This is a genomic window from Pseudomonas sp. B414, from assembly GCF_055408445.1.
The window spans coordinates 1-45,296 of record NZ_JBUZTQ010000038.1; the positions used below are offsets into that span (position 1 = coordinate 1).

The 45,296-nt window shown below is 57.3% G+C and carries 46 protein-coding genes, 1 tRNA gene and 1 pseudogene; 10 read left to right on the forward strand and 38 right to left on the reverse strand.

The annotated features are described in order from the left end of the window. Positions 1-900: 900 nt before the first annotated feature. The 21 genes from ACZRMH_RS22045 to trmJ all read right to left on the reverse strand — a co-directional run bounded on the left by ACZRMH_RS22045 (position 901) and on the right by trmJ (position 19,734). Positions 901-1,692 carry an amidohydrolase gene (locus tag ACZRMH_RS22045; RefSeq protein ID WP_464015286.1) on the reverse strand — a complete coding sequence of 264 codons (792 nt, stop codon included), beginning with the start codon at positions 1,690-1,692 and terminating at the stop codon, positions 901-903. Next, entirely contained in the window at positions 1,680-2,828 is a 1,149-nt protein-coding gene (locus ACZRMH_RS22050; protein WP_464015287.1) for a pyridoxal phosphate-dependent aminotransferase, read from the reverse strand. The genes ACZRMH_RS22045 and ACZRMH_RS22050 overlap by 13 nt, the downstream gene beginning before the upstream one ends. A 123-nt stretch (positions 2,829-2,951) precedes the next feature. After that, on the reverse strand, positions 2,952-4,421 hold the full coding sequence (der, locus tag ACZRMH_RS22055; protein WP_248096022.1) for a ribosome biogenesis GTPase Der: 1,470 nt from the start codon (positions 4,419-4,421) through the stop codon (positions 2,952-2,954). 138 nt (positions 4,422-4,559) lie between these two features. Beyond that, positions 4,560-5,711, reverse strand: a complete 1,152-nt coding sequence (gene bamB, locus ACZRMH_RS22060) for an outer membrane protein assembly factor BamB (protein WP_464015288.1) — start codon at positions 5,709-5,711, stop codon at positions 4,560-4,562. Beyond that, positions 5,704-6,345 (reverse strand): tetratricopeptide repeat protein, encoded by a 642-nt coding sequence (locus tag ACZRMH_RS22065; RefSeq protein ID WP_464015289.1) that lies wholly within the window; start codon positions 6,343-6,345, stop codon positions 5,704-5,706. Before ACZRMH_RS22065 ends, bamB begins: the two co-directional genes overlap by 8 nt. 40 nt (positions 6,346-6,385) lie before the next feature. Next, positions 6,386-7,675, reverse strand: coding sequence for a histidine--tRNA ligase (gene hisS, locus ACZRMH_RS22070; RefSeq protein WP_095001465.1), 1,290 nt, complete (start codon positions 7,673-7,675; stop codon positions 6,386-6,388). A gap of 22 nt (positions 7,676-7,697) precedes the next feature. After that, positions 7,698-8,807 (reverse strand): flavodoxin-dependent (E)-4-hydroxy-3-methylbut-2-enyl-diphosphate synthase, encoded by a 1,110-nt coding sequence (gene ispG, locus ACZRMH_RS22075; RefSeq protein ID WP_464015290.1) that lies wholly within the window; start codon positions 8,805-8,807, stop codon positions 7,698-7,700. 3 nt (positions 8,808-8,810) lie between these two features. Continuing rightward, complete coding sequence (locus tag ACZRMH_RS22080; protein WP_464015291.1) at positions 8,811-9,794, reverse strand: RodZ domain-containing protein; 984 nt, start codon at positions 9,792-9,794, stop codon at positions 8,811-8,813. Further along, positions 9,794-10,552, reverse strand: coding sequence for a type IV pilus biogenesis/stability protein PilW (pilW, locus tag ACZRMH_RS22085; protein WP_464015292.1), 759 nt, complete (start codon positions 10,550-10,552; stop codon positions 9,794-9,796). Before pilW ends, ACZRMH_RS22080 begins: the two co-directional genes overlap by 1 nt. Before the next feature lie 12 nt (positions 10,553-10,564). Further along, positions 10,565-11,713 carry a dual-specificity RNA methyltransferase RlmN gene (gene rlmN / locus ACZRMH_RS22090; protein WP_464015293.1) on the reverse strand — a complete coding sequence of 383 codons (1,149 nt, stop codon included), beginning with the start codon at positions 11,711-11,713 and terminating at the stop codon, positions 10,565-10,567. Positions 11,714-11,741: 28 nt separating this feature from the next. After that, the gene (ndk, locus tag ACZRMH_RS22095) at positions 11,742-12,167 is read right to left on the reverse strand and encodes a nucleoside-diphosphate kinase (protein ID WP_010457859.1); all 426 of its coding nucleotides are present in this window, start codon (positions 12,165-12,167) and stop codon (positions 11,742-11,744) included. A 94-nt stretch (positions 12,168-12,261) separates the two neighbouring features. Continuing rightward, positions 12,262-12,462, reverse strand: coding sequence for a Fe-S cluster assembly protein IscX (iscX, locus tag ACZRMH_RS22100; protein WP_016779607.1), 201 nt, complete (start codon positions 12,460-12,462; stop codon positions 12,262-12,264). Between the two features lie 12 nt (positions 12,463-12,474). After that, complete coding sequence (gene fdx, locus ACZRMH_RS22105; protein WP_003443365.1) at positions 12,475-12,816, reverse strand: ISC system 2Fe-2S type ferredoxin; 342 nt, start codon at positions 12,814-12,816, stop codon at positions 12,475-12,477. 3 nt (positions 12,817-12,819) lie between these two features. Next, a complete protein-coding gene (gene hscA, locus ACZRMH_RS22110) occupies positions 12,820-14,682 on the reverse strand; it encodes a Fe-S protein assembly chaperone HscA (RefSeq protein ID WP_464015294.1) in 1,863 nt (620 codons plus the stop codon). A 50-nt stretch (positions 14,683-14,732) separates the two neighbouring features. Further along, a complete protein-coding gene (hscB, locus tag ACZRMH_RS22115) occupies positions 14,733-15,254 on the reverse strand; it encodes a co-chaperone HscB (RefSeq protein ID WP_464015295.1) in 522 nt (173 codons plus the stop codon). A gap of 8 nt (positions 15,255-15,262) precedes the next feature. Continuing rightward, positions 15,263-15,586, reverse strand: coding sequence for an iron-sulfur cluster assembly protein IscA (gene iscA / locus ACZRMH_RS22120; protein WP_016779604.1), 324 nt, complete (start codon positions 15,584-15,586; stop codon positions 15,263-15,265). 68 nt (positions 15,587-15,654) lie between these two features. Continuing rightward, entirely contained in the window at positions 15,655-16,041 is a 387-nt protein-coding gene (iscU, locus tag ACZRMH_RS22125; protein ID WP_003443374.1) for a Fe-S cluster assembly scaffold IscU, read from the reverse strand. 96 nt (positions 16,042-16,137) lie between these two features. Further along, on the reverse strand, positions 16,138-17,352 hold the full coding sequence (locus ACZRMH_RS22130; protein ID WP_464015296.1) for an IscS subfamily cysteine desulfurase: 1,215 nt from the start codon (positions 17,350-17,352) through the stop codon (positions 16,138-16,140). A gap of 49 nt (positions 17,353-17,401) precedes the next feature. Then, positions 17,402-17,893 (reverse strand): Fe-S cluster assembly transcriptional regulator IscR, encoded by a 492-nt coding sequence (gene iscR / locus ACZRMH_RS22135; protein WP_464015297.1) that lies wholly within the window; start codon positions 17,891-17,893, stop codon positions 17,402-17,404. A 291-nt stretch (positions 17,894-18,184) separates the two neighbouring features. Next, positions 18,185-18,961, reverse strand: a complete 777-nt coding sequence (cysE, locus tag ACZRMH_RS22140; protein WP_464015298.1) for a serine O-acetyltransferase — start codon at positions 18,959-18,961, stop codon at positions 18,185-18,187. Positions 18,962-18,963: 2 nt separating this feature from the next. Further along, positions 18,964-19,734, reverse strand: coding sequence for a tRNA (cytosine(32)/uridine(32)-2'-O)-methyltransferase TrmJ (trmJ, locus tag ACZRMH_RS22145; RefSeq protein WP_464015299.1), 771 nt, complete (start codon positions 19,732-19,734; stop codon positions 18,964-18,966). A 144-nt stretch (positions 19,735-19,878) separates the two neighbouring features. Between trmJ and suhB the strand changes: the two genes are divergently transcribed. Further along, positions 19,879-20,694, forward strand: coding sequence for a type III secretion system regulator SuhB (gene suhB / locus ACZRMH_RS22150; RefSeq protein WP_026013996.1), 816 nt, complete (start codon positions 19,879-19,881; stop codon positions 20,692-20,694). A 180-nt stretch (positions 20,695-20,874) separates the two neighbouring features. Here suhB and ACZRMH_RS22155 read toward each other — a convergent pair whose 3' ends face one another. From ACZRMH_RS22155 to queA, 6 genes are all read right to left on the reverse strand, one after another. Further along, complete coding sequence (locus ACZRMH_RS22155; RefSeq protein WP_464015300.1) at positions 20,875-21,402, reverse strand: glycine zipper 2TM domain-containing protein; 528 nt, start codon at positions 21,400-21,402, stop codon at positions 20,875-20,877. A gap of 121 nt (positions 21,403-21,523) precedes the next feature. Further along, entirely contained in the window at positions 21,524-22,438 is a 915-nt protein-coding gene (secF, locus tag ACZRMH_RS22160; RefSeq protein ID WP_464015301.1) for a protein translocase subunit SecF, read from the reverse strand. A gap of 9 nt (positions 22,439-22,447) precedes the next feature. Further along, positions 22,448-24,316, reverse strand: coding sequence for a protein translocase subunit SecD (gene secD / locus ACZRMH_RS22165; RefSeq protein ID WP_464015302.1), 1,869 nt, complete (start codon positions 24,314-24,316; stop codon positions 22,448-22,450). A 66-nt stretch (positions 24,317-24,382) separates the two neighbouring features. Next, entirely contained in the window at positions 24,383-24,721 is a 339-nt protein-coding gene (yajC, locus tag ACZRMH_RS22170) for a preprotein translocase subunit YajC (RefSeq protein WP_003443398.1), read from the reverse strand. A gap of 42 nt (positions 24,722-24,763) precedes the next feature. Continuing rightward, positions 24,764-25,879 (reverse strand): tRNA guanosine(34) transglycosylase Tgt, encoded by a 1,116-nt coding sequence (gene tgt / locus ACZRMH_RS22175; RefSeq protein WP_095036058.1) that lies wholly within the window; start codon positions 25,877-25,879, stop codon positions 24,764-24,766. 11 nt (positions 25,880-25,890) lie between these two features. Then, a complete protein-coding gene (queA, locus tag ACZRMH_RS22180) occupies positions 25,891-26,952 on the reverse strand; it encodes a tRNA preQ1(34) S-adenosylmethionine ribosyltransferase-isomerase QueA (RefSeq protein WP_464015303.1) in 1,062 nt (353 codons plus the stop codon). 106 nt (positions 26,953-27,058) lie between these two features. Here queA and ACZRMH_RS22185 point away from each other — a divergent pair. Continuing rightward, positions 27,059-27,143 (forward strand) — tRNA-Leu (locus ACZRMH_RS22185). 21 nt (positions 27,144-27,164) lie between these two features. On the opposite strand, the gene ACZRMH_RS22190 is transcribed toward ACZRMH_RS22185, so the two are convergent. Both ACZRMH_RS22190 and ACZRMH_RS22195 read right to left on the reverse strand, forming a co-directional pair. After that, on the reverse strand, positions 27,165-27,326 hold the full coding sequence (locus ACZRMH_RS22190) for a hypothetical protein (protein WP_464015304.1): 162 nt from the start codon (positions 27,324-27,326) through the stop codon (positions 27,165-27,167). A gap of 93 nt (positions 27,327-27,419) precedes the next feature. Further along, positions 27,420-28,469 (reverse strand): hypothetical protein, encoded by a 1,050-nt coding sequence (locus ACZRMH_RS22195; RefSeq protein WP_464015305.1) that lies wholly within the window; start codon positions 28,467-28,469, stop codon positions 27,420-27,422. Between the two features lie 430 nt (positions 28,470-28,899). Between ACZRMH_RS22195 and ACZRMH_RS22200 the strand changes: the two genes are divergently transcribed. After that, a complete protein-coding gene (locus tag ACZRMH_RS22200) occupies positions 28,900-29,229 on the forward strand; it encodes a hypothetical protein (protein WP_464015306.1) in 330 nt (109 codons plus the stop codon). Here the strand turns inward: ACZRMH_RS22200 and ACZRMH_RS22205 are convergent, their stop codons facing one another. From ACZRMH_RS22205 to ACZRMH_RS22215, 3 genes are all read right to left on the reverse strand, one after another. Further along, a complete protein-coding gene (locus tag ACZRMH_RS22205) occupies positions 29,230-29,613 on the reverse strand; it encodes a c-type cytochrome (protein WP_464015307.1) in 384 nt (127 codons plus the stop codon). 254 nt (positions 29,614-29,867) lie between these two features. Beyond that, on the reverse strand, positions 29,868-30,428 hold the full coding sequence (locus ACZRMH_RS22210; RefSeq protein WP_464015308.1) for a DUF924 family protein: 561 nt from the start codon (positions 30,426-30,428) through the stop codon (positions 29,868-29,870). Between the two features lie 29 nt (positions 30,429-30,457). Beyond that, the gene (locus ACZRMH_RS22215; protein WP_464015309.1) at positions 30,458-31,075 is read right to left on the reverse strand and encodes a LysE family translocator; all 618 of its coding nucleotides are present in this window, start codon (positions 31,073-31,075) and stop codon (positions 30,458-30,460) included. 169 nt (positions 31,076-31,244) lie between these two features. Between ACZRMH_RS22215 and ACZRMH_RS22220 the strand changes: the two genes are divergently transcribed. Then, positions 31,245-31,697 carry an Lrp/AsnC family transcriptional regulator gene (locus ACZRMH_RS22220; RefSeq protein WP_463997499.1) on the forward strand — a complete coding sequence of 151 codons (453 nt, stop codon included), beginning with the start codon at positions 31,245-31,247 and terminating at the stop codon, positions 31,695-31,697. Positions 31,698-31,814: 117 nt separating this feature from the next. Here ACZRMH_RS22220 and ACZRMH_RS22225 read toward each other — a convergent pair whose 3' ends face one another. Beyond that, positions 31,815-32,732, reverse strand: a complete 918-nt coding sequence (locus tag ACZRMH_RS22225) for a LysR family transcriptional regulator (RefSeq protein ID WP_464015310.1) — start codon at positions 32,730-32,732, stop codon at positions 31,815-31,817. Between the two features lie 118 nt (positions 32,733-32,850). Between ACZRMH_RS22225 and ACZRMH_RS22230 the strand changes: the two genes are divergently transcribed. The 4 genes from ACZRMH_RS22230 (at position 32,851) to ACZRMH_RS22245 (ending at position 37,939) form a co-directional block, all read left to right on the forward strand. Next, on the forward strand, positions 32,851-33,738 hold the full coding sequence (locus ACZRMH_RS22230; RefSeq protein WP_464015311.1) for an SDR family oxidoreductase: 888 nt from the start codon (positions 32,851-32,853) through the stop codon (positions 33,736-33,738). A gap of 200 nt (positions 33,739-33,938) precedes the next feature. Next, positions 33,939-34,445 carry a sigma-70 family RNA polymerase sigma factor gene (locus ACZRMH_RS22235; RefSeq protein WP_464015312.1) on the forward strand — a complete coding sequence of 169 codons (507 nt, stop codon included), beginning with the start codon at positions 33,939-33,941 and terminating at the stop codon, positions 34,443-34,445. Further along, positions 34,442-35,410 carry a FecR domain-containing protein gene (locus ACZRMH_RS22240; RefSeq protein ID WP_464015313.1) on the forward strand — a complete coding sequence of 323 codons (969 nt, stop codon included), beginning with the start codon at positions 34,442-34,444 and terminating at the stop codon, positions 35,408-35,410. The genes ACZRMH_RS22235 and ACZRMH_RS22240 overlap by 4 nt, the downstream gene beginning before the upstream one ends. A gap of 102 nt (positions 35,411-35,512) precedes the next feature. After that, the gene (locus tag ACZRMH_RS22245; RefSeq protein ID WP_464015314.1) at positions 35,513-37,939 is read left to right on the forward strand and encodes a TonB-dependent siderophore receptor; all 2,427 of its coding nucleotides are present in this window, start codon (positions 35,513-35,515) and stop codon (positions 37,937-37,939) included. Positions 37,940-38,059: 120 nt separating this feature from the next. On the opposite strand, the pseudogene uxuA reads toward ACZRMH_RS22245, so the two are convergent. After that, a pseudogene (gene uxuA / locus ACZRMH_RS22250) lies at positions 38,060-38,804 on the reverse strand (mannonate dehydratase); the annotation flags it as partial. Between the two features lie 56 nt (positions 38,805-38,860). After that, complete coding sequence (locus tag ACZRMH_RS22255; RefSeq protein ID WP_464015315.1) at positions 38,861-39,757, reverse strand: DMT family transporter; 897 nt, start codon at positions 39,755-39,757, stop codon at positions 38,861-38,863. Between the two features lie 118 nt (positions 39,758-39,875). Between ACZRMH_RS22255 and ACZRMH_RS22260 the strand changes: the two genes are divergently transcribed. Beyond that, the gene (locus ACZRMH_RS22260; protein WP_464015316.1) at positions 39,876-40,805 is read left to right on the forward strand and encodes a LysR family transcriptional regulator; all 930 of its coding nucleotides are present in this window, start codon (positions 39,876-39,878) and stop codon (positions 40,803-40,805) included. Positions 40,806-40,952: 147 nt separating this feature from the next. After that, complete coding sequence (locus tag ACZRMH_RS22265; RefSeq protein WP_464015317.1) at positions 40,953-41,756, forward strand: hypothetical protein; 804 nt, start codon at positions 40,953-40,955, stop codon at positions 41,754-41,756. Positions 41,757-41,908: 152 nt separating this feature from the next. Here ACZRMH_RS22265 and ACZRMH_RS22270 read toward each other — a convergent pair whose 3' ends face one another. The 3 genes from ACZRMH_RS22270 to ACZRMH_RS22280 are packed head-to-tail and all read right to left on the reverse strand — an operon-like array spanning position 41,909 to position 45,177. Next, complete coding sequence (locus ACZRMH_RS22270) at positions 41,909-43,183, reverse strand: efflux RND transporter periplasmic adaptor subunit (RefSeq protein WP_464015318.1); 1,275 nt, start codon at positions 43,181-43,183, stop codon at positions 41,909-41,911. Continuing rightward, positions 43,170-44,630, reverse strand: a complete 1,461-nt coding sequence (locus ACZRMH_RS22275; RefSeq protein ID WP_464015319.1) for a TolC family protein — start codon at positions 44,628-44,630, stop codon at positions 43,170-43,172. The genes ACZRMH_RS22270 and ACZRMH_RS22275 overlap by 14 nt, the downstream gene beginning before the upstream one ends. After that, the gene (locus ACZRMH_RS22280; protein WP_464015320.1) at positions 44,620-45,177 is read right to left on the reverse strand and encodes an ABC transporter permease; all 558 of its coding nucleotides are present in this window, start codon (positions 45,175-45,177) and stop codon (positions 44,620-44,622) included. The genes ACZRMH_RS22275 and ACZRMH_RS22280 overlap by 11 nt, the downstream gene beginning before the upstream one ends. Between the last annotated feature and the right edge of the window lie 119 nt (positions 45,178-45,296).

A 45,296-nucleotide genomic window follows, 5' to 3' on the forward strand; every position in this document is an offset into this window, starting at 1 on the left:
TTTGATGCTTGCGGGGATTATTGTGGGAGCGGGCTTGCCCGCGATTCAGGCGACGCGGTCTGGCAGGCAAACCGCGGTGATGCCATCGCAGGCAAGCCACGCTCCCACAAGAATTGTGTCCCACGCAAATTTGATGCTTGCGGGGATTATTGTGGGAGCGGGCTTGCCCGCGATTCAGGCGACGCGGTCTGGCAGGCAAACCGCGGTGATGCCATCGCAGGCAAGCCAGCCCACAAGATTTGTACCCCACGCAAACTTGATGCTTGCAGGGATTATTGTGGGAGCGGGCTTGCCCGCGATTCAGGCGACGCGGTCTGGCCGGCAGACCGCAGTGATGCCATCGCGGGCAAGCCAGCCCACAAGATTTGTACCCCACGCAAATTTGATGCTTGCGGGGATTATTGTGGGAGCGGGCTTGCCCGCGATTCAAGCGACGCGGTCTGGCAGGCAAACCGCGGTGACGCCATAGCTGGCAAGCCAGCCCACAAGATTTGTACCCCACGCAAATTTGATGCTTGCAGGGATTATTGTGGGAGCGGGCTTGCCCGCGATTCAGGCGACGCGGTCTGGCAGGCAGACCGCGGTGACGCCATCGCACCCACGAGAATTGTGTCGCACGCAAACTTGATGCTTGCAGGGATTATTGTGGGAGCGGGCTTGCCCGCGATTCAGGCGACGCGGTCTGGCAGGCAAACCGCGGTGATGCCATCGCAGGCAAGCCAGCCCACAAGATTTGTACCCCACGCAAACTTGATGCTTGCAGGGATTATTGTGGGAGCGGGCTTGCCCGCGATTCAGGCGACGCGGTCTGGCCGGCAGACCGCAGTGATGCCATCGCGGGCAAGCCACGCTCCCACAGGTTTTATGTCGTACTCAAGTTCTGATAACTACTTCCACAAATCAGCGCAGCTCGAAATCATCCGCATCCAGATACGCCGGGAAGCGCTCGCGATAGGCGGCCAACTCGGCCGCGCTCAGGCTCATGGTGAACACGCCATCCGCCTCCCCGGCACTGAGCAACGACTCGCCCTGAAAGTCGAGGATATGACTGTCCCCGGTATAGACCATGCCCTTGCCATCCGTTCCCACCCGGTTAACCGCCGCGACATAACACAGGTTTTCAATGGCCCGCGCCGGCAACAAACGGTTCCAGTGCAAGCGCCGGGCACCCGGCCAACTGGCGGTGTACAGCAGTACGTCGGTGTCATGCGGGTCGCAACTCCACGCAGGAAAACGCAGGTCATAGCAAATCAGCGGGCGAATCCGCCAGCCTTTGACTTCGAACTGAACCTGACGCTCACCCGGGGTGAAATGCTCATGCTCACCGGCCATGCGAAACAGGTGACGCTTGTCGTAGTGCAGCACTTCGCCATCGGGGCGCGCCCACAGCAACCGATTACGATGACTGCCATCCGCAGCCTGCACAATCACACTACCCGTCACCACGGCATTCAGCCTTTTGGCCTGCTTGCGCAGCCATTCGGTGCTCGGGCCATTTTCAGGCTCAGCCAGGATCTTCGACTCCATGCTGAACCCGGTGGTAAACATTTCCGGGAGCACCACCAGATCAGCGCCACGAGCCTGCTCAAGCAGCTCGTCAAAATGCTCGAAGTTCGCCTGACGGTCATGCCAGGCCAGCGTGGTTTGCACCAGCGCCACAGTCAGATCGGGTAAACCACTTAGATCACGCATAGTTTCTCTGCTGCTTCACGCAGCGTCTCCTCGCGTTTTGCAAAACATAGACGAACCAGCCGCTGCCCTTCGGGCGGGATCTGGTAGAACACCGAAACCGGGATTGTCGCCACGCCATGCTCGCGGGTCAGCCACACGGCCATGTCGACATCGTTAAGGTCCGGACGAATTCGGGAGTAATCCACCAACTGGAAATACGTTCCTGCCACCGGTTTAAAGGTAAAACGCGATGGGCTCAGCAAATCACAGAACAGGTCACGTTTGGCCTGATAAAACCCGGGCAACTCTTCAACGTGCTCGGGGTGGCTGCTCATAAAGTCCGCCAATGCATACTGCAGGGGCGTAACGCCGCAAAAACTGACGTACTGGTGAACCTTACGTAACTCGGTAGTCAAGGCTGGCGGCGCAACCACATAGCCGGTTTTCCAGCCGGTCACGTGGTAGGTTTTACCGAATGAGCTGACAACAAAGGCGCGATGGTACAACTCGGGGTGGGACAAAACACTGACGTGGGGCACGCCATCAAACACCAGGTGCTCGTACACCTCATCGCTGATGATGTAGATATCGCGATCGGCAATCAGCCTGGCCAGCTGGTCCAGTTCAGCACGGCTGATCAAGGCACCACTGGGGTTATGCGGGCTATTGAGGATGATCATCCGCGTGCGCGGGCTGAGGGCATCTTCAAGTTTTTGCCAGTCAAGCGAGAAATCATCCAGCCCCAGTTGCACATGCACGCAACGGCCACCAGCCAGCTCAACCGAGGGCTCATAGCTGTCGTAGCACGGGTCGAAGACGATGACTTCATCGCCTGCATGAATCACGGCCTGAATCGCGCAGAAAATCGCCTGGGTTGCACCGGGAGTGATGGTCACTTCGCTGTCGGCATCTACCTGAACGCCGTAGCTGCGGGCAATTTTTGCCGCCACTTGTTGGCGCAACGCAGGCAGACCGGTCATCGGCGAATACTGGTTATGACCACTGGCAATGTGCTGGCCAACCGCATCGCGCAGTGCCTGCGGGCCATCAAAATCAGGGAAGCCCTGGGACAGGTTGAGTGCGCCGGTTTCTGCCGCAAGCTGCGACATGCGCGTGAAGATGGTGGTGCCGACGTTCGGCAACTTACTGGTGATCATGGCCGTTCCCTGTTGAGTTCCCGGCACTGACTGCGGCACAGGACCTACCGAGGATAGCCCAAACGTCTGACACGAAAAAGGGTCCTTTCGGACCCTTTCTCATTACGCTTTGACCTTACGCGATTAGCGTTTGTCTTTGCGGTTTTTCTCGGCTTTCTTATGGTGCGACATCATGCGGCGTTTCTTGTTGACCTGACGGTCGGTCAGCGAGTTCTTGTTGCCTTCGTACGGGTTCTCGCCACCTTTGAACTCGATGCGGATCGGCGTACCGACCAGCTTCAAGACACGACGGTAAGTGTTTTCGAGATAACGGACGTAAGACTTCGGAACCTTCTCAACCTGGTTACCGTGGATCACGATAATCGGCGGGTTGGCACCACCCAAGTGGGCATAACGCAGCTTGATTCGACGGCTGTTGACCATCGGCGGCGCGTGCTCGCCAACCGCATCTTCCAGAATCTGGGTCAGACGGTTGGTCGGCCAGCGGGTAACCGCCGACTTGAACGAGTTCTGCACCGACTGGTACAGGTTGCCCACGCCAGTGCCGTGCAGTGCCGAGATAAAGTGGATATCGGCAAAGTCGACGAAGAACAGGCGACGGGTCAGCTCGACCTTGACGAAGTCGCGCTCGCTCGGGGTCATGCCGTCCCACTTGTTGATCGCGATAACCAGAGCCCGACCGGCCTCCAGCGCAAAGCCCAACAGGTTCAGGTCATGGTCAACCACGCCTTCGCGGGCGTCCATCACAAAGATCACCACGTTGGCGTCTTTGATCGCTTGCAGGGTTTTGACCACGGAGAATTTTTCTACTTCTTCGTGGATCTTGCCGCGCTTGCGCACACCGGCGGTGTCGATCAGCGTGTACTTCTCGTCGTTACGCTCAAACGGGATGTAGATACTGTCGCGGGTAGTGCCCGGCTGGTCATACACGATTACCCGGTCTTCACCGAGCATGCGGTTAACCAGGGTCGATTTGCCGACGTTTGGACGACCGATGATGGCGATCTTGATGCCGTCTTTTTCACTCGGGCCAGGAATGCGCTTGGCTTCCTCACCTTCAAGAACGACTTCCTCTTCACCGTCTTCCGGCTCTTCTTCGTCACGCGGGAAGTTGCTCAGGGCAATTTCCAGCATCTGCGTGATACCACGGCCATGGGCACCGGCGATCGGAATCGCGTCGCCCATACCCAGTGGTGCGAACTCGGCGCGCGCCATGTCCGGGTCGATGTTGTCGACCTTGTTGGCAACTACGTAGGAACGCTTGTTACGTTTGCGAAGGTGTTCGCCGATCATCTGGTCAGCAGCGGTAAAGCCTGCTTTTGCATCTACCAGGAACAGAACGACGTCAGCTTCTTCAATGGCCAGCAGCGACTGCTCGGCCATCTTTTCGTCCATACCGTGCTCATCACCGGAGATACCGCCGGTGTCGACCAGAATGTAGGAACGCCCTTGCCACTTGGCCTCACCGTATTGGCGATCACGGGTCAGACCGGACAAGTCGCCAACGATGGCGTCACGAGTCCTGGTCAGGCGGTTGAACAAGGTGGACTTGCCGACGTTTGGTCGGCCCACCAGGGCGATTACGGGAACCATGCGGCTCTCCACTTCGTTATTTCAGAAAATACAAAAGCCGCTGCAAGGCAGCGGCCAGAGTTCGGAACAGCACAAATGTGCCGCAAACCTTGCCAGAGCAAGGCTGCCCGAGACCATAGAGCCTCAAGCATAGACGCCTTAGCGAATGGTCAGGGCTTCCAGTTTGCCGCTGTTACCAAACACGTAAATCATGTCACCGACCACCAGCGGACGTGCCCGAAGGCCATCGCTGTCAACGCGGGTACGGCCCACGAAACGACCATCGACCTGGCTCAGCAGGTGCAGATAGCCTTCCATGTCACCGACCGCCACGTAGCTGGAAAAGACTTCCGGAGCCGACAGTTGACGGCGAGCCAGAGCATCGTTGCTCCACAGCGAAGTGGTCGAACGCTCGTCAACGCCTTCTACAGTGCCCGACGCCAGGCTGACGTAGACGCTGCCAAAACCTTGAGCGACACCGGCATAGCTGGAAGCATCACGCTGCCAGAGCACACGACCCGATTCCATTTCCAGTGCCGCCATGCGGCCCTGGTAGCTGGCAACGTACAGTGTACCGCCAGACATCAGCAGGCCACCGTCGATATCGACAATGCGTTCAAGCTCGGAGCGGCCTTGCGGGATCGCAACACGTTGCTCCCACACAGGGACGCCGTTACGCGTATCCAGGGCAACCACTTTACCGGTCGACAGCCCGGCAATTGCCAGGTGATTGGTCACCAGTGGCGCACCAGTACCACGCAAGGTCAGCACGCCCGGCGTGCTGTCATACGTCCAGCGCTGGTTGCCGGTGTCAGCATCCAGACCGATCAGACGATCGTCCTGGGTCTGTACCACCACCACATCGCCGTTGGTCGCAGGAGGTGCAAGCACTTCGCTGTTAACCCGCGAGCGCCATTTTTCTTCGCCTGTGCTGGAGTCCAGAGCAATCACGTCACCTTGCAAGGTGCCGAGCATGACCAGGCCATAGCCCAGGCCAACTGCGCCGGAAACAGGCAGTTCGAGGTCTTTTTTCCACTCAACGTCGCCGTTCATGCGGTCCAGAGACATCACTACGCCCGTTACGTCAGCGGCGTAGATGTTGTTACCTTCAACCGCTGGAACCAGCATGTTGTAGGTTTTGCCCTGACCGTCACCGATCGAGCGGCTCCACTGCTTTTGCAGCACGACTTCTTCTTTGAAGTCGGTCAGCTCAGCCGGTGGCAGTTCTTTTTTGCTGTTGCTGCTGCAACCCGCGGCCAAAACGACCAGAGCCAGCAATGCCGCATGTTTCCATCGCATCACGTCACGCATCCTCTTTGGCCAGGTCATCAAGCTTGATTTGCAAGCCGCCTACTGCCGCTTCATCGGACAGTCCGGCCTTGGCCTTTTCGTAGGCTGCACGCGCGTCATCAGTACGGCCCAGCTGTACCAGCAGGTCGCCCTTGAGTTCTTCACGGCTGGCCAGGAATGCCTTGTCCGAATCGCCTTCCAGCAGTTTCAGCGCATCTTCAACCTTGCCCTGTGCCGCCAGCACCTGAGCCAGACGCTGACGCGCCACTTCGCCCAGGGTGGCATTGGCCGGCTTGTCGACAATGGCTTTGAGCTCAGCAGCTGCGTCATCGAGCTTGCCGTTGTCCACAGCCACCTTGGCCACAAACAGGCCGCCAAATTGCGCGTAGGCAGTGCCTGCGTATTCGTTTTTCAGCTTGTTGGCCAGATCCGCCACACGGGCCACATCCGGCTTGCCGTCAGGCGTGAGTGTGGTTTCAAGCAACTGCTGATAGAGCACCGACGCACCCTGCGACTGATTGCTCTGATAGGTGGTCCAGCCTTTCCAGCCGAACACCACTACTAGTGCCAACAAGCCGCCAGTTACCAGGGGTTTGCCGTTGCGCTGCCACCAGTCTTTCAACTCGCCCAGCTGATCATCTTCGTTACTCGACACCCCAACACTCCTTATTCGCTAAATCGGCTGTTTTACAGCTTCAACCCTGCACGATGCAGGTGGCCAAGTGCTCGGCTAGAGCATCCCAGGCAATCGTTTGTTGTTCGCCCTGGCCACGCAGGGGTTTTACACCTACTACTTGCTGGGCCAATTCGTCGTCACCCAGGATCAGCGCAAACAGTGCGCCGCTCTTGTCAGCCTTTTTGAACTGGCTTTTGAAGCTGCCTGCACCGGCATTGATCTGCAAACGCAGGTTCGGCAGCTGATCGCGAACGCGTTCGCTCAAAGCCAGGGCAGCCAGTTCGGCGGCCTCGCCGAAAGCGCACAGGTAGACATCGACCTGACGCGCGATTTCTTCGGGGATTTGCTCAAGGGTTTCGAGCAGCAGGATCAGGCGCTCGATGCCCATGGCGAAGCCGACACCGGCAGTAGGCTTGCCGCCCATCTGCTCGACCAGGCCGTCATAACGACCGCCTGCACACACGGTGCCCTGGGCGCCCAGTTTGTCGGTCACCCACTCAAATACGGTCTTGCTGTAGTAATCCAGGCCACGAACCAGTTTCGGGTTGATCGTGTAGGGAATGCCGGCCGCATCGAGACGTGCCTTGAGGCCCTCGAAATGCACGCGGGATTCTTCGTCCAGATAGTCCACCAGCTTCGGCGCATCGACCAGAACCGCCTGGGTATCGGCATTCTTGGTGTCGAGCACGCGCAGCGGGTTGGATTTGAGACGGCGCTGGCTGTCTTCGTCCAGCTCGCTCAGGCGCGAGGACAAATACTCGACCAGGGCTGCACGGTAGCGCGCTCGGGCTTCGCTGGTGCCCAGGCTGTTGAGTTCGAGCTTGACCGCATCACGGATGCCCAGCTCGCCCCACAGGCGCCAGGTCAGCACGATCAGCTCGGCATCGATATCCGGACCATCCAGGTTGAACACCTCGACACCGATCTGGTGGAACTGGCGATAACGGCCTTTCTGCGGGCGCTCGTGGCGGAACATCGGGCCGATGTACCACAGTTTCTGCACCTGACCGCCGCCGGTGATGCCATGCTCGAGCACAGCTCGCACGCACGCAGCGGTACCTTCAGGACGCAGCGTCAGCGAATCGCCGTTGCGGTCTTCAAAGGTGTACATCTCTTTTTCGACGATATCGGTCACTTCACCGATCGAGCGTTTGAACAGCTCGGTGAATTCGACGATAGGCATGCGGATCTGCTTGTAACCGTAGTTATCCAGCAAACGCGAAACCTTGCTCTCGAAGTAGCGCCACAGAGGCGTCTGCTCCGGCAGGATGTCGTTCATGCCACGAATGGCTTGCAAAGACTTGCTCACAATAAATCCTTTATTCGTCTGGTTAGCCGCGCGCGATAACGGCTGCGTCAGCTTCGACCTTTTCGGCCGCCTTCTGCCGGATCAGTCTTTCGAGCTCATCCACCAGATTGTCATTCGTCAGTTTCTGCGACGGCTTGCCGTCGATGTAAATCAGGTTTGGCGTACCACCGGTAAGCCCCACATGGGCTTCCTTGGCTTCGCCAGGACCGTTCACCACACAACCGATTACAGCTACATCCAGCGGTACCAGCAGGTCTTCAAGGCGAACTTCGAGTTCGTTCATGGTTTTCACCACGTCGAAGTTCTGCCGTGAGCAGCTCGGGCACGCAATAAAATTGATGCCGCGCGAGCGCAAATGCAGGGACTTGAGGATGTCGTAACCGACTTTTACTTCCTCAACCGGGTCTGCCGCAAGGGAGATGCGAATGGTATCGCCAATTCCCTCGGCGAGCAGCATACCTAGGCCCACGGCAGATTTCACTGTGCCTGAGCGCAAACCACCGGCTTCGGTGATACCCAGGTGCAGCGGCTGAACAATTTCCTTGGCCAGCAGGCGATAGGCTTCAACGGCCATAAACACGTCGGAAGCCTTCACGCTGACCTTGAAGTCTTTGAAGTTCAGGCGCTCAAGGTGCTCAACGTGACGCAGGGCCGACTCGACCAGAGCGGCGGGCGTTGGTTCGCCGTATTTCTTTTGCAGATCTTTTTCAAGGGAGCCTGCGTTGACGCCGATGCGGATCGGAATACCGCGATCGCGGGCAGCATCGACTACCGCACGCACACGATCTTCACGACCGATGTTGCCCGGGTTGATCCGCAGGCAGTCCACACCCAGCTCCGCAACGCGCAGGGCGATACGGTAGTCGAAGTGGATATCGGCGACCAATGGCACTTTAACCAGTTGCTTGATCCGGCCAAAAGCTTCGGCTGCGTCCATATCCGGCACGGAAATCCGCACGATATCGACGCCTGCGGCTTCCAGGCGATTGATTTGGGCAACGGTGGCAGCGACATCATTGGTGTCGCTGTTGGTCATGCTCTGCACAGCAATAGGGGCATCGCCACCTACTGGCACATTACCGACCCAGATTTTGCGCGATTCGCGACGTTTGATTGGTGATTCGCCGTGCATGACTTATTGACCCAACTTCAGGCGAGCAGTCTCGCCACTGGTGAAAGGAGCTACATCCACAGGCTGGCCGTTGTAGCTCACCTGGGCGCCGCGGGCATAGCCCAGGCGCAGGCTCAGTGGCGGTTTGCCGCTCACTTCCAGATTTTCGCCTTTGCGTTTCAAGCCACCAAACAGCACTTTGCCCGTGGCGTCGGTGACCTGAGTCCAGCAATCAGCGGTGTAGTGCACATTCACTTTGCCAGCACCGGCGACCGGCGCGGCGGCTGGTGCAGGTGCAGGTGCAGCCGTTACTGGGGCCACAACAGCAGGTGCAGGTTGTTGAACCGGAGCTGCTGGAGCTGCTGGAGCCTGAGGCTGTGCAGCCGGTGTAGCCGGTGCAGCCGGCAATGCCAGCTCAGTGGTAGCGCCCTGCTCTGCGGCTGCCTCGGTCGCAACCGCTGCTTCGCCCTCGGCCGCAGCCTCGGCAACAGCCTGATCTTCCGGCTCGTCGATCGGATGGATACGGGTGGTACCGTCGGCCCCTTCGACCTCAACGTGCTCCGGAGCCAAGCCGATCAGATCCTTGGCGCGCATGGAGGTCTGGTTCTGCCACCAGATAAAACCGCCACCCACTACAGCCAGCAGCAACAAAAGGCTGACGACACGCAAAATGGTATGGGATACCCGTACCGGTTCTTCTATGCGGCCCAGGCTGTGCACGTTGCTGCCATTGGCATCGGTGCCGGTATACAGGTCAAAATCATGCACCAGGCTGGTTTGATCCATGCCCAGCAACTTGGCATAGGCACGGATATAGCCGCGGGCGAATGTATGCCCTGGCAGCTTGTCGAACGCGCCGGTCTCAAGGTTGCTCAAGGAGCTGGCCGTGAGATTGAGTTTCAAGGCGACTTCAGCCAAGGTCCAGCCATTGTTTTCACGGGCCTGACGCAGGGTCTCACCGGGATTGACACGAGTCGCTGCTAGAACTTCGGGTTGCGCCGCTTTCATCATTGCTCCGACAGGTATTGCTGATATTCCGGCGTGCCGGGATAGAGTCGTTTTAGTTGCTGGCCATGGTTGGCAGTTGGGGTGCGGTCGTCGAAAACACTCGCCAGTCGCGCACCGAGCAATAGACTACGTGCATTTTGCCCGCTAAGCAGGCTAAAACGATCGTAAAAGTCACGTGCCGTTACATATTGCTTGTCCTGATAGGCCATCCCGGCCATTTCAAGCAGCGCACGCGGTTGCCGGGGGTTCAGGCGCAGGGCTTTTTCGAGCTGCTGACGCCCGACCTCACGCTGGCCCAACTCAAGCGACGTTATACCCAGATTTTCGTAGATACGGGAACGTTCCGGGTAAAGGTTGTCTGCCGCCGCTTTTTCAAACTGGGCGCTGGCCTCCTGATAGCGCTGACGCTCAAACAGGAAACTGCCGTAATTATTGAGGATGCGGGCATCGCCAGGCCTACCGTTCAATGCGGTACGGAATGCCTGCTCGGCCAGGTCAAATTCCATTTCGGCCTGAAACACCAAAGCCAGTGCGGCGTTGGTGTCAGGGTCCTTCTTGTCGAGTTCAAGCGCCTTGCGCAAAGGGATCTTGGCCTGCTCGGTCATCCCTTGCTGCAAATAGCCCAACCCCAACTGAACATAAGCCTGACGCGCCTCGTTACGGCCCTTGTCGCCAGCCATCGGGCTTGAATCACCCGATGACACGCAGCCAGCCAATAAGCTGACCAACACAACCGGGAGCGCGGCGCGCAGGATCATGGACGTCCTCTCTCAGGGCGCAGAGGCAGCGTTTTGCGCTGAATCGGCATCAGTACTCAGCTCGCGCGCTGCAATCAGGCGCGAACTGCGGCGGGTACGATCATTGACCTGACCTACCAGTTGCCCGCATGCCGCGTCGATGTCTTCACCACGGGTGGTGCGCACAGTCACGTTGTAGCCAGCCTGCTGCAGCAGCTCCTGGAAACGGCGGATGGCGTTGTTGCTTGGACGCTCATAGCCAGAATGCGGGAACGGGTTGAACGGGATCAGGTTGATCTTGCACGGGGTGTCTTTAAGCAGCTCGATCATTTCACGGGCGTGGTCGACATGGTCGTTCACGTCCTTGAGCAAGGTGTACTCAACGGTCAGCACGCGCTTTTCGCCCAGGGTCGCCATATAGCGACGGCAGGAATCCAGCAGCATGGCCAGGGGGTACTTCTTGTTGATCGGCACCAGTTGACTGCGCAATGCGTCATTGGGTGCGTGCAGCGACAATGCCAGCGAAACGTCGATGTGCTTGGCCAGCTCATCGATCATCGGTACCACGCCCGAGGTAGACAGGGTTACACGGCGCTTGGAGATGCCGTAGCCCAGGTCATCCATCATCAGGTGCATGGCCGAGATGACATTGTCGAAGTTCAGCAGCGGCTCGCCCATGCCCATCATCACCACATTGGTGATGGCACGGTCGATGGTTGCCGGGACGCTGCCAAAGGATTTATTGGCAATCCACACCTGGCCGATCACTTCGGCGGCAGTGAGGTTGCTGTTGAAGCCTTGCTTGCCAGTGGAGCAGAAACTGCAGTCCAGGGCACAGCCAGCCTGGGACGAAACGCACAAGGTGCCACGTTTGCCCGAGGGAATATAAACGGTCTCGACGCAGCTGCCGGACTCTACGCGCACCACCCATTTACGGGTGCCATCGGTAGAAATATCCTCGCTGACGACTTCAGGGCCACGAACCTCAGCAATGGCCTTGAGCTTGTCGCGCAGGGCCTTGCTGACGTTAGTCATGGCGTCGAAATCATCGACGCCAAAGTGGTGAATCCACTTCATGACCTGACCGGCACGGAAACGCTTCTCCCCGATTGAGTCGAAGAATTTCTCCATTTCCGGTTGAGTCAAACCCAACAGGTTGGTTTTGCCAGTCGTTGCAATCATGTCTTCACCCTCACTCACAAGCCAATACTTAGCGAGTGGTTACTTCAGTAGCTGCGAAAAAGTACGAGATTTCACGAGCAGCAGCTGCTTCGGAGTCGGAACCGTGAACAGCGTTAGCGTCGATGGAATCAGCGAAATCAGCACGGATAGTGCCGGCAGCTGCTTCTTTAGGGTTGGTAGCGCCCATCAGTTCGCGGTTCAGAGCGATAGCGTTTTCGCCTTCCAGAACCTGAACAACAACAGGACCGGAGATCATGAAAGCAACCAGGTCGCCGAAGAAACCACGAGCGCTGTGCTCAGCGTAGAAGCCTTCAGCTTCAGCTTTGGACAGTTGCTTCATTTTCGAAGCTACAACCTTCAGGCCGGCTTTTTCAAAACGAGTGGTGATCTCGCCGATAACGTTTTTTGCAACAGCGTCAGGCTTGATGATGGAGAAAGTGCGTTGAACAGCCATGGTGTAACTCCAGAAACAGTGATTTAAGCGAAAAATTAAACCCGCGAATTATACGCGGGTTCTTGGGCATTGCATAATTACGTCGTTTACAAGCTTAGTCGGCTTCTTCGATCCACAAACCCTGAATGGCTTCGAGAACCTTCTCTCCGCCGCGATCAGGGATATCGTCGAACTCAGGCAACGCCATGACCAGATTGCGCAGCGTGACGAAATTCACCGAGAGCGGATCGACATCCGGGTGAGCTTCAGCCAGCTGTATGGCGATTTCCTGCACATCAACCCATTTAAGGCTCATGACAATTCCTTATCAGTGCGGCGCTTCGGCAGCATGGTTGAGCGAGTACTTAGGAATCTCGACAGTGATGTCTTCAGTGCCGACGCGAGCCTGACAACTCAGGCGCGAAGTCGCTTCCAGACCCCATGCTCTATCAAGATAGTCCTCTTCCAGCTCGTCAGCTTCGTTCAGCGAGTCAAAACCCTCGCGAATCACGCAGTGACAAGTGGTACAGGCGCAAACACCACCGCAGGCACTTTCGATTTCGATGTGATTGTCGTGGGCCACTTCGAGAATGGTCTTGCCGGTCTCAGCCTCTACAACCATACCGTCCGGGCAATGCTCGGCGTGTGGCAGAAAAATGATCTGCGGCATCAGTTATTCCTCGATTTCATTCAGGTTGCGACCCGACAGGGCGGCCTTGACGGTCAAATCCATGCGACGGGCAGCAAAGGCATCGGTCACTTGCGACAGACGCTTGGTCTGCTGCTCGATGGCGTAACCATCGGTGCCTTTCAACAATTCGGACAATTCCTGCATCTGCAGCTCAATGACCATGCGCTCTTCAGCGTCCAGCAAACGCTCGCCATCGACTTCAAGGGCTGCTTGCACAGCCTCGATCAGACGCTGGGCATCCACCTGCTGTTCACGCAGTACGCGGGCAACCTTGTCGTCACTGGCGTACTGGAACGAATCCTTGAGCATTTTGGCGATTTCGCCGTCGGTCAGACCGTAGGACGGCTTGACCTGGATATTGGCCTCAACACCCGAACCCAACTCGCGGGCCGACACACTGAGCAGGCCATCGGCATCCACCTGGAAGGTCACGCGAATTTTCGCGGCACCGGCCACCATTGGCGGAATACCACGCAACTCAAAGCGCGCCAGGGAGCGGCAATCGCTGATCAACTCACGCTCGCCCTGCAGCACATGAATCATCATGGCCGTCTGGCCATCTTTATAGGTGGTGAAATCCTGGGCGCGGGCCACCGGGATCGTGGTGTTGCGCGGAATGACCTTTTCCATCAGGCCGCCCATGGTCTCAAGACCCAGCGACAAGGGAATCACGTCCAGCAGCAGCAACTCGCCACCGTCACGCTTGTTGCCCGCCAGGGTATCAGCCTGGATCGCAGCGCCAATGGCGACCACTTGATCAGGGTCGATATCGGTCAGCGGCTCACGGCCAAACATTTCTGCAACTGCTTCGCGCACGCGGGGCACACGGGTCGAGCCACCGACCATGACCACAGCCTGAACATCTTCAATCTCGATATTGGCGTCGCGCACGGCACGGCGGCAAGCCTTGAGGCTGCGCGCAACCATTGGCTCGATCAGCGCATCGAAGGCCTCGCGGGTCAACTGCGCCTGCCAGTCACCAAAGGCAACGGTCACCGAGGAGGCCTCGGTCAGCGCTTCCTTGGCGGCGCAAGCAGCTTGCAGCAAGGTCCGTTGGGTGCCCGGATCGAGATCAGCAGACAAGCCGGCCTCGGCAACCATCCAGCTAGCGATCGCGTGATCGAAATCATCGCCGCCCAGGGCGCTGTCGCCACCGGTGGCCAGGACTTCAAACACACCGCCGGTCAGGCGCAGGATCGAAATATCGAACGTACCCCCGCCCAGGTCATAGATAGCTACAACCCCTTCAGCGGACTGATCCAGACCATAAGCCACTGCAGCAGCGGTCGGCTCATTGAGCAGGCGCAGCACATTCAGACCGGCCAGCTTGGCCGCATCCTTGGTAGCCTGGCGTTGGGCATCGTCGAAATAGGCCGGAACGGTAATCACCGCCCCTACCAGCTCGCCGCCCAGAGTCTTCTCGGCCCGCTCACGCAGTACCTTGAGGATTTCAGCCGACACTTCAACCGGGCTTTTCGGGCCCTGCACAGTGTCGATAAACGGCATGTGCGACTCACCGCCAACAAAGCGGTAAGGCAACTGCTCGCCCAACTGCTTGACGTCGGACAGACCACGACCCATCAAGCGCTTGACCGACAGCACGGTGTTGAAAGGATCGCTGGAGGCCGCCAGACGCGCCGACTCACCTACCTCGACGCGATCAGCGTGATAGCGCACCGCCGACGGCAAAATGACTTTGCCATTTGCGTCGGCCAGAGGCTCGGAAAGGCCGCTGCGCAAAGCAGCGACCAGCGAATTGGTTGTGCCCAAGTCGATCCCCACAGCCAGACGACGCTGGTGCGGTTGAGGACTTTGGCCGGGTTCGGCGATCTGCAGTAGGGCCATCGTAATCAGGACTTATCTGTAATCAGGCGTGCCATCAGGGAAGCACGGAGTTAATCGTCGAGGCGCTCTTCTAACTGGCGCACTTCGTAAGTGAGCTTGTCGAGGAACTGCATGCGCCGCATCAGGCGTTCGGCCTGTTCGCGTTGCGCAGCGTCATCCCAACAAGCAGCGAAGCTGTCGTTCAATTGGTTCTGAGCGACTTTCAGTCGACGCTTGAATGCTGCAATACCTGCCATATCGGCGCTGTCGTGCAAATCTTCAAGTTCTTCGCGCCACTGCATTTGCTGCATCAGGAACTCGGGATCGTGCACCGTGACTTCCAGCGGCAACTCGCCACCCTTTAGCGCAAGCAGGTAACGCGCACGCTTGGCAGGGCTCTTGAGTGTCTGGTAGGCCTCATTGAGGCTGGCGGACTGTTCCAGCGCCAGACGCTGCTCGCGCTCGGAACCATCGGCAAACCGATCCGGGTGAACACCGCGCGCCAACTCTCGGTAACGCACAGCCAGCTGATCGAGATCCAGGTTGAACCCCGGCTGCAGCTCAAACAAAGCAAAATGACAAGGAGTACCCACGAATAGCCTCAGATGTTGAAGCTTTCGCCGCAGCCACATTCACCGCGCACGTTAGGGTTATTGAACTTGAAGCCTTCGTTCAGGCCTTCCTTGACGAAATCCAGTTCGGTGCCGTCAAGATAGGTCAGGCTTTTCGGATCAATGATCACTTTTTCGCCATGGGTTTCGAAGACCTGGTCTTCTTCGCCCACTTCATCGACAAACTCCAGCACATAGGCAAGACCGGAACAGCCCGTGGTGCGAACACCCAGACGAATCCCCTCACCTTTGCCGCGCCCATCAAGGGAGCGGCGAATGTGTCGCGCAGCCGCTTCTGTCATGCTGATAGCCATCGTGACTCCTTACCTTTTGCCAGTTTCTTCACCTTGCCCGCGCCACACAAAGGCGCAGGCAGTACGGATCAGATCAAACCTTTCTTCTGCTTGTAGTCGCGAACAGCAGCCTTGATGGCGTCTTCAGCGAGTACCGAGCAGTGAATTTTTACCGGCGGCAAAGCCAGTTCTTCAGCCAGCTGAGTGTTCTTGATGGTCTCTGCTTCATCCAGAGTCTTGCCTTTCATCCACTCGGTGGCCAGGGAGCTGGAAGCGATTGCCGAACCGCAACCATAGGTCTTGAACTTGGCATCTTCAATAATGCCCTGCTCATTGACCTTGATCTGCAAACGCATCACGTCGCCGCACGCCGGGGCGCCGACCATGCCGGTGCCAACATCCGGGTCTTCCGCGTCCATCTTGCCGACGTTGCGCGGGTTTTCGTAGTGGTCGATGACCTTTTCGCTGTAAGCCATGGTACTAATCCTCACTCATCAGAGAGTCGCTCTTGAGACGCTGTAAAAGCTGCTGTTCGCTGCGTTTACAGCGTCTGCCTACGGCGACTTAAATTGTTAGTGCGCCGCCCATTCGATTTTCGAGATGTCGATGCCGTCTTTGTACATGTCCCACAGCGGCGATAGGGCGCGCAGCTTGGTAACAGCCTCGCAAACCTTCTGCGCGGCGTAATCGATTTCTTCTTCGGTGGTGAAACGACCGAAGGTGAAGCGGATCGAGCTGTGAGCCAGTTCGTCGTTACGGCCCAGGGCGCGCAAGACGTAGGACGGCTCAAGGGATGCCGAGGTGCAAGCCGAACCGGACGACACAGCCAGATCCTTGAGCGCCATGATCAGCGACTCGCCTTCAACGTAGTTGAAGCTCAGGTTCAGGTTGTGCGGTACGCGGTGGATCATGCTGCCGTTGACGTACAGCTCTTCAAGGTGTTCAACCTGCTTGAAGAAACGGTCGCTCAAGGCCTTGATACGGATGTTTTCAGCAGCCATTTCTTCTTTGGCGATCTGAAACGCTTCGCCCATGCCCACGATCTGGTGGGTGGCCAGGGTGCCCGAACGCATGCCGCGCTCGTGACCGCCGCCGTGCATGGCCGCTTCAATACGTACGCGAGGTTTGCGGCTGACGTACAGCGCGCCGATGCCTTTAGGGCCGTAGGTCTTGTGTGCCGAGAAGGACATCATGTCGACTTTCAGCTTGGCCAGGTCGATTTCAACCTTGCCGGTGGACTGTGCCGCATCAACATGGAACAACACGCCGCGCGAGCGAGTCAGCTCACCAATGGCAGCGATATCGTTGATGGTGCCGATTTCGTTGTTCACGTGCATGATCGAAACCAGGATGGTGTCGTCGCGCATGGCTGCTTCAACCATGGCCGGCGTTACCAGACCGTCTTCACCCGGCTCGATGTAGGTCACTTCAAAGCCTTCACGCTCCAGCTGACGCATGGTGTCGAGAACGGCTTTGTGCTCAATCTTGTCGGTGATCAGGTGCTTGCCCTTGGTGGCATAGAAATGCGCAGCACCCTTGATTGCCAGGTTGTTGGCCTCGGTAGCACCGGAGGTCCAGACAATTTCACGGGGGTCGGCATTGACCAGGTCAGCAACCTGACGGCGGCCGTTCTCTACCGCTTCTTCAGCCTTCCAGCCGAATACGTGGGAGCGCGAAGCCGGGTTACCGAAGTTCCCGTCAACCAGCAGGCAATCGCTCATTTTTTGAGCAACACGCGGATCAACCGGGGTAGTGGCTGAGTAATCGAGGTAAATTGGCAACTTCATGAACTATCTCCTAAATCAGGCTGGCTGGCGCACCGTCGTTTTTATGCAATCACTCGACGGCGGACGCTTGGATCTTATCCAGGTGCGGCGCCTTGCCATTACAGCGGCGCTGATCCTGACGCTGGGCTACTTCTTGTACCTCACGGCGAGTGACAAGATCAGCCAAGCTGATACCGCTGAGAAAATCGTGGATTTGCAAGCTGAGGTCGCACCACAGGTGGTGGGTCAGGCAGGTGTCGCCGGCATGGCAGTCGCCAAGACCCTGGCAACGCGTGGCGTCGACCGACTCGTTGACGGCATCGATCACCTGAGCCACCTGAATGCCCTGCATGTCGCGCGACAGCTGATAGCCGCCGCCCGGACCACGCACACTGGAAACCAGGCTGCTGCGGCGCAATTTGGCAAAGAGTTGTTCAAGGTAGGAAAGCGAGATGCCTTGGCGCTCGGAAATATCGGCCAGGGACACCGGCCCGTGCTGTGCATGCAACGCCAAATCGAGCATTGCAGTTACGGCGTAACGGCCTTTTGTAGTCAGTCTCATGGACAGGTACCACGGAATTCGGAATGAGGGCGAGTATGTTATACCCGACTAATTAAGTCAACTATTAGACCTAGTACTTTAGTCGGGATTACCCGCAAAACAGCGCGCGTATTGTAGCAGGGTCTGCGGCGTAATGGCACATGAAGCAGATGGAGCGACCCTGCACAATCAATGCAGGAACCCATGCGGGAGCGGGCTTGCTCGCGATGGCATCGACGCGGTTTACCTGAAATACCGCGTCGATGCCATCGCGAGCAAGCCCGCTCCCACAGACCTCTCAGGCCACGACCCTCACACTGCCTTGCTTTCGTCCTTGTCCTTTACGCAGGCGAAGTCTTCTTCGCGCAGTTCGGGCAGGTCTTTCGCACAGTAAGGGCTACCCAAATCCTTGAGCGCACCGCACATGCCGTCCAGCTTGCCGTCGACCGCTTGCAAGTGATCCAGCAACTGGGCAATGGCCCGGGCAACCGGGTCGGGCATATCTTCGCTGACGCCATAGGCATCAAAACCGATCTTCTCGGCCATCGCCTTGCGCTTGGCCTCGGCCTCATCATCACTTTTGACAATAATGCGCCCCGGAATACCCACCACAGTCGCACCCGGCGGTACCGCCTTGGTCACCACCGCATTGGAACCGACCTTGGCCCCGGCTCCAACAGTGAACGGACCCAACACCTTGGCGCCCGCCCCCACCACAACACCATTTTCCAGGGTCGGGTGGCGCTTGCCCTTGTTCCAGCTGGTACCGCCGAGCGTCACACCCTGATAAAGGGTCACGTCATCACCGATTTCAGCGGTCTCGCCAATCACGATACCCATGCCGTGATCGATAAAGAATCGGCGCCCGACCTTGGCTCCCGGATGTATTTCAATCCCGGTCAACCAGCGCCCGAAGTTCGATACCAGACGCGCCAGCCATTTCCAGCCGGCATGCCACAGCAGCGCCGACAAGCGATGAATCCAGATCGCATGCATGCCCGGATAACACGTCATCACTTCGAAAGCATTGCGCGCAGCAGGGTCACGATGGAACACACTTTGGATATCTTCACGCAGACGCTCGAACATCATTAATCCTTGCGCTTGAGCAGCTCGCCACGGGCTGCTTTTTGGGTTTCAGTGAGAATGCCACGCAAAATATTCATCTCGGCACGGCTCACGGAGCTGCGACCGTAGAGACGACGCAGACGGGCCATCAGGTGACGCGGCTTTTCCGGATCAAGAAACTCGATCGCCACCAGCGTCTGCTCCAGATGCTCGTAAAAGCGCTCCAGCTCATCCATGGTCGCCAGCTCGCCGCTCTTGGTCGACGCCACTTCATCTTTTTCGATCTTGCTTGGCTGCCCCTGAGCCGCCAGCCAGGCCATGCGAATCTCATAACTGAGTACTTGCACAGCCGCACCCAGGTTAAGGGAGCTGAACTCGGGGTCGGACGGGATATGCACATGAAAATGACAGCGCTGCAACTCGTCATTGGTCAGGCCGGAGTCTTCACGACCAAACACCAAGGCGATTTCAGCACCCTGCGCCGCCTCTTCAATAACTTTCTGCCCGCATTCACGCGGGTCCAGCAGCGGCCAGGGGATACGGCGGTCGCGAGCACTGGTGCCCAGCACCAGGTTGCAACCCACCAGAGCATCTTCGAGGGTCGCGACAACCTGTGCATTTTCAAGAATGTCGCCAGCGCCTGAGGCGCGCGCATCGGCTTCATGGTGGGGAAACACCCTGGGCTCAACCAGAACCAGCCGCGACAACCCCATGTTCTTCATGGCACGCGCAGCACCGCCGATGTTCCCGGGATGGCTGGTATTGACCAGAACGACACGAATATTAGGCAGCAAAGGAAGCGCTCACAGACCAGCAAAAGGGAGCAAATCTTACCTAAGCAAAACGTCATAAGCTACGAAAGCTAACGCAAACCTTCATCTGCCAAAGTTTTCTGATAGAATATTCGGCTTTCTTTAACAACCTTAGGTGAAACGTCCATGCAGCCCATGCTGAATATCGCGCTGCGCGCCGCCCGCAGCGCCAGTGAATTGATTTTCCGCTCCATCGAGCGCCTGGATACCATCAAGGTTGACGAAAAAGACGCCAAGGATTACGTCTCTGAAGTCGATCGTGCTGCTGAACAGAAAATCATCGACGCCCTGCGCAAGGCTTACCCGACGCACGGCATCCTCGGTGAAGAAACCGGTATGCACCCAGGCAGCGGTGAAGGTGAAGACTACCTGTGGATCATCGACCCACTGGATGGCACCACCAACTTCCTGCGCGGCGTTCCACACTTCGCCGTCAGCATCGCCTGCAAATACCGCGGTCGCCTTGAGCACGCAGTGGTTCTCGACCCGGTTCGCCAGGAAGAGTTCACCGCCAGCCGTGGCCGTGGCGCCCAACTGAACGGTCGTCGCCTGCGCGTCAGCGGTCGCACCAGCCTCGAAGGCGCCCTGCTGGGTACCGGCTTCCCGTTCCGTGACAACCAAATGGATAACCTGGACAACTACCTGGGCATGTTCCGTAGCCTGGTTGGCCAGACTGCTGGCATTCGTCGTGCTGGCGCTGCAAGCCTGGACCTGGCCTACGTTGCCGCCGGCCGTTTTGATGCATTCTGGGAGTCGGGCCTGTCCGAGTGGGACATGGCTGCAGGCGCGCTGCTGATTCAAGAAGCAGGCGGCCTGGTCAGCGACTTTACCGGTAGCCACGATTTCCTTGAAAAAGGCCATATCGTTGCCGGTAACACCAAGTGCTTCAAAGCTGTACTGACTGCAATCCAGCCGCACCTGCCGGCTTCGCTGAAACGCTAAGCGAACCCCGCAGACAAAAAAAGCACCTTTAGGGGTGCTTTTTTTTGGCCTGAATTTACTTTTGAGATCATTAATGTGGGAGCGAGCTTGCTCGCGATACAACCAACGCGGTCTGTCAGGCAAATCGCGGCGACGCTATCGCGAACAAGCCCGCCCCCACACAAAAAAGCAGATTGCGACTTAATTCAGAATCAGCTTGCCCTGCTTGTCCACGGCAATTTCATTGCCCGGCTCGTGATCCATCCGCACCTTGCCTTCCTTGCCATTGAGCGAATAACGCACGTCATAGCCAACTACCTTGCTGCTGATGTCATTGACTGTATTACAGCGCGTTTGGGTGGTGGTGTAGGTATCACGCTCCTGCATGCCTTCCTGCACCTTGTTGCCGGCATAACCGCCACCGACCGCACCCGCTACCGTGGCAATCTTCTTGCCCGTACCGCCGCCAACCTGATTGCCCAGCAAACCACCGGCCACTGCACCAATCACGCTGCCGACAATCTGATGCTGATCCTTGACCGGCGCCTGGCGCGTCACAGTCACATCCTTGCACACCTCACGCGGCGTTTTGACCTGCTGGTTAACCGGCGTAACCGCCAGCACCTGCGCAGACTCAGGGCCTTTAACCAAGCTGTAAGTGGCAAAAGCACCACCGGCGGTAACACCGACAGCACCCAGTACAGCACCTACCAGCAAAGACTTGTTCACGTGAACCTCCAGACCATCACAAGTGGGAACAGTCCCACATCAATCTATGACCTTGGAGCACAAAAAAAGGCGCGAGTTCAATACTCGCGCCTTTTAGGTGACAGTCGTCGATAACTATTGGTTATGGACGATCATCAATTTCCTTCTCGCTCGCCGCAGGCGGGATCAAATCCTCTGCGCTGAGGTTCAGCCAGATCAGCACCACGTTGGCGATGTAGATCGACGAGTAGGTACCCGCCAATACACCCACGAACAGTGCGATCGAGAAGCCCCACAGGTTATCGCCGCCGAAGATCAGCAGCGCCGCGATCGCCAGCAAGGTGGAGATCGAGGTCGCCATAGTGCGCAGCAGGGTTTGCGTGGTCGAGATGTTGATATTGTCGATCAGACTGGCCTTGCGCAGCACGCGGAAGTTCTCGCGAACCCGGTCAAATACCACGATGGTGTCGTTGAGCGAGTAACCAATGATCGCCAGTACCGCCGCCAATACCGTCAGGTCGAAGGTGATCTGGAACCAGGACAGGATACCCATGGTCACGATCACGTCGTGAACCAGGGACACGATCGCGCCCACCGCAAACTTCCACTGAAAGCGGAAAGCCAGGTAAAGCATGATGCCGCCCAGCGCCATCAGCATGCCGAGGCCGCCCTGGTCGCGCAACTCTTCACCTACCTGCGGGCCCACGAACTCGACGCGCTTGATCACGGCCGGGTTGTCGGTATCTGCCTGGCCCAGCGCAGCCGCTACCTTGTTGCCCAGCAGCGGATCATCACCCGGCATGCGCACCAGCAGATCGGTGGTCGCACCGAAGCTCTGCACCACGGCATCGTGGAAGCCGGCCGTAACCAGCTCGTTACGCACCTTGGTCAGGTCAGCCGGCTTCTCGTAGGTCAGCTCGATAAGCGTACCGCCGGTGAAGTCCAGGCCGTAGTTCATGCCCTTGTGGAACATGCTGAACAAGGCCAGCACAGTAAGCAGTACAGTGACGCCGAACGCTACGTTGCGAACGCCCATGAAGTTGATTGTACGTAACATGGCAGCCCCTTAAATCCACAACTTCTTGAAGTCCCGACCGCCATACACCAGGTTAACCAGTGCGCGGGTGACCATAATGGCCGTGAACATCGAGGTAAAGATACCGAGCGACATGGTCACCGCGAAGCCTTTGACCGGCCCGGTACCCATGGCGAACAGGATCCCGCCGACCAGCAGGGTTGTCAGGTTGGAGTCGACAATGGCCGTGAACGCACGATTGAAACCTTCGTTGATCGCCCGCTGCGGAGTCATGCCATTGGCAATCTCTTCACGAATACGGGAGAAGATCAGTACGTTGGCATCGACTGCCATACCCATCGTCAACACGATACCGGCAATACCCGGCAGGGTCAGGGTTGCACCCAGCACCGACATCAGCGCCAGCAGCAAGACCATGTTGCCCGCCAGTGCCACCGTCGCGATCACACCGAAGAAACGGTAGATGGCGATGATAAAGATCGACACAAACAGCATGCCCCACAGCGATGCATCAATACCCTTGGTGATGTTGTCAGCACCCAGGCTCGGGCCAATGGTGCGCTCTTCAGCGAAGTACATAGGCGCGGCCAGACCACCGGCACGCAACAGCAGGGCCAGTTCGGAAGCTTCACCCTGGCCATTCAGACCGGTAATCCGGAACTGGCTGCCCAGCGGCGACTGGATGGTCGCCAGGCTGATGATCTTTTTCTCTTCCTTGAACGCCTGGACTGGCACGTCCTTCTCGACACCATCAACCACTTTCTTGACGTAAGTCGTCACCGGCTTCTGCTCGATGAAGATTACCGCCATGCTGCGGCCAACGTTGCTGCGGGTCGAACGACTCATCAGCTCGCCACCGTGACCATCAAGCTTGATGTTCACCTGTGGACGGCCGTGCTCGTCAAAGCCTGCCTGGGCGTCAGTTACCTGGTCACCAGTGATGATCAGGCCACGCTCGATCTGGGCCGTTGGACGGTTGCCTTCACGGAACTCGAAGGTTTCGGAAGTGGCTTTGGAAGCGCCCGGCTCGGCGGCCAGACGGAACTCAAGGTTGGCCGTCTTGCCCAGGATACGCTTGGCTTCGGCGGTGTCTTGTACGCCTGGCAGCTCAACCACGATGCGGTTGGCACCCTGACGCTGAACCAGAGGCTCGGCAACACCCAACTCGTTAACCCGGTTACGGACGGTTGTCAGGTTTTGCTTGATGGAATATTCACGGATTTCCGCCAGCTTGGCCGGGGTCATCGCCAGACGCAGAACCGGCTGACCGTTCAGGTCTGCAGCGGTAATGTCAAAGTCATTGAAGCTCTTGCGGATCAGGCTACGCGCTTGCTCACGGGCTGCTTCATCAGTGAAGCCCAACTGAATGGCACCATTGAGTTGCGGCAGGCTGCGATAACGCACTTTCTCTTTGCGCAGCAGGCTTTTGACATCGCTCTCGTACACTTTCATACGTGCATCGACAGCTTTGTCCATGTCCACTTCCAGCAGGAAGTGCACACCGCCCGACAAGTCCAGACCCAGTTTCATCGGGTGAGCACCCAGACTACGCAGCCATTGCGGCGTGGTCTGTGCCAGGTTGAGCGCTACGACATAGTCGTCGCCCAACGCCTTGCGTACGACATCCTTGGCCGGCAGCTGGTCGTCTTTCTTGACCAGACGCAGCAAACCACCTTTGCCGTTCTGGGCCAGGGAGGCGCCTTTTACAGCAATGCCTGCATCCGTGAGCGCCTTGCTTGCGCGATCCAGATCAGCTTGAGTGACCTGCAGGGCCGTGCTCGCACCCGACACTTGAATGGCCGGATCATCAGGGTACAGATTGGGAGCGGAATAAATAAAACCGATCGCCAGCACTGCCAGGATCAGTATGTATTTCCACAGAGGGTATTTGTTCAGCATCAATCACGCCGCCCGCTTAAAACGCGGGGCGCCTTGCGCGCCCCGTCGATTGTTGAAAGTTGAAGCTTAGATCGCTTTCAGTGTGCCTTTAGGCAGCGTGGCTGCAACCGAGCCCTTCTGAATTTTCAGCTCGACAGTGTCAGACACTTCGATCACTACAAAAGCGTCGGAAACCTTGACGATTTTGCCGGCGATACCACCGGTGGTCACGATCTCGTCGCCTTTTTGCAGGTTACCCAACAGGGCTTTCTGCTCTTTGGCGCGCTTGGCCTGTGGACGCCAGATCATCAGGTAGAAGATGACCAGGAAGCCGACCAGGAAAATCCATTCAAAACCGCCGCCCATAGGGCCAGCAGCGGCAGGTGCAGCAGCGTCCGCGAAAGCGGAAGAGATGAAAAAGCTCATTAAGCACTCCAGTTGCAATGTTGTTTCTTAAAGGTCCGAAACTCAGTCCAAAGGCGGCACGGGAAGCCCGCGCTTGGCGTAGAAGGCGTCGACAAAGGTGGCCAATGTACCCTGTTGAATAGCCTCGCGCAAACCAGCCATGAGCACCTGATAGTGGCGCAAATTATGGATGGTATTGAGCATGCTCCCCAGCATTTCGCCGCACTTGTCCAGATGATGCAGATAAGCGCGGGAGAAGTTCTGACAGGTGTAGCAGTCGCAGGTCGGATCCAGCGGCGAATCATCATGGCGATGGAACGCATTGCGGATCTTGATTACACCAGTGTCGATAAACAGATGCCCGTTGCGGGCGTTGCGGGTTGGCATCACGCAATCGAACATGTCCACACCGCGGCGCACACCCTCAACGAGATCTTCCGGCTTGCCAACCCCCATAAGGTAACGAGGTTTGTCAGCAGGCATCATCGCTGGCAGGTAATCGAGCACCTTGATCATTTCGTGCTTGGGCTCGCCGACCGACAAACCGCCGATGGCCAGGCCGTCGAAGCCGATCTTGTTCAGACCTTCGAGGGAGCGCTCACGCAGATTCTGGTGCATGCCGCCCTGAACGATGCCGAACAATGCCGCGGTGTTGTCACCATGGGCATTCTTGGAGCGCTGCGCCCAGCGCAACGACAGCTCCATGGAGACACGGGCCGTGTCTTCATCGGCCGGGTACGGGGTGCACTCGTCAAAAATCATCACCACGTCAGAGCCCAGGTCACGCTGAACCTGCATCGACTCTTCCGGGCCCATGAACACCTTGGCGCCGTCGACCGGCGAGGCGAAGGTCACGCCCTCCTCCTTGATCTTGCGCATGGCGCCCAGGCTGAACACCTGGAAACCACCGGAGTCGGTCAGGATCGGACCTTGCCACTTCATGAAGTCGTGCAGATCACCGTGCTTCTTGATCACTTCGGTGCCCGGGCGCAGCCACAGGTGGAAAGTGTTGCCCAGAATCATCTGCGCGCCGGTATCGACGATATCGCGCGGCAACATGCCCTTGACCGTACCGTAGGTACCGACCGGCATGAACGCCGGGGTTTCAACCACGCCACGGGGGAAGGTCAGACGACCGCGACGAGCCTTGCCATCAGTGGCAAGCAGCTCGAAAGACATACGACAGTTGCTCATGCTTGATCCTCTGGGGCCGGGGCAGGAGCCGTCGGCGCAGGATTGCGGGTGATAAACATTGCATCACCGTAACTAAAGAAGCGGTACCCATGCTCAACCGCAGCCTTGTAGGCCGCCATGGTTTCGGGGTAACCGGCGAACGCCGAAACCAGCATCAACAGCGTGGATTCCGGCAGATGGAAATTGGTCACCAGGGCATCGACCACATGAAACGGCCGACCCGGGAAGATAAAGATATCGGTGTCACCACTGAACGGCTTGAGCACACCATCGCGGGCTGCACTTTCCAGCGAGCGCACGCTGGTGGTACCCACGGCAATCACTCGCCCGCCACGCTCGCGGCAGGCAGCCACGGCGTCGACCACATCCTGGCCGACTTCCAGCCATTCGGTGTGCATATGGTGATCTTCAAGACGCTCAACCCGCACCGGCTGGAACGTACCCGCGCCCACGTGCAGGGTGACAAAGGTCGTTTCAACACCCTTGGCGGCAATGGCCTGCATCAGCGGCTCATCAAAATGCAGCCCGGCGGTTGGCGCTGCCACGGCGCCCAGACGCTGTGCGTACACAGTCTGATAGCGCTCGCGGTCCGAACCTTCGTCCGGGCGATCGATATAAGGCGGCAACGGCATATGACCGACGCGGTCCAGCAGCGGCAGAACTTCTTCAGCAAAGGCCAGCTCGAACAAGGCATCGTGGCGGGCCAGCATCTCGGCTTCGCCGCCGCCATCAATAAGGATTTTCGACCCTGGTTTTGGCGACTTGCTGGAGCGCACATGGGCCAGCACCCGATGACTGTCGAGCACCCGCTCAACCAGAATTTCCAGCTTGCCGCCCGAGGCCTTCTGGCCGAACAGACGGGCTGGAATCACCCGGGTATTGTTAAACACCATCAAATCGCCTGGACGCAAATGTTCAAGCAAATCAGTAAATTGACGATGTGCCAGTACGCCGCTCTCCCCGTCCAGGGTCAGCAGGCGACTGTTGCGGCGCTCCGCCAAAGGATGGCGTGCGATGAGTGAATCAGGGAGCTCGAAAGTAAAGTCAGCAACGCGCATGATAGGTTTCGTCTAGCAGGGCCGGGGAGTTTAACGGACTTGGCAAAAATAGACCAATAAGTTGTTGACCGACCTAAACCTCATCTCTATACTTCGCCGCCATTGAGCCCTGATGGCGGAATTGGTAGACGCGGCGGATTCAAAATCCGTTTTCGAAAGAAGTGGGAGTTCGATTCTCCCTCGGGGCACCAAACATAGATTCAAGGTGCCGCTCAATGCACCTTGAACACAAACAAACCGGCCACCGCGCCGGTTTTTTTGTGCCTGCAAATCAACCTCGTCACGGTATTTGCACCTTCACCAGTAAACGCACGGTAGACGCGCTCGGGTGCGGCCTTGAGGATACGGTGAAGGTTGAGGGTATGAGTGCTCATGCCTGCTCCTGAAATTCTCGCAATTCCCGGCAGTAGAGCTTAGAAGACCAGACGCGAACAGCAGACGAAAGTTGACGAATAACCTGCCCCGTTTTATCCCCCGATCAGGGCCGTCAATGCTTCAATCACCCGGTGCTGTGCCAGCCCGCACAGCGCACCGACAAATAATGCGCTGCGCCAACTGATGGAGAAGTTGAACTGCCTGCCCAGTGAGGTGTGTTCGTAGATATTGAAAAACACCAGCGCAACAATCGGACCGATGATGATCTGCCCCGAGGTTGCTGACTGGATTATTTCAGCAAATTTGTCAGCGTCCCCCTCCAGTGAACCGCGCAACATGGCGCCCAGTAACGCCGCCAAAATAGCAACGGCAGACAAGCTCAATGGCGAGGGGGTGATTTGTATGTTGGTTGTTACCGAGGTGGATTTCAGGGCCCCGACACCCGCGACTTTGTAGCGGATGTTGAACCCGACCTGGTACTTTCTTGGCTCCAGCAGCGCCCTCTCGAATTTTAATATATAGGTCGCAGAAAAAGAGTCTTCTGGATCGATGGAAGTGAAGCTCGAGCCATCTTTCATGTTTTCCTGAAGCCTGGTTTCAACTTCTTCCAGCTGCGCCAGTTTCGCCTTAAACAATACCCTGATGCCCTGTTGGTCATGGCGAGAGCCAGATGTAATGGGCACGCTGGCATCCAGCCAGGTCGCATAGGCACGACGGGCGTCCTCCCCCGAGGTAATGTCATAGCGAAAGCTGATAATTCGCCGGTTTAATTGTTTTTCAAAAACATCCCTGCGAATGACCAAGTACATGTACGCTTTGAGCATCCCTTTAAACTTGAAAATTGATCGATAGGTTTTAACCTGCGCAGCAATATAACCCTCCCTGAACGCCTCAAGTTCCAACCACAAAAAATCATTCAACAAATCATTCAACCCTTCTATCAATTCGGCCCGTTTGGAAAAACAGTTCGCTGATTCATTATCACTGATCTCCAATAACTGAGCCCCCTGAGGCACATGCGCTTTCAAGCCTAAAATCAATATAGGATCAACAGCCGTATTATGCACAGTGAGCTTGTATGCAACTTGACTTGAATGCACATCCCCTGATTGCTCTTCAAGCATAATAACCGGGCTTGTCATTTTTTATTCCGTGGTGCTTGTTGTTATCGTATTCATGTAATTAATTTTAGCAGCGTTTTCCCGCCTCCCCTGGCCAGCCCGGTAAAGGCTTGGTGCTCCGAACGACCAGCCATCACTAAAAAACTGTTAAAAATAACAGCAGCACACACTCAAAAAGATTATAAAGATACAAAAAATCATGGCTTTTTATTGATTTGAATGACACTGACTACTTATTGCCGTTTATCGCTCTCTGTCATTCTTATTACAGCTTGTAATGTAACTGCCGGCAAAGCCCCTTGCTTAGAACTGTTCGTCACTTGTGCAGCGTCAACTCAGTATTCATTGCCTGCGGGGAACATCCTGTTTCCCTGCTGCAGCCCTGACTGTACAATCTCGCCCCCATTACCCCCTCCCTGTACACAGCAGAATCCAAGCAAGGACCCGGACCATGGAATTGACGCTGGAGGCAGTCGCCCTCTTCTCTCTCAAGCTGGTCTATGAGAGCGACGGTGGCAGCCCGATTTTGCGCGACGACCCGGTCATGGGCGACTATCAGCGCGATGTGTTTGCCTTTGAGCTGCGTAACGCCGATATCGACACCATCCAGTTGAAAGTCGACACCTGCCTGGGGCTGGCGCTGGATGCTTTGGGCGGTGAGCAGAGCCCTATGGGCCGCGAGCTGCAAAAGCTCTCCGGCGATGTGCGCAATGCCCAGACCCTGGAGCAAATGCACCCTGCGCTGCTGACCCTCAAGGACTACCTCAAGGCCGTGCAGTGATCACTGCCCCTGCACTGACTCAATGTAGGCCAGCAGGTTGACGATTTTCTCGGGGTCGCTGATGCCCCAGAAGATCATCCGCGTACCGCTCACCACTTTTTTCGGGGCTTCGATATAGGCTGCCAGTTTCTCCGGCGTCCACACCACGCCTGAATTCTTCATGGCATCGGAGTACAGGTAGCCCTCACCGGTACCCGCCTGGCGCCCGATGATGCCGTTGAGCTGCGGGCCAAAGCCATTGCGCGCGTTGAGGCCGATGCTGTGACAGCCGCCACAGGTTTTAGTGAACAGCTTACCCCCCGCTTCAGCATCCCCCGCGGCTATCGCACCGGTACTCAAAAACGCGGCACAAAGGCTCAGGGTCAACAAGGCTGGGTACTTCATCGGCAACTCCATCAGGTGAGGGTGTTCAGGTTCGGCGGCAATTATGCCTGCCTGGCTGCGGTTGTACCCTGCTGGTGGTCATTGCTGCGGATGATTACATTGCTGGCATCAGATTTTGTGGGCGATGCAAAACCTGTGGGAGCTGGCTTGCCGGCGATGCAGACGGCGTGGTCTGTCAGGCTAACCGAGGTGATGCCATCGCGAGCAAGCCCGCTCCCACAATATGTCCTGCAGGGTCCTGAGGGTGTGGGAGGCTAACCGGCAAATCCCCCCTCATCCAGAAACTGGCGCTCCTGCACAGTAGTCTCGCGCCCCAGGACTTCATTGCGATGGGGAAAGCGCCCAAACCTGTGGATGATCTCGGCGTGTTCTTCTGCCCAGACGGAGGCTTTCGGGCCCAGGCTGTGGTGCAGCTGCAACGACAGTAGCTGGTCGTCGCTATCTTCCGAATGCTCGAAGGGCAAATAACAGAACAGGCGCAAGTCGGCTTCGAGGGTCTGATCCATGCCGCCATCGATTATCCGCCGGGCATAGAAACGTGCCAGCGGATCGGTGGCAAACATATGTGCGGTGCCACGAAAGGCATTGCGCGGGTACTGATCCAATAGCAACAGCAACGCCAGGGCGCCTTCCGGCTGCTCCAGCCAGTGCTCCAGCTTGCGGCTGGCGGCCTGGAAATGGGTCACGTAGAAAGTCTCACGAAACAAGGTGTCGAAGGCTTCATCCTTGGCGAACCAATGCTTGGGCCCGGCCTGTTTCCAGAACTCGACTACCGCTTGCGGTGTTGTCTGCTGATCCTTGTCTGTCGTTGCCACAGTTTCATCCTCGGGTCTTTGGCCAAGACTCAACTGTAGGCCTGCTCCGCCAGCAACACCACAGCAATCAGGACCATGATTGCCCCCGATAGCCGGCTGACGTTTTTTGCCGCGGCTGGCCGGGTGCGCAAGACAGCGTGGGCACTGAAGCCGACCGCCAGATACACCAGCGCGCAACTGACCGCATGCAGCCCGCCCAGGGCAATGATCTGTGCCGGTATCGACCAGTTCGACAACGGGTCGGTGAATTGCGGCAAGAGCGCCAGAAACAACAGCAATACCTTGGGATTCAGGCCGCTGACACACAACCCCTTCCACGCCCAGCGCGACCATGAATCAGACGCCTGCCCCTGCGCCGACTGAGGCGTTGCGGGATCCCTGAGCATGCACACACCCAGCCAGAGCAAATACATCGCCCCGGCAACGGTCAGCACGCTGAGGATCATCGGATTACGCGCCACCAGCCCGCCCACACCCGCGGCCACAATCAGCGTGGCCAGCAAATGGCCGCTAAGCATGCCCGCCACTGCAGGCGTGACCAAGCGCCCGCGCATGCCTGCAGATATCGCGTAAGCCCAGTCGGCACCGGGTGTGATGATAAACAAGAAAGACACCGCCCAAAAAGCGGCCAAGACGCTGAGAGTCAAAGGAAACCTACCTTTTTCGCTGGAACCTCGATGGTTTTTGAAGGGCCATAAGCCCCTGCCTCTGTGGCCGTGAAAAGCGTCACATGGCAAAAGAAGAATAAGCAAATACTGGTAGGATTATCTTTCGTTTATCCCAACCAATAGCCATAACCGGGGAAGGTTCTTCTATATGGATCGCATCGACAGAAATATTCTTGCGCAGCTTCAAGCCGATGGCCGACTTTCGGTCACTGAGCTGGCAGAACGGGTCGGTCTTAGCCTGTCGCCCTGTCACCGGCGTGTGCGGGCGCTGGAAGAGTCCGGCGTGATTCTGGGCTACCGCGCCCTGCTGGCACCCAGTGAGCTGGGGCTGAATTTTTCTGCCATGGTGTTTGTCACTCTGCGTGAAGTGACCCGCCAGGCCATCGCAGACTTTGAAGCGGCAGTGATCGAAACCGCGCAAATTGTCGATGCACAAAGGCTGTTTGGTGATCCGGACTATCTGCTGCATGTGGTGGCCGCCGACCTGCCGGCATTTCAGCAGCTTTACGATGAGCGCCTGACCTCACTGCCCAACGTGCAACGCCTGACCTCCACACTAGTGATGAAGCGGGTTATTCAGGACAGGATGCTGCCGTTGTAGGCACGGCCCTGTACTTGTGGGAGCGGGCTTGCTCGCGATGCAGGCGACGCGGTTTAACTGGCTTAGCGCGTCGATACCATCGCGAGCAGGCCGCTCCCATAGAAGTTGTTCTACCGATTACGACGCCAAAGGGATCAACCCTGCTGTCAGGGCATCGAGCAAGGCGCTGACCTTGGGCAAGGCCTTGCGGCTTTTCAGCCATACCAGATTGATCGCCAGCCCTTCGCTGGCCAGATGCGGCAGCACCTGGACCAGTGAACCATCGGCCAGATGCTGCTTGATCAGCCAGGTGGGCAACTGGGCAATGCCGCATCCCGCCAACACTGTCATCACCTGCCCTTCGCCATCCCCGACGATGTACCTGGCGGGCATCACCCGGCGCTCGATCTCACCCGGGCGGCTGCCCGCAAAGTTCCAGGGGCTGACCGTACCGTCAGCACGGCCATAGGCCACACACTGGTGATGGTCCAGATCACGGTCGGTCACAGGCGTACCGTGAATGCTCAGATAGGCCGGCGCAGCACAGAACACATGCCGCTCACGCCCGAGAAAACGATGCTCCAGCGCCGCAGGCCAGATATCCGGCCCACCGACCCGCACGACAATGTCCACCCCCTCTTCGACCGGGTCGATAAAGCGGTCGGAGAACGAAATATGCGGCAGCAACAGCGCGTGTTTCTGCACAAACTGCAGCACCACCGCCAACGCCTGCAAACGTCCGAAAGCCGCTGGCAAGTCAATGCGAATCCGGCCCTGTGGCTCGGTATTGTCGGCCTGCATGGCCTGCTCGGCCTCTTCCAGCTCGGCCAACACTGCGGTGCAAGTTCGGTAGAAAGAGGCCCCGGCATCGGTCAATGCCAAGCGCCGCGTAGTGCGCTGAAACAAACGCACCCCCAGTCTGTTTTCCAGCCGGGCAATGCCCTTGCTGATCGCCGAAGCCGTCAGGTTCATGCGCTCGGCTGCCGCCTTGAAGCTGCCCGAGTCGGCAACACAGACAAATACATCGATACCTTTCAGGCGCTCGGAAGCAAACATGGGCCGGTTCTCATTAGTGAATCTGGTTCATCTGATTGAGTAAAAGGTATCGCAAATACGCTCGCAGTTCCCCAGTAAGCTTTTGCGCAATGACCTTACCCAAGCATCAGGCGTATTTATGACTTCGCATAAACCTACTGTTCTAATCACTGGCGCCACCGGCCAGATCGGCGGCGACACCCTGCGCAACCTGCTGGCCGACGACAGCATTACGCTGGTCGCGGCGGTACGTTCCCGCGCCAAAGCGCAGCCTTTCGAGGCTCAGGGCATTCGTACGGTGATGCTGGATTTCGACAAGGAAGAAACCCTGGCGCCAGCGCTGCAGGGCATCGACCGTGCTTTGCTGGTCACCGGCTACACCGTGCATATGCTGCGCCAGAGCAAGGCCTTTATCGATCAGGCGAAACTGGCCGGAGTGCAGCATATGGTGCATCTGGGCGCTTGCGGGCGTGACGACACCACCATCGGCCACTGGGCCTGGCACCAGTTGGTGGAGCGCTATATCGAGTGGAGCGGTTTGTCGTTTACCCATTTGCGCCCCGAGTGCTTTATGCAAAACCTGCTCAGCTACGATGGCACCCAGGCCGTGAAAGCCGGGGTTATCGAGCAATACACCGGCGATGCGCGGTTCAGCTGGGTAGATGGCGAAGATGTGGCGCGGGTTGCCGCGCAAGCGTTGTTGCACCCGGAAAAACATACAGGCCAGACGTATCGGCTGGGCTACGACGTGCAGTCCTATGGCGATATCGCTGCGATCATGACTCGATTGCTTGGCCAGCCATTTCGTTACGACGCACAGTCACCCGACGTATTTCTGAAGAACATGCGCGCAGCAGGTGCCGAAATGGCCTACATGAACTGCGTACATGACAACTTCACCCGCATGGCAGCGCGTCAGATCCCCGGGGTTGAGGAGACATTCGATAACTTCGAGGCAATCACCGGGCGGCAGCCGGTGCGCTGGGAGGAGTTTGTGCAAAAGCACCGCAGCGCTTTTGCGTATTGATGAGGTAACTCTGTAGTCGCTGCCGAAGGCTGCGAAGAGATTAACGAAGATTAGCGTCGCCTTCGCAATACGGGTTGCTGCGCAACCCTTCGCAGCCTGCGGCAGCGACTACCACAAGATCGGCAGTATCTGATTGCAGTTGCCATCATCTGGCCGCTACTATTGGGAACGATTCGCACTCACATCTGGAAATCCCACCGGTGCATCCTCTCTCAAGTCAGAAACTGGGCTTTTTTTTCAGCAACCATCACCGCTGGTTGCTGCAACATATTCAGCGTCGTTTGCGCAATCACGCAGATGCAGAGGACACCGCCGCCGATACCTTTTGCCAGATGCTGGCGGCGCGGGTAGACCCGGACAGTATCGAGCAACCCCGCGCCTACCTGTCCACCATCGCCCGGCGGCTGATATTCGACCGCCATCGCCGGCGCAAGCTGGAAACTGCCTATCTGGACCGCCTGGCCTTGCTGCCCGAGGCCGTGGCGCCCTCCCCCGAAGAGCAATTGCAGCTGATCGAGGCCCTGGTCGCCATCGATCGCGCCATCGACGGCCTGCCGATGATGGTCAAGGCCACCTTCCTCTACAGCCAGCTCGATGGCCTGAGTTATGTAGCCATCGCGCAAAAACTGGGCCTATCGGAACGCACCGTCAGCCGCTATATGAAACAGGCCTTGCGCCAGTGCTATCTGAGCGAGGCCAGCCTGTGAGCAAACGACTTCTGGACCCTGTCAGCGAACAAACCATCGACTGGATGGTAAAACTGCGCGCCGATACGCCCGATGCCGCGCTGCTTGAGCGATTCAACGCGTGGCTGGCCAAGGACCCGGCCCATACCCAGGCCTGGGATCAATTGCACAAACGCCTTGGCGGCTCCTTCAATACCCTGCGTTCACTGGACCAGCGCATCCCCGGCCAGGCCGCTGAAGCACGTCAGCTACTGCTGCAACCCACCGCGTCCAGGCGCGATGCATTGCGCGCCATTGCTGGCCTGAGCCTGCTCGGCGGTGGTTTGTGGCTGGGCGCCAGCAGCCCTCTGGGCGACTCATTACTGGCGGACCTGTCCACCGGTCGCGGCCAGCGTCAGGACTTCAACCTGGCCGACGGCAGCCGCCTGAGCCTGAACGCCAACAGCGCCGTGGACCTGCATTTCAACGCTCGACAACGGCTGGTGATTCTGCGGCGCGGTGAGCTGGTGATCAAAGTCGCACCCGATGCTGAGCGTCCATTGTGCGTGCGTACCGCCGAAGGTGAAGTTCGCAGCCCGGGCGCCCGTTTTCTCGTCGCCCAGCAGGAGCAAGCCAGTCGCGTGGTGGTGCTCCAGCAGTCGGTCCAGGCCCGGTTGTTCAGTGGTCTGACCCGTGATCTGCAAGAAGGTCAGGCCGCCATGCTGTACCCGCGCAGCATCGTGCCCATAGTCGGCGACCAGCGCCACCGCGCCGACTGGCTGCGGGCAAAGCTCAACGTCCTGGACGATCCGCTGGAAGACGTGGTCGCAGCCCTGCGCCCCTACACCCGCGGTTTTGTTCGGGTCGCCCCGCAAATACGCGGCCTGCGCGTTCAAGGCGTGTACCCGCTGGACAACGCCGGACGCGCCTTCACGGCCCTGGCCGAAACCCTGCCCATTCGGGTGGATCACTACAGCCCCTGGCTGACCGTGATTGGCCCGGCATAAGCCCCGCGCAAAAAGTTTTTTGATAATTGATCGCATTCGTGTCCGGTTTTCAAATCTCAGCCCACCTATCTCCTGAGACTTCCACACGATCAGGAGAATGCTGTGCTCAACCCGTGGCCCCACACCCTTAGCGTCGCCGTTGCCCTGGCAACTCTGGCCAGCCCTGCCCTGGCCCAGAACATGACCTTTAATCTGCCAGCCGGCCCGCTGGCCAACACCCTGAATGCCATTGCCAGCCAGAGCGGCCAGATCGTCTCGCTGGAACCTGCGCTGGTACAGGGCAAACAGGCCCCGGCGGTGATCGGCCAGATGTCCGCCGTACAGGCCATGGACACCGCCCTGCGCGGCAGCGGCCTGCAACTGCGCATCACCGGGCAAGGCAATTTCAGCGTAGAGCCGGCCCCGCAAAGCGGCGATGCCCTGCAACTGGGTGTCACCAACGTCACCGAGCGCAGCCTCGACGCCACCACCGAAGGCTCGGGCTCCTACACCGCTCAGGCGGTGACCATCGGCAAGGGCGCGCACTCGCTCAAGGAAACCCCGCAGTCAGTCACAGTTATCACCCGCAAAATGCTCGACGACCAGAACCTCAACACCATTGAACAGGTGATGGAGAAGACCCCGGGCATCACCGTCTACGACTCGCCCATGGGCGGCAAGTACTTCTACTCCCGCGGCTTTCGCATGACCGGCCAGTACCAGTACGACGGCGTGCCGCTGGATATCGGCAGCAGCTATGTGCAGGCAGACAGTTTCAACAGCGATATGGCGATCTATGACCGGGTCGAAGTGTTGCGCGGTGCGGCGGGGATGATGAAAGGCGCAGGCGGCACCGCTGGCGGCGTCAATTTTGTGCGCAAGCGCGGCGAAGCCACCCCGCACACCCAGCTGGCGCTGTCGGCGGGCACCTGGGACAACTATCGCGGGCAGGTCGATACAGGCGGCCCGCTGAACGATGCAGGCACCCTGCGCGGCCGCGCCGTGGTCACCCAGCAGACCCGCCAGTACTACTATGACGTCGCCGAACGCAGGGATCAGGTCTACTACGGCGCGCTGGACTTCGACCTGAGCCCCGACACCACCCTCGGGCTGGGGCTGGCCTATGAAGATGTCGACGCCACCCCGTGCTGGGGCGGGCTGCCGCGCTATGCCGATGGCAGCGATCTGAAACTCAAGCGCTCTACCTGCCTCAACACTTCCTGGAACAACCAGCGCAGCAAACGCACCACCTGGTTCGGCGACCTCAAGCACCAGATCAATGACGACTGGGCGCTGAAGGTGGCCGGGGTCTACTCGAAAAACACCCAGGACATGGAGTACGCCTTCCCCAGCGGCGCGGTACCTGTGGGCGCCACCAGCAGCAACACACTGATGCTCGGCAGCATCTATGACTACAACCAGACCGACTACGGCTTCGATGCCTACGTCGACGGCAAATTCGATGCCTTTGGCCAACAGCACGATTTGATCGTGGGCGCCAATGCCAGCCGTTCGCACAAGGATGACTTCTACGCTGTGGCCGCATTGCCAGAGCGCCAGAATGTGTTGAACCCCAATCACAACCTGCCGCGCCCCGACGAAAGCTACTACCTGGCCAATGCTTCGCGGGGTGGCCCGGTGGATATCCAGGTCAAACAATACGGCGCCTACTCCCTCGCCCGCCTGAAACTGGCCGACCCGCTGACCTTCGTGCTGGGCAGCCGGGTGAGCTGGTATGCATCGGAAAACGACGCCGTCTCCTACTGGCGCGGCGAAGGCACTGCGGTGTATTCCGAGGCCAAGGAAAGCGGCCAGGTCACACCGTTTGCCGCCTTGCTGTTCGACATCAACGACAACCTGACCACCTATGCCAGCTATACCGATATCTTTACCCCTCAGGGCGGTTATCGGACCATCAGCGGCGCAACCCTCAAACCCTTGATCGGGCAAAGCTACGAGCTGGGGATCAAGGGCGAATGGTTTAACGGTCGGCTCAACAGCTCATTCAACCTGTTCCGCACCGTGCAGAAAGATGCAGCCCAGACCGACCCGATATGCCCGGACGGCGGTTGTTCGCTGAACTCCGGCAAGGTGCGCGCCCAGGGTTTTGAAGCGGAAATCAGCGGTGAAGTGATCGAGCGTCTGCAATTGCTTGCCGGTTATACCTACACCCAGACCAAAGTACTGGAAGATGCCGATGCGGCTCAGGATGGCCTGGCTTACAACTCTTATGTGCCGCGCCATCTGCTGCGCGTGTGGGGTGATTATGCCCTGAGTGGTGCGCTGGATCGCGTCACCGTGGGTGCCGGAGTGAATGCACAAAGCAGCAACTACCGGGTTTCACCGATCAGCGGCAACGACATTACCCAGGCGGGTTATGCGGTGTGGAACGGGCGGATTGGCTATCGTATCGACGACACCTGGTCGGTGGCACTGAACGGCAACAACCTGTTCGACAAGCGCTACTACGCCACCGTTGGTACCGAAGGGTTCGGCAACTTCTACGGTGAGCCGCGTAACTTTGTGATGTCGCTCAAGGCTGATTTTTGAGTACAGCCACAAAACCATGGTGCCTGAATCGCGGGCAAGTCCGCTCCCACAGATTCTGATCGAGTCTGTGGGAGCGGGCTTGCTCGCGATAGCATCAACGCGGTCTATACGACAAGCCGCTCAAGCCAACTGCTGACGCATCGCCAATTCAACCCCGCGGATTTCCGCCAGGCCCTTGAGGCGTCCGATCAGCGAATAGCCGGGGCTGCTCTTGCGATGCTGGTCATCGAGCAACTGGTGGCCGTGGTCCAGTCGCAGTGGCAAGCGCGGGCCGCTTTCACGTTCACGGCGCAGGTCCTCAGCAACCAGTGCACCAATTACCCCGACCATATCCACATCACCACCCAGGTGATGAGCTACATGGAAGCTGCGCGGGTCCGCCCCGCGGCGGGTCGAGCGCAGGTGAGTGAAGTAAATGAAGGGCGCAAATTGCTTGGCCATCGCCACCAGATCATTGTCTTCACGCACGCCATAGGAGCTGGTGCAGAAGGTCAGGCCGTTGGCCGGGCTAGGTGCAGCGTCCAGCAGTCATTGCGCGTCTGCGGCGGTGGACAAAATACGCGGCAGGCCCAGCAGCGCCCTGGCGGGTCGTCCGGGTGCTGATGGCCATGCGCACTCCCGCCTCTTCGGCGACCGTGATCACTTCAGGCAAGAAATGCCCAAGATGTTCGCGCAGTTTCGCTCCGTCAATTTCGGCGTAGGTACGCAGCAAGACGCGGAAATCTTCCAGCGAGTAATGCTCTTCGGCACCCGGCAGACCGGCAATCAGAGTGTTGACCAGCTTCTCGCTCTGCTCGGGGCTGAGCTTGTCGAAATAGGCCCTGGCCTGCTGGATATCTTGCGTGCTGTACTCGACCTCTGCCCCCGCACACATAACCAAAATCCTCTTTACCCTGAACAATCAAACAACATAATCAACCGTCATCTCACGGATGATTGCGTTGTTAAATAAACACCTGCCGCTGACATCATAAAGCCTGAGAACTGTAATATATTTAGCCTTTCACCCAGCACCAGATAGCCCATCACTGCAGTTGTCGATGGAATCAAATAGAACAAACTGGCGACTTTAGATGCTTCGCCACGACGCATCATCAGAAAAAGAACACTAACAGCACCAATCGAATTAACAAGACTCAACCAGCCCGTTGCCAGTAATACTGTCAGATTAAAATTTACTTCGAACCGTTCATAAATATAAGCTAGCGGAGCGACAACAATACTGGCGACAGCAAGCTGGATACAGCCCGCCGCACGTAAATCAACATGGGTAACATATTTTTTCTGGTAAATGGCCCCAGCACTGATCCCGCACAGTGCAAGGAGTACAGCCAGGTAGCCTGCCCATTGAGCGTGCCCAAGACCGATTTTGTCGAGCACCACCACAACAACACCAAACAAGCCAACAAAAAGACCAACCACCTGCTTTTTAGTCACATTCTCATCAAGCAATACCACCGCTCCAATAGCCGTCAATATAGGCATCATGCCCACTATGAGTGCTGATACACCTGCTGAAACACCAAGACTTAAACCCGCGTAGAGTCCTGAAAACTGAAGTGCTTGTACGAGAACTCCTACAACACATAGATGCATATATATTGCAGGAGATTTCGACCATGCCGCGCGCATAAAAAGCGCCACGAGCAACAATATCAACGCGGCACTTGAAAACCTCATAAATATCAACGTGTAAGGCCCGGAAAATGGCAGCGCCAACTTGCCCGCCACATACCCTGAACTCCACATCAAAATGAATAAAGTTGGCCAGCCCAAGCGGTGATATGCTTTATCGATCGCAGGAATTGCAATAGTCATCGTACAGGCTCCTATCAATTGCAAAGCAATTTCAAATCAGCGAGTGCACACTTTGACTGGATGGCCTGTTAACCGGTAGACCTCATTAGATCAACGCTAAGTTGACAGGAGCGCAACAATGACATTTTCCAAAAATATTAATACCGCACGGTGGATGTTGACGTTTGCCAAGATCGTAGAGTGCGGGAGCATTTCAGAAGCTGCACGGGCTTTGGCTCAAGATAAAGCCGTCACCAGCCGCCAATTGCGCGACCTGGAGAGCAGCATGGGCATTCGATTATTGAACCGCAACACCCGACATCTGAGCCTGACCGACGTCGGATCAATAATTTACCAGCGCGCGGTAAAAATTGCGCAGGAGCTAGAAGGCGTTCGCTCTGACGCGGAGCAATTTGTTGGTCAACCCTCAGGTGTATTGAGAGTCAGTACATCTGTAGCTTTTGGCAAGCTGCATGTTATGCCGCTACTGGTTAGCTTCACGAGAGACAACCCCCTTATTTCCATCGAACTCTGCCTTCTGGATCGACATGTCAACCTAGTTGAAGAAGGCTACGACCTGATGCTTAGACTTTGTAATGAGCCTCCCGCCAACCTCTGCGCAAAATATATATGTGAAATCACCTATGTACTGGTGGCAACAGATAAGCTTTTGCAAAGTAGCGACCCCATCAAACACCCTCGGGATCTGACGTCACATAATTGTCTTTTTTACGGTTTTCATGACAGAAAGTCGACATGGGTTTTTATCAGCAATGGCGTACAGCATACGGTAAATATCACCAACTCTTTTTCCGTTAACAATAGTGAAGCCTTGCGCGACTTGGTCATGAGCGGGGTCGGTATCGCCTTGCTACCCAGGTTTGCCGTAGCAAAGGATATTGCGAGCAGAGCGCTTCAACGAGTGTTGCCCGAATACGAGGTCACAGGCTCCATTGGTGATTCTTTATACTTGATACATATGCCAGGACGATACTTGCCCGCCAAGACCAGCACCTTCATTGACTTTTTGAGGACACAATGGACCCCCCTACCTCCTTGGGAGGTTTAGCCAGCTTGAGGGTGCTTCTTCGGGAGTATCAAGGTACACAAACACACACAAATACGAATAAAACTCATATGCAACAGATGTTCAAGGTGCGATAAACTTCCGCCGATAAAAGTCAGCTCCAGGCCAGTTTCCCGTACAAGGATCGTCATGTTTATACGCATACTCCCCTTCGCCCTCGCGGCCCTGTTCCTCGCGGGTTGTCAGTCCAATAGCGGTGCCCCCGAGGCCAGGCTCACACCCGCGCAAAAAAAGGAGCTGGGCCAGCAACGCGCAGGGTTTGCAAAGCTGATGATAAGGGTTCTGGCACGGGAAGGAGATCTGGCCAACGCCCTGGAGCGCGATGGCAGTTTCAATCTGATAATCACCATTGATGACAAAAACCGCGTCATTGCTTGTGACACTCAACCCAACAAGACATTCGACCGCAAGCTCTATCCCTACAACGCGCAGTTGGCCAAGGACCTGCAGTCGATCTGCTGGACGTCGGTGCTCCCGGAAATGCCCTGGTCGCTGGCCGACACCAAGGAAAAATTCCAGGAAATCGTCGCCCCGGTAGCGGTTTACCCACTGACCGGGCTTTCTGCCGAAGCCCGTGCGCGACGCGCCACGGTATTGCAGGACAAGGCGAAAAATGACTTTCTGTTCAAGCAACTGCTCGCACCGCTGCCCATCGACAGCATTGGCGTGGCCACGTTGATGATCATGAGCGACAGCAGCGGCCGTGTGCTGGAGTGCGCAGCCAGCCTGGACCCGCATGCACTGCGGCCTCATGAATTCAAGCAGGACGATGCCTTGCTCGCCAGCCTGGTCCAGCACTGCAAGCAACTGGACATGAACGCTTTGCCGGGCTACGCGCCCAATGCCAAGGCCATGACCAGTTCATTCCATCGAATTGAATACACGCCTTGGAAAGCCGGGCTTAAATCCGATGTAAAAACGCCAGCGCTTTAAGCCTGCTCAATCGCAAAATTGCTCCATGACTGGCTGACGGCACTGATCGCCTGCCCCATGTCCATTGCCTTTGCCCTCTACCAGGCAGTGGATGTACTGAGTGATCATTTAACCCCGGTAATGGCGGCGATGCGCAAAATGGGAGCCGCGGTTTACAGGGTGGGCGTCGGGGTTTTAACACTGACAAACCCCGACTCCAGACCAAACACCTCAACCCCCTCGGCGGTCGACTGACCGATCGTGACCTCACGCTGCATTACTGGCCCGTCAAGGCTCTCACGGTGCTGCACGAAGCTGGTATTACCGGCCTGCTCAACCGCGGCATGGGGAATGATATAGCTGTTGTCATTGCGGTAGGTCACGATCGTCATGTGTGCGCTCATGCCTAATCTGACGTCCATGAATTCACCGCTTTCTGGGCTGTTAACGGTGACAGTGATCGCGAATCTCGCCGCACTGCCGGCACTTTCATCCGCAACCGCCAATTGGCTGATGGCGCTGACATAACCGCTCAGTTTACGGCCCTTGAATCCATCCCCGGAGATCGTGACTTTTTGGTTGAGGACGAACTTGTTCACATCTGATTCCGCCACCAGGCTGACGACTTTGAACCCGGACGTGTTGGCCAGCTTGATCAATTGCTGGCCTTTTGCAAACAGGGTGCCCTGATGCAGAGTGCCTGCTTCACCCGCTGCCAGCTGCGGCGCACCAAGGGCCAGCACAACCCCCGAAAACGGTGCGTGAAGCGTCTTTTTTTCCAGTAAGGCGTTTAACTGTTCATGGGCAACGGATGCATTCTGGTACTCCATAGCGGCAATGGTCCTGGCCTCCCCCGTACCGGCCGCCAGCACATCCTTGAGCTGCGCCTGGGCCGCCTTGAGCTCAAGCAATTGCTGGGAGCGCTGCTGCTTCAGGGCATCGCGCTCGTTACGCGCAACAATGCCTTTTTGATAGAGCGCTTCAACTTGAGCGAACTCCACATCAAGTGTCTGCATCGACAGTTCGGCAATTCTGAGCATCTGCCGGGCTTGCCTGACTTCCGGCCCCGTCGACCATGCACGATAAAGCTCAACGACTTGCTGCATCCTCAACTTGCTGGCCAGTGCATCCCTGATCTTGATTTCAAGGAGCGCGGTATCAAGCGACAACAAGGCTTGCCCCTGTTCTACCTGCAGGCCCGGGCTCAGCTTATTGGCCAAGGCAACAGCCTCAAACGGTGCAGTGACAAGCGCTGTCTCGATTGGCTCGATCTTGCCCACCAAACCGATTTCATGCTCCAACTGCTGGCTGCTGACCGCGACCCAGGCAACAGCAGGTTCAGGGGCCACAGGCAGCAAAAATAGCAATGCCGCACTCAATACCACCCCCCCGGCCAAAACAGGCTTGCAACCTCCCTTCAAGACCTTGAACCGATCAAAAGTTTTCAAGTGATATCTCCCAACTCTCCAGCATCACACCCAACAGCACATCGAGCCTGGCCCTGGCATCCAGATATGAAATTTTCGCGTTCAAGTTCGCGTCTTCAGCCCCCCGCAGGTCGGCTTCAAAACTGATGATCTGAAAATTGCTGGATCTTCCAGCGTTCAACTTGTCGTTCTCTATAGACAACTTGCGCCTGGATAACTCAATGACTCGCTGGGATATCTCAAGTTGGCGCCAGAGAGTGTTCAACCCCCGGACTGCATCAGTGACCTGACGCTGCAATTCCATCCGCGCCTCTTGTTGGAGCAACTGCTGCTGTTCCAGCAAGCTCTGCGCATTGACCTTGCCCTGGCGGATACCGAGATCACCGATGGGGATTTCCAGCTTGAGCCCCGTGTAACTGTCCCACGCTCGACTGGAACCGCTGATGCTGTGCTGACCCCGCTGCTGATTGACCCCTGCCACAAGCGACAAATCCCAACGGGCCTTGTCTTGTGCAAGGATCAAATTGATGGCTGCCTGCTCACTCTGCAGCAATGTACTCAGGTAATGCGGCTGCTTGGCCTGCGCCACGCTTAACGCGGTGGTCTGGTCGATTTCAAGCCGGGTCACTTGCAGGCTGTCACTGGCGCGGACAGGTGTCGACAGGTCGAGCGCCAGAAGCTTGAGCATCTGTAACCGGCTCGCATCCAGCTGATTTTTCGCCTCTTCTACCGCCAACTCCTGTGACGCGATATCCGCTTCAATTTGCACAACATCAAACTGCGCGACACGCCCGGCAACAATCAACCCCTTATTGACCTCCAATAACGTAGCCGCCCGCTCAAGCGCAGCCGTTGCCAGCGTCACTTGATTCTGGGACTTCAGCAGCGCCCGATAGGCCGAAATAATGTCAAACAGGGTTTGCGCCACACTCGCTTTCAAGTTCAACTGGTTGACTTGCTCAGTCAATTTGGCCAGGCGCAAGGGAGCCGTAGTCACGTCTTTCCCCGCCCCTCTCAGAAGCGGTTGGGTCAAGGTCAGCGCCAGACCGTCACTGCTCAGGTCACCGGCATTTTTCGCGGCATTAAGTTGCTGATCCCAGTTGAGTTCAAGATTGGTCCCGTATTCGCCCAGCAAGCTCACCGACGGTGCAATGCCGGAGCTACGCACGTTATCGGCACTGCCTCTGGAAAACCGGTGAGTTGCGCTGAGCTTCAATTTCGGGTTGAACATGTCATCCGCTACAAACAGATCGAACTTCTCCCTCAAACGCTGAAGCTTGAGGCTGCGGATGTTGTAGTTTCTTCTCAAGCCCAGCGAGACGGCTTCAGCCAATGACAGGTCAACTGAGTGCTGACTCCATGACTCACTGCGCTGACTTTCGACTTCTGCCTGCGCTGCTGTGAGCTGTTTCGACAGAATCAAGGCAAAACAGCCAACGCTGAGCACCGCTGACCATTTAATAATCACGAAGTGCCTCTGCAGGTGTAAGCCGCGAAGCCGCGAGCGCAGGTTGCAACCCGAAGAAAACGCCGACAAGTAATGTGCTTGTAATACCCAACGGCACAGAAACCAGAGCCAACTCAAAGGCCCAGTCCGAAATCATTGAATAAAGCCAGGCCAACAAAATACCTAAAGCTGCTCCCAGCACAGCACCGAGTGCGCTGAGCGTAAGTGCTTCGAACAAAAACAGATTGCGTATATCTTGCCGACGGGCGCCAATGGCCATGCGCAAACCAATTTCAGTACGACGTTCAGAAACATTCATGTACATAATATTCATCACCGCAACACCGCCACCCACCAGCGTAATGACCCCCAACGCCATCAATAGATAATTAAAGGTTCTGTTCTGAAGGCTCATTGCTTTCATTATTTGCTGTGGCACTATCATTGTCACAGTGCGGGTTTTAAACGCATGACTTAAGCGCTCAAATACCTGCGCAGCAACAAGCTCAATATTTTGCCCTGGTGCGATACGGATGATCACATCGGCAATACTCGCAGCGCTGTCCACTCGTGCCAAACTTTGAAGCGGGGCGGTTGCAGGAGCTGAGTGCAACACGGTTATTGAATTGAAGCCGGAGCATCATGCCGCATAGCCAAGGCTTCCTGCATCACCTCTCCCATGACTTC

Excerpts from the sequence above, each read along its gene's own strand:
- fdx (WP_003443365.1), bottom strand. The coding sequence starts at position 12,816 with ATGCCGCAGATCATTTTTCTGCCACACGCCGAGCATTGCCCGGACGGT.
- rlmN (WP_464015293.1), bottom strand. The coding sequence starts at position 11,713 with ATGATTGCAACGACTGGCAAAACCAACCTGTTGGGTTTGACTCAACCG.
- hscA (WP_464015294.1), bottom strand. The coding sequence starts at position 14,682 with ATGGCCCTACTGCAGATCGCCGAACCCGGCCAAAGTCCTCAACCGCAC.
- queA (WP_464015303.1), bottom strand. The coding sequence starts at position 26,952 with ATGCGCGTTGCTGACTTTACTTTCGAGCTCCCTGATTCACTCATCGCA.
- ACZRMH_RS22190 (WP_464015304.1), bottom strand. The coding sequence starts at position 27,326 with ATGAGCACTCATACCCTCAACCTTCACCGTATCCTCAAGGCCGCACCC.
- iscA (WP_016779604.1), bottom strand. The coding sequence starts at position 15,586 with ATGGCTATCAGCATGACAGAAGCGGCTGCGCGACACATTCGCCGCTCC.
- pilW (WP_464015292.1), bottom strand. The coding sequence starts at position 10,552 with ATGATCCTGCGCGCCGCGCTCCCGGTTGTGTTGGTCAGCTTATTGGCT.
- iscX (WP_016779607.1), bottom strand. The coding sequence starts at position 12,462 with ATGAGCCTTAAATGGGTTGATGTGCAGGAAATCGCCATACAGCTGGCT.
- ACZRMH_RS22260 (WP_464015316.1), top strand. The coding sequence starts at position 39,876 with ATGACATTTTCCAAAAATATTAATACCGCACGGTGGATGTTGACGTTT.
- ACZRMH_RS22255 (WP_464015315.1), bottom strand. The coding sequence starts at position 39,757 with ATGACTATTGCAATTCCTGCGATCGATAAAGCATATCACCGCTTGGGC.
- der (WP_248096022.1), bottom strand. The coding sequence starts at position 4,421 with ATGGTTCCCGTAATCGCCCTGGTGGGCCGACCAAACGTCGGCAAGTCC.
- ACZRMH_RS22230 (WP_464015311.1), top strand. The coding sequence starts at position 32,851 with ATGACTTCGCATAAACCTACTGTTCTAATCACTGGCGCCACCGGCCAG.
- ispG (WP_464015290.1), bottom strand. The coding sequence starts at position 8,807 with ATGCACGGCGAATCACCAATCAAACGTCGCGAATCGCGCAAAATCTGG.
- bamB (WP_464015288.1), bottom strand. The coding sequence starts at position 5,711 with ATGCGTGACGTGATGCGATGGAAACATGCGGCATTGCTGGCTCTGGTC.
- ACZRMH_RS22130 (WP_464015296.1), bottom strand. The coding sequence starts at position 17,352 with ATGAAGTTGCCAATTTACCTCGATTACTCAGCCACTACCCCGGTTGAT.
- cysE (WP_464015298.1), bottom strand. The coding sequence starts at position 18,961 with ATGTTCGAGCGTCTGCGTGAAGATATCCAAAGTGTGTTCCATCGTGAC.
- tgt (WP_095036058.1), bottom strand. The coding sequence starts at position 25,879 with ATGTCTTTCGAGCTGCTTGCCACTGATGGCAAGGCTCGTCGCGGTCGT.
- ndk (WP_010457859.1), bottom strand. The coding sequence starts at position 12,167 with ATGGCTGTTCAACGCACTTTCTCCATCATCAAGCCTGACGCTGTTGCA.
- ACZRMH_RS22195 (WP_464015305.1), bottom strand. The coding sequence starts at position 28,469 with ATGACAAGCCCGGTTATTATGCTTGAAGAGCAATCAGGGGATGTGCAT.
- suhB (WP_026013996.1), top strand. The coding sequence starts at position 19,879 with ATGCAGCCCATGCTGAATATCGCGCTGCGCGCCGCCCGCAGCGCCAGT.
- ACZRMH_RS22050 (WP_464015287.1), bottom strand. The coding sequence starts at position 2,828 with ATGATCACCAGTAAGTTGCCGAACGTCGGCACCACCATCTTCACGCGC.
- ACZRMH_RS22045 (WP_464015286.1), bottom strand. The coding sequence starts at position 1,692 with ATGCGTGATCTAAGTGGTTTACCCGATCTGACTGTGGCGCTGGTGCAA.
- ACZRMH_RS22080 (WP_464015291.1), bottom strand. The coding sequence starts at position 9,794 with ATGAAAGCGGCGCAACCCGAAGTTCTAGCAGCGACTCGTGTCAATCCC.
- ACZRMH_RS22205 (WP_464015307.1), bottom strand. The coding sequence starts at position 29,613 with ATGAAGTACCCAGCCTTGTTGACCCTGAGCCTTTGTGCCGCGTTTTTG.
- yajC (WP_003443398.1), bottom strand. The coding sequence starts at position 24,721 with ATGAGCTTTTTCATCTCTTCCGCTTTCGCGGACGCTGCTGCACCTGCC.
- secD (WP_464015302.1), bottom strand. The coding sequence starts at position 24,316 with ATGCTGAACAAATACCCTCTGTGGAAATACATACTGATCCTGGCAGTG.
- iscU (WP_003443374.1), bottom strand. The coding sequence starts at position 16,041 with ATGGCTTACAGCGAAAAGGTCATCGACCACTACGAAAACCCGCGCAAC.
- iscR (WP_464015297.1), bottom strand. The coding sequence starts at position 17,893 with ATGAGACTGACTACAAAAGGCCGTTACGCCGTAACTGCAATGCTCGAT.
- ACZRMH_RS22265 (WP_464015317.1), top strand. The coding sequence starts at position 40,953 with ATGTTTATACGCATACTCCCCTTCGCCCTCGCGGCCCTGTTCCTCGCG.
- ACZRMH_RS22220 (WP_463997499.1), top strand. The coding sequence starts at position 31,245 with ATGGATCGCATCGACAGAAATATTCTTGCGCAGCTTCAAGCCGATGGC.
- secF (WP_464015301.1), bottom strand. The coding sequence starts at position 22,438 with ATGTTACGTACAATCAACTTCATGGGCGTTCGCAACGTAGCGTTCGGC.
- ACZRMH_RS22200 (WP_464015306.1), top strand. The coding sequence starts at position 28,900 with ATGGAATTGACGCTGGAGGCAGTCGCCCTCTTCTCTCTCAAGCTGGTC.
- ACZRMH_RS22225 (WP_464015310.1), bottom strand. The coding sequence starts at position 32,732 with ATGTTTGCTTCCGAGCGCCTGAAAGGTATCGATGTATTTGTCTGTGTT.